The 53,282-nt window shown below is 61.9% G+C and carries 61 protein-coding genes (2 of these 61 running past the window's edge); 35 read left to right on the top strand and 26 right to left on the bottom strand.

Annotated elements, in window-relative coordinates; translation table 11 throughout:
• The 4 genes from ACR0D8_RS16615 to ACR0D8_RS16600 form a co-directional block, all read left to right on the top strand.
• A protein-coding gene (locus ACR0D8_RS16615; protein WP_480648156.1) for a LysE family translocator crosses the window boundary here: on the top strand, positions 1-410 show its 3' portion. Its footprint begins 211 nt before the window's first position; 410 of the gene's 621 nt are visible here — the last part of the coding sequence; its start codon lies off the left edge, out of view; the stop codon is at positions 408-410.
• Between the two features lie 6 nt (positions 411-416).
• Complete coding sequence (gene moaB / locus ACR0D8_RS16610; RefSeq protein WP_480648154.1) at positions 417-959, top strand: molybdenum cofactor biosynthesis protein B; 543 nt, start codon at positions 417-419, stop codon at positions 957-959.
• A gap of 105 nt (positions 960-1,064) precedes the next feature.
• Positions 1,065-2,519: an efflux RND transporter periplasmic adaptor subunit gene (locus ACR0D8_RS16605; protein ID WP_480648152.1), complete on the top strand. Its 1,455-nt coding sequence runs from the start codon at positions 1,065-1,067 to the stop codon at positions 2,517-2,519.
• A gap of 5 nt (positions 2,520-2,524) precedes the next feature.
• Complete coding sequence (locus ACR0D8_RS16600; RefSeq protein WP_480648150.1) at positions 2,525-5,923, top strand: efflux RND transporter permease subunit; 3,399 nt, start codon at positions 2,525-2,527, stop codon at positions 5,921-5,923.
• Here the strand turns inward: ACR0D8_RS16600 and ACR0D8_RS16595 are convergent.
• The gene (locus ACR0D8_RS16595; RefSeq protein WP_480648149.1) at positions 5,920-6,339 is read right to left on the bottom strand and encodes an NUDIX hydrolase; all 420 of its coding nucleotides are present in this window, start codon (positions 6,337-6,339) and stop codon (positions 5,920-5,922) included. The genes ACR0D8_RS16600 and ACR0D8_RS16595 overlap by 4 nt on opposite strands.
• Positions 6,340-6,343: 4 nt before the next feature.
• Positions 6,344-7,156: a protein-disulfide reductase DsbD domain-containing protein gene (locus tag ACR0D8_RS16590; protein ID WP_480648147.1), complete on the bottom strand. Its 813-nt coding sequence runs from the start codon at positions 7,154-7,156 to the stop codon at positions 6,344-6,346.
• A gap of 145 nt (positions 7,157-7,301) precedes the next feature.
• Between ACR0D8_RS16590 and ACR0D8_RS16585 the strand changes: the two genes are divergently transcribed.
• The gene (locus ACR0D8_RS16585) at positions 7,302-7,856 is read left to right on the top strand and encodes a YqgE/AlgH family protein (RefSeq protein WP_475154785.1); all 555 of its coding nucleotides are present in this window, start codon (positions 7,302-7,304) and stop codon (positions 7,854-7,856) included.
• On the opposite strand, the gene ACR0D8_RS16580 is transcribed toward ACR0D8_RS16585, so the two are convergent.
• Positions 7,857-8,807, bottom strand: coding sequence for an L-threonylcarbamoyladenylate synthase (locus ACR0D8_RS16580; RefSeq protein WP_480648145.1), 951 nt, complete (start codon positions 8,805-8,807; stop codon positions 7,857-7,859).
• Between the two features lie 137 nt (positions 8,808-8,944).
• Here ACR0D8_RS16580 and ACR0D8_RS16575 point away from each other — a divergent pair, with 137 nt between their 5' ends.
• The 7 genes from ACR0D8_RS16575 to ACR0D8_RS16545 all read left to right on the top strand — a co-directional run bounded on the left by ACR0D8_RS16575 (position 8,945) and on the right by ACR0D8_RS16545 (position 15,454).
• Complete coding sequence (locus ACR0D8_RS16575) at positions 8,945-10,648, top strand: acyl-CoA dehydrogenase family protein (RefSeq protein WP_480648143.1); 1,704 nt, start codon at positions 8,945-8,947, stop codon at positions 10,646-10,648.
• Positions 10,648-11,694 (top strand): MBL fold metallo-hydrolase, encoded by a 1,047-nt coding sequence (locus ACR0D8_RS16570; protein ID WP_480648141.1) that lies wholly within the window; start codon positions 10,648-10,650, stop codon positions 11,692-11,694. Before ACR0D8_RS16575 ends, ACR0D8_RS16570 begins: the two co-directional genes overlap by 1 nt.
• A gap of 3 nt (positions 11,695-11,697) precedes the next feature.
• Complete coding sequence (locus tag ACR0D8_RS16565; RefSeq protein ID WP_475154764.1) at positions 11,698-12,150, top strand: DUF6173 family protein; 453 nt, start codon at positions 11,698-11,700, stop codon at positions 12,148-12,150.
• Positions 12,151-12,213: 63 nt separating this feature from the next.
• Entirely contained in the window at positions 12,214-14,052 is a 1,839-nt protein-coding gene (locus ACR0D8_RS16560; protein ID WP_480648138.1) for a glycerophosphodiester phosphodiesterase family protein, read from the top strand.
• A complete protein-coding gene (locus tag ACR0D8_RS16555) occupies positions 14,039-14,599 on the top strand; it encodes a hypothetical protein (RefSeq protein ID WP_480648136.1) in 561 nt (186 codons plus the stop codon). Before ACR0D8_RS16560 ends, ACR0D8_RS16555 begins: the two co-directional genes overlap by 14 nt.
• Positions 14,600-14,667: 68 nt before the next feature.
• A complete protein-coding gene (locus ACR0D8_RS16550) occupies positions 14,668-14,802 on the top strand; it encodes an aa3-type cytochrome c oxidase subunit IV (RefSeq protein ID WP_475154746.1) in 135 nt (44 codons plus the stop codon).
• Positions 14,803-14,821: 19 nt separating this feature from the next.
• Positions 14,822-15,454, top strand: a complete 633-nt coding sequence (locus ACR0D8_RS16545; RefSeq protein WP_480648134.1) for a hypothetical protein — start codon at positions 14,822-14,824, stop codon at positions 15,452-15,454.
• On the opposite strand, the gene ACR0D8_RS16540 is transcribed toward ACR0D8_RS16545, so the two are convergent.
• Together ACR0D8_RS16540 and ACR0D8_RS16535 are read right to left on the bottom strand one after the other, a co-directional pair.
• Positions 15,443-15,775, bottom strand: a complete 333-nt coding sequence (locus tag ACR0D8_RS16540; RefSeq protein ID WP_480648132.1) for an AzlD domain-containing protein — start codon at positions 15,773-15,775, stop codon at positions 15,443-15,445. The genes ACR0D8_RS16545 and ACR0D8_RS16540 overlap by 12 nt on opposite strands.
• Positions 15,772-16,482 carry an AzlC family ABC transporter permease gene (locus tag ACR0D8_RS16535; RefSeq protein WP_475154731.1) on the bottom strand — a complete coding sequence of 237 codons (711 nt, stop codon included), beginning with the start codon at positions 16,480-16,482 and terminating at the stop codon, positions 15,772-15,774. The genes ACR0D8_RS16540 and ACR0D8_RS16535 overlap by 4 nt, the downstream gene beginning before the upstream one ends.
• 49 nt (positions 16,483-16,531) lie before the next feature.
• Between ACR0D8_RS16535 and ACR0D8_RS16530 the strand changes: the two genes are divergently transcribed.
• From ACR0D8_RS16530 to ACR0D8_RS16510, 5 genes are read left to right on the top strand one after another with little or no spacing between them, the layout of a single operon-like run.
• On the top strand, positions 16,532-17,419 hold the full coding sequence (locus ACR0D8_RS16530; protein ID WP_480648271.1) for a formate dehydrogenase accessory sulfurtransferase FdhD: 888 nt from the start codon (positions 16,532-16,534) through the stop codon (positions 17,417-17,419).
• On the top strand, positions 17,416-17,949 hold the full coding sequence (locus ACR0D8_RS16525) for a hypothetical protein (protein ID WP_480648130.1): 534 nt from the start codon (positions 17,416-17,418) through the stop codon (positions 17,947-17,949). Before ACR0D8_RS16530 ends, ACR0D8_RS16525 begins: the two co-directional genes overlap by 4 nt.
• Positions 17,946-18,581, top strand: a complete 636-nt coding sequence (gene mobA, locus ACR0D8_RS16520) for a molybdenum cofactor guanylyltransferase MobA (RefSeq protein WP_480648128.1) — start codon at positions 17,946-17,948, stop codon at positions 18,579-18,581. Before ACR0D8_RS16525 ends, mobA begins: the two co-directional genes overlap by 4 nt.
• Complete coding sequence (gene mobB / locus ACR0D8_RS16515) at positions 18,578-19,069, top strand: molybdopterin-guanine dinucleotide biosynthesis protein B (protein WP_480648126.1); 492 nt, start codon at positions 18,578-18,580, stop codon at positions 19,067-19,069. Before mobA ends, mobB begins: the two co-directional genes overlap by 4 nt.
• Positions 19,066-20,331, top strand: coding sequence for a molybdopterin-binding protein (locus ACR0D8_RS16510; RefSeq protein ID WP_480648124.1), 1,266 nt, complete (start codon positions 19,066-19,068; stop codon positions 20,329-20,331). The genes mobB and ACR0D8_RS16510 overlap by 4 nt, the downstream gene beginning before the upstream one ends.
• Here ACR0D8_RS16510 and ACR0D8_RS16505 read toward each other — a convergent pair.
• The 3 genes from ACR0D8_RS16505 to ACR0D8_RS16495 all read right to left on the bottom strand — a co-directional run bounded on the left by ACR0D8_RS16505 (position 20,328) and on the right by ACR0D8_RS16495 (position 22,324).
• A complete protein-coding gene (locus ACR0D8_RS16505) occupies positions 20,328-21,320 on the bottom strand; it encodes a hypothetical protein (RefSeq protein WP_480648123.1) in 993 nt (330 codons plus the stop codon). The genes ACR0D8_RS16510 and ACR0D8_RS16505 overlap by 4 nt on opposite strands.
• A gap of 14 nt (positions 21,321-21,334) precedes the next feature.
• A complete protein-coding gene (gene greA, locus ACR0D8_RS16500) occupies positions 21,335-21,805 on the bottom strand; it encodes a transcription elongation factor GreA (protein WP_475154708.1) in 471 nt (156 codons plus the stop codon).
• Positions 21,806-21,943: 138 nt separating this feature from the next.
• A complete protein-coding gene (locus ACR0D8_RS16495) occupies positions 21,944-22,324 on the bottom strand; it encodes a VOC family protein (protein ID WP_475154702.1) in 381 nt (126 codons plus the stop codon).
• 89 nt (positions 22,325-22,413) lie between these two features.
• Between ACR0D8_RS16495 and soxR the strand changes: the two genes are divergently transcribed.
• From soxR to ACR0D8_RS16475, 4 genes are all read left to right on the top strand, one after another.
• Positions 22,414-22,869, top strand: coding sequence for a redox-sensitive transcriptional activator SoxR (soxR, locus tag ACR0D8_RS16490; RefSeq protein ID WP_475154699.1), 456 nt, complete (start codon positions 22,414-22,416; stop codon positions 22,867-22,869).
• A gap of 136 nt (positions 22,870-23,005) precedes the next feature.
• Entirely contained in the window at positions 23,006-24,652 is a 1,647-nt protein-coding gene (locus ACR0D8_RS16485; RefSeq protein ID WP_480648120.1) for an electron transfer flavoprotein-ubiquinone oxidoreductase, read from the top strand.
• Between the two features lie 104 nt (positions 24,653-24,756).
• On the top strand, positions 24,757-26,469 hold the full coding sequence (locus ACR0D8_RS16480) for a tetratricopeptide repeat protein (protein ID WP_480648118.1): 1,713 nt from the start codon (positions 24,757-24,759) through the stop codon (positions 26,467-26,469).
• Entirely contained in the window at positions 26,459-27,280 is an 822-nt protein-coding gene (locus ACR0D8_RS16475) for a 4-(cytidine 5'-diphospho)-2-C-methyl-D-erythritol kinase (RefSeq protein WP_480648116.1), read from the top strand. Before ACR0D8_RS16480 ends, ACR0D8_RS16475 begins: the two co-directional genes overlap by 11 nt.
• Here ACR0D8_RS16475 and ACR0D8_RS16470 read toward each other — a convergent pair.
• Positions 27,273-28,271, bottom strand: a complete 999-nt coding sequence (locus tag ACR0D8_RS16470; RefSeq protein ID WP_475154685.1) for a polyprenyl synthetase family protein — start codon at positions 28,269-28,271, stop codon at positions 27,273-27,275. The genes ACR0D8_RS16475 and ACR0D8_RS16470 overlap by 8 nt on opposite strands.
• A 56-nt stretch (positions 28,272-28,327) precedes the next feature.
• On the opposite strand from ACR0D8_RS16470, the gene ACR0D8_RS16465 reads away from it, so the two are divergent.
• The 3 genes from ACR0D8_RS16465 (at position 28,328) to ACR0D8_RS16455 (ending at position 29,599) form a co-directional block, all read left to right on the top strand.
• Positions 28,328-28,543 carry a putative signal transducing protein gene (locus tag ACR0D8_RS16465; RefSeq protein ID WP_475154682.1) on the top strand — a complete coding sequence of 72 codons (216 nt, stop codon included), beginning with the start codon at positions 28,328-28,330 and terminating at the stop codon, positions 28,541-28,543.
• On the top strand, positions 28,540-29,313 hold the full coding sequence (locus ACR0D8_RS16460) for a tRNA1(Val) (adenine(37)-N6)-methyltransferase (protein ID WP_480648114.1): 774 nt from the start codon (positions 28,540-28,542) through the stop codon (positions 29,311-29,313). The genes ACR0D8_RS16465 and ACR0D8_RS16460 overlap by 4 nt, the downstream gene beginning before the upstream one ends.
• 121 nt (positions 29,314-29,434) lie before the next feature.
• Positions 29,435-29,599, top strand: coding sequence for a YdcH family protein (locus ACR0D8_RS16455; protein WP_475154672.1), 165 nt, complete (start codon positions 29,435-29,437; stop codon positions 29,597-29,599).
• Here the strand turns inward: ACR0D8_RS16455 and yddG are convergent.
• The 9 genes from yddG to ACR0D8_RS16410 all read right to left on the bottom strand — a co-directional run bounded on the left by yddG (position 29,596) and on the right by ACR0D8_RS16410 (position 36,927).
• On the bottom strand, positions 29,596-30,462 hold the full coding sequence (yddG, locus tag ACR0D8_RS16450) for an aromatic amino acid exporter YddG (protein ID WP_480648111.1): 867 nt from the start codon (positions 30,460-30,462) through the stop codon (positions 29,596-29,598). The two genes, ACR0D8_RS16455 and yddG, sit on opposite strands and share 4 nt — an antisense overlap.
• A complete protein-coding gene (locus ACR0D8_RS16445) occupies positions 30,459-31,406 on the bottom strand; it encodes a transcriptional regulator GcvA (RefSeq protein WP_480648109.1) in 948 nt (315 codons plus the stop codon). The genes yddG and ACR0D8_RS16445 overlap by 4 nt, the downstream gene beginning before the upstream one ends.
• A gap of 304 nt (positions 31,407-31,710) precedes the next feature.
• Positions 31,711-32,433 (bottom strand): acetoacetyl-CoA reductase, encoded by a 723-nt coding sequence (gene phbB, locus ACR0D8_RS16440; RefSeq protein ID WP_480648107.1) that lies wholly within the window; start codon positions 32,431-32,433, stop codon positions 31,711-31,713.
• 186 nt (positions 32,434-32,619) lie between these two features.
• Positions 32,620-33,795: an acetyl-CoA C-acetyltransferase gene (locus ACR0D8_RS16435; protein WP_480648105.1), complete on the bottom strand. Its 1,176-nt coding sequence runs from the start codon at positions 33,793-33,795 to the stop codon at positions 32,620-32,622.
• A gap of 181 nt (positions 33,796-33,976) precedes the next feature.
• Positions 33,977-34,810, bottom strand: coding sequence for an EAL domain-containing protein (locus tag ACR0D8_RS16430; protein WP_480648103.1), 834 nt, complete (start codon positions 34,808-34,810; stop codon positions 33,977-33,979).
• Between the two features lie 91 nt (positions 34,811-34,901).
• Positions 34,902-35,090 carry a hypothetical protein gene (locus tag ACR0D8_RS16425; protein WP_475154646.1) on the bottom strand — a complete coding sequence of 63 codons (189 nt, stop codon included), beginning with the start codon at positions 35,088-35,090 and terminating at the stop codon, positions 34,902-34,904.
• A gap of 92 nt (positions 35,091-35,182) precedes the next feature.
• On the bottom strand, positions 35,183-36,154 hold the full coding sequence (locus ACR0D8_RS16420) for a sterol desaturase family protein (RefSeq protein ID WP_480648101.1): 972 nt from the start codon (positions 36,152-36,154) through the stop codon (positions 35,183-35,185).
• Positions 36,151-36,537 carry a hypothetical protein gene (locus ACR0D8_RS16415; protein ID WP_480648099.1) on the bottom strand — a complete coding sequence of 129 codons (387 nt, stop codon included), beginning with the start codon at positions 36,535-36,537 and terminating at the stop codon, positions 36,151-36,153. The genes ACR0D8_RS16420 and ACR0D8_RS16415 overlap by 4 nt, the downstream gene beginning before the upstream one ends.
• A 60-nt stretch (positions 36,538-36,597) precedes the next feature.
• A complete protein-coding gene (locus tag ACR0D8_RS16410; protein WP_475154635.1) occupies positions 36,598-36,927 on the bottom strand; it encodes a hypothetical protein in 330 nt (109 codons plus the stop codon).
• Between the two features lie 117 nt (positions 36,928-37,044).
• On the opposite strand from ACR0D8_RS16410, the gene ACR0D8_RS16405 reads away from it, so the two are divergent.
• Positions 37,045-37,377: a phosphotyrosine protein phosphatase gene (locus tag ACR0D8_RS16405; RefSeq protein ID WP_480648097.1), complete on the top strand. Its 333-nt coding sequence runs from the start codon at positions 37,045-37,047 to the stop codon at positions 37,375-37,377.
• On the opposite strand, the gene ACR0D8_RS16400 is transcribed toward ACR0D8_RS16405, so the two are convergent.
• A complete protein-coding gene (locus tag ACR0D8_RS16400; RefSeq protein WP_480648095.1) occupies positions 37,374-37,940 on the bottom strand; it encodes a TlpA disulfide reductase family protein in 567 nt (188 codons plus the stop codon). The two genes, ACR0D8_RS16405 and ACR0D8_RS16400, sit on opposite strands and share 4 nt — an antisense overlap.
• A gap of 21 nt (positions 37,941-37,961) precedes the next feature.
• On the opposite strand from ACR0D8_RS16400, the gene argH reads away from it, so the two are divergent.
• From argH to ACR0D8_RS16375, 5 genes are all read left to right on the top strand, one after another.
• Positions 37,962-39,350, top strand: coding sequence for an argininosuccinate lyase (gene argH, locus ACR0D8_RS16395; RefSeq protein WP_480648093.1), 1,389 nt, complete (start codon positions 37,962-37,964; stop codon positions 39,348-39,350).
• Positions 39,350-39,532 (top strand): argininosuccinate lyase, encoded by a 183-nt coding sequence (locus ACR0D8_RS16390; protein WP_475154620.1) that lies wholly within the window; start codon positions 39,350-39,352, stop codon positions 39,530-39,532. The genes argH and ACR0D8_RS16390 overlap by 1 nt, the downstream gene beginning before the upstream one ends.
• Before the next feature lie 85 nt (positions 39,533-39,617).
• Positions 39,618-39,767 (top strand): hypothetical protein, encoded by a 150-nt coding sequence (locus tag ACR0D8_RS16385; protein ID WP_480648091.1) that lies wholly within the window; start codon positions 39,618-39,620, stop codon positions 39,765-39,767.
• A gap of 65 nt (positions 39,768-39,832) precedes the next feature.
• Positions 39,833-41,098 carry a diaminopimelate decarboxylase gene (gene lysA / locus ACR0D8_RS16380; RefSeq protein ID WP_480648089.1) on the top strand — a complete coding sequence of 422 codons (1,266 nt, stop codon included), beginning with the start codon at positions 39,833-39,835 and terminating at the stop codon, positions 41,096-41,098.
• Positions 41,099-41,152: 54 nt separating this feature from the next.
• Positions 41,153-43,678, top strand: coding sequence for a TIGR02302 family protein (locus ACR0D8_RS16375; protein WP_480648270.1), 2,526 nt, complete (start codon positions 41,153-41,155; stop codon positions 43,676-43,678).
• Between the two features lie 18 nt (positions 43,679-43,696).
• Here the strand turns inward: ACR0D8_RS16375 and ACR0D8_RS16370 are convergent, their stop codons facing one another.
• Positions 43,697-44,521 carry a zinc-ribbon domain-containing protein gene (locus ACR0D8_RS16370; RefSeq protein WP_480648087.1) on the bottom strand — a complete coding sequence of 275 codons (825 nt, stop codon included), beginning with the start codon at positions 44,519-44,521 and terminating at the stop codon, positions 43,697-43,699.
• A 183-nt stretch (positions 44,522-44,704) separates the two neighbouring features.
• Between ACR0D8_RS16370 and ACR0D8_RS16365 the strand changes: the two genes are divergently transcribed.
• From ACR0D8_RS16365 to ACR0D8_RS16350, 4 genes are read left to right on the top strand one after another with little or no spacing between them, the layout of a single operon-like run.
• A complete protein-coding gene (locus ACR0D8_RS16365) occupies positions 44,705-45,382 on the top strand; it encodes a cell division ATP-binding protein FtsE (protein ID WP_480648085.1) in 678 nt (225 codons plus the stop codon).
• Positions 45,379-46,278, top strand: coding sequence for a cell division protein FtsX (locus tag ACR0D8_RS16360; RefSeq protein WP_475154591.1), 900 nt, complete (start codon positions 45,379-45,381; stop codon positions 46,276-46,278). Before ACR0D8_RS16365 ends, ACR0D8_RS16360 begins: the two co-directional genes overlap by 4 nt.
• Complete coding sequence (locus tag ACR0D8_RS16355; RefSeq protein WP_480648082.1) at positions 46,278-47,018, top strand: lysophospholipid acyltransferase family protein; 741 nt, start codon at positions 46,278-46,280, stop codon at positions 47,016-47,018. The genes ACR0D8_RS16360 and ACR0D8_RS16355 overlap by 1 nt, the downstream gene beginning before the upstream one ends.
• Positions 47,005-47,610 (top strand): pyridoxamine 5'-phosphate oxidase family protein, encoded by a 606-nt coding sequence (locus ACR0D8_RS16350; RefSeq protein ID WP_480648268.1) that lies wholly within the window; start codon positions 47,005-47,007, stop codon positions 47,608-47,610. The genes ACR0D8_RS16355 and ACR0D8_RS16350 overlap by 14 nt, the downstream gene beginning before the upstream one ends.
• 9 nt (positions 47,611-47,619) lie before the next feature.
• On the opposite strand, the gene ACR0D8_RS16345 is transcribed toward ACR0D8_RS16350, so the two are convergent.
• Positions 47,620-48,213: an NAD(P)H-dependent oxidoreductase gene (locus ACR0D8_RS16345; protein WP_480648081.1), complete on the bottom strand. Its 594-nt coding sequence runs from the start codon at positions 48,211-48,213 to the stop codon at positions 47,620-47,622.
• A 101-nt stretch (positions 48,214-48,314) separates the two neighbouring features.
• Between ACR0D8_RS16345 and ACR0D8_RS16340 the strand changes: the two genes are divergently transcribed.
• Complete coding sequence (locus ACR0D8_RS16340; RefSeq protein WP_480648079.1) at positions 48,315-48,893, top strand: TetR/AcrR family transcriptional regulator; 579 nt, start codon at positions 48,315-48,317, stop codon at positions 48,891-48,893.
• Between the two features lie 246 nt (positions 48,894-49,139).
• Here ACR0D8_RS16340 and lpdA read toward each other — a convergent pair whose 3' ends face one another.
• From lpdA to ACR0D8_RS16315, 5 genes are all read right to left on the bottom strand, one after another.
• Positions 49,140-50,528 carry a dihydrolipoyl dehydrogenase gene (gene lpdA, locus ACR0D8_RS16335; protein ID WP_480648077.1) on the bottom strand — a complete coding sequence of 463 codons (1,389 nt, stop codon included), beginning with the start codon at positions 50,526-50,528 and terminating at the stop codon, positions 49,140-49,142.
• Positions 50,529-50,603: 75 nt separating this feature from the next.
• Positions 50,604-50,873, bottom strand: coding sequence for a hypothetical protein (locus ACR0D8_RS16330; protein ID WP_475154567.1), 270 nt, complete (start codon positions 50,871-50,873; stop codon positions 50,604-50,606).
• Between the two features lie 87 nt (positions 50,874-50,960).
• Positions 50,961-51,482, bottom strand: coding sequence for a hypothetical protein (locus ACR0D8_RS16325; protein WP_480648075.1), 522 nt, complete (start codon positions 51,480-51,482; stop codon positions 50,961-50,963).
• Positions 51,483-51,484: 2 nt separating this feature from the next.
• Positions 51,485-53,005, bottom strand: a complete 1,521-nt coding sequence (gene odhB, locus ACR0D8_RS16320; protein ID WP_480648073.1) for a 2-oxoglutarate dehydrogenase complex dihydrolipoyllysine-residue succinyltransferase — start codon at positions 53,003-53,005, stop codon at positions 51,485-51,487.
• Positions 53,006-53,008: 3 nt separating this feature from the next.
• Positions 53,009-53,282 carry the end of a 2-oxoglutarate dehydrogenase E1 component gene (locus ACR0D8_RS16315; RefSeq protein WP_475154561.1) on the bottom strand. Its footprint extends 2,684 nt past the window's final position, so the window shows 274 of its 2,958 coding nt (coding positions 2,685-2,958); its start codon lies off the right edge, out of view; its stop codon occupies positions 53,009-53,011.

Below are 53,282 nucleotides of genomic sequence, written 5' to 3'. Positions count from 1 at the left end.
GGCTGTTCGATGTGATCCGCTGGCTGGGCGTTGGCTATCTTCTCTATCTCGCCTGGAGTGCGATCCGGAACGGCGCAATTGCGGCGGACGCGCCTGCCAGACCGACCCGATTTGCCTTTCGCGACGGGATGGTGGTGAACCTGACAAACCCCAAGATCATCCTGTTTGTCCTGGCTTTCATCCCGCAATTCGTGAACCCGGCGGCAGGCTCGATTCTGGCGCAGTTTCTGATATTCGGACTGATCATCGCGCTGGGCGGGTTCGTGGTGAACGGTCTGGTAGGCATATTTGCCGGCGGCGCGGGGCGGATCCTGATCTCGAACGCACGCGCCTCGCGTATCATGGGCTGGGTAACCGGCGGGATTTTCACCGCGCTTGCGGTGCGTCTGGCCGTGATGGAAAGGGCCTGACGCCACATGTCGCGCATTGACGAAACGCTGGAATTCATCCCGGTCCGGATTGCGGTGCTGACAGTGTCGGATACGCGGTCGCTGGACGAGGACCGCTCGGGTCAGACGTTGGTTGAAAGGATCGAACGCGCAGGGCATTCGGTGGCCGACCGCAAGATCATCCGGGACGAGCGCGCCGAGATCGCCGCGCAGCTCCGCCTGTGGGTGGGAGACCCGGAAATAGACGTTGTCATCACGACCGGCGGCACCGGCCTGACGGGCCGCGATGTGACGGTCGAAGCACATCGGGACGTCTATGAGAAAGAAATCGAAGCTTTTGGTACGGTTTTCACTATCCTGTCGATGGAGAAGATCGGCACCTCGGCGGTCCAGTCCCGCGCCACGGGTGGCGTGGCGGGCGGCACCTATCTGTTTGCGCTGCCCGGCAGCCCCGGCGCCTGCAAGGATGCCTGGGACGGAATTCTGGAAAAACAGTTCGATTATCGCCATCGTCCCTGCAATTTCGTGGAAATAATGCCCAGATTGGACGAACATCTGCGACGGAAGTAAACTGGTCGTACGTTCAACGCTTTATAACCGCTTTGTGGCTTGGCAAAATTTCGTGCCCGGCTACATTTCGGGCATGGCGGCCTGCGCAACCGGGGTGAGTGATAGATGCGATTTCTGCGGCAAAGCCTTGTCGGTGTCTTTCTGGCGTCTCTGACGCTGGCCCTGCTGTTCGTCGCGTTCCAGTTGATCGCGGGCGCAGTGCAAGACGTTCTGAACCGCGACGAGGCCCCGCCCGAGGCCCGCGAACGGATTTTTGCCGTCAGTGTCCGGCCGGCCGAACTGGAAACCGTTACGCCCTATCTGGAAGCCTTCGGAGAGGTTCAAAGCCGTCGCCGTCTGGAATTGCGCGCGGCGCTGGGCGGGCGGGTTATCACGCTGTCCGAAGATTTTGAAGATGGCGGCGCGGTGACAGCCGGAGAGGTTCTGGTCGAGCTTGATCCGGCGGATGCGCAATCGGCGCTGGATCGCGCCAAATCCGATCTGCTGGACGCGCAATTTGAAGAACGCGACGCAGAACGCTCGTTGCTGCTGGCGCAGGATGAGCTGAACTCTGCCGAGGCACAGGCGGCGCTGCGCGGGCGTGCGATGCAGCGCCAGCAGGATCTGCAATCCCGGGGCGTCGGCGCTGCGGCAGCCGTCGAAGAGGCAGAACTGGCCGAAGCCGCGGCGCAACAATCGGTTCTGGCCCGCCGGATCGCGCTGGCGCAGGCGGAATCCCGTGTCGATCAGGCGACAACCTTGCTGGCCCGCGCCCGCATCGCGCTGGCGGCGGCAGAACGGGATCTGGACGACATGACCATCCGCGCCCGCTTTGGCGGGACCCTGACGGATGTGACCCTTGTCGAGGGGCGGCTGGTATCGGCCAACGAAAAGCTGGCGGAGCTGGTTGATCCCAACGCGCTGGAGGTCGCCTTTCGAGTCTCGACCGCGCAATATGTGCGATTGCTGGACGAGAGTGGCGATCTGATCGACGCTCCAGTGACGGTGTCGCTTGAGGTGACGGGCACCGACCTGATGGCCGAAGGCCGCATCAGCCGCGACAGCGGTTCGGCCGGTGAAGGGCAGACAGGGCGCCTGATCTATGCCCGTCTGGATGACGCCTCCGGGTTCAAACCGGGCGATTTTGTTACCGTTTCGGTACAGGAACAGCCGCTGGACAACGTTGTGCGGCTGCCATCCTCGGTTCTGGATGCAATTGGCACCGTGCTGGTTCTGGGTGACGGGGACCGGCTCGAAGCGCTGCCGGTACAACTGATCCGTCGACAGGGTGACGAAGTGCTGCTGCGGGGGCAGGGTCTGGTCGGTCGCGAAGTGGTCATAGGCCGCACACCGCTTTTGGGTTCGGGTGTGCGCGTGCGTCCGCTGCGGATCGAGGCCAATGCCGGGGCTGAACCGGACATGGTCGAGCTGTCCGACGAACTGCGCGCCCAGCTCGTGGCGCAGGTCGAAGCCAGCGACCGCATGCCCAGCGACGTCAAGGCCCGTGTACTGGGGCAACTGAGCGAAGCCAGGGTTCCTGCCTCGCTGGTGCGGAGCATTGAAAACCGGGCAGGGGGTTAGGCGCCATGATGCGCGACATCCCCGGCGCGGCGGGCGGTATCCTGAGCTATTTCACCCGCCACAGGACGGTTGCAAACCTGTTATTGCTGGTGATGCTGGTTCTGGGGGCCGCGGCCATCCCGAACATGCGGGCGCAGTTCTTTCCGGATGTGATCCTTGAACGTGTCGATGTCACTGTCGAATGGGACGGGGCCGGACCCGAGGACGTGGATAACGGCATCGTTCAGGTGCTGGAACCGGCCCTGCTGGCGGTCGAGGGCGTATCCAGCACGACCTCAACCTCCCGCGAGGGGACGGCCAGAATTCGGCTGGAGTTCGAGCCCAACTGGGATATGTCGCGCGCCGTCGAAGAGGTTCGAACCGCCGTCGACAGTGTTACCAATCTGCCTGAGGATTCCGAAGAACCCGCAATCCGGCGCGGGGCGTGGCGGGATCGTGTGACCGATGTCGTGGTCACCGGCCCGGTGGCGGCGGATCATCTGGCCAAGTTTACCGATGAACTGATCAACCGCCTGTTTTCGGTCGGGGTTACGCGCACGACGATCCGCGGCCTTGCCGCGCCCCGTGTGGTGGTCGAGGTTCCGACCGCGCAGCTGATCGCCAATGACATCACCCTGTCCGAAATCGCGCAGGCCATCGCAGCCGAAGTCTCGGCGAACCCGGCGGGCGACGTGACCGGGGCCAACGCGCGCATCCGCACCGGAACGGAAAAACGCACCCCGGAAGAGATCGAAGGCATCGCCTTGCGCAATTTCGCCGACGGATCCAAGCTGCTTGTTGGTGACGTGGCCCAGATCAAGGTGGAAGGGGTCGACCGCAACCGCAGCTATTTTGTCGGCGAAAACCCGGCCATGTCGATCCGGGTCGACCGCTCGAACCTCGGCGATGCGATCGAAATCCAGCACACGGTCGAAAACGTGGTGGCCGAGATGCAGGCCAGCCTGCCCGAAGGTGTCACGGTCGAACTGATCCGCACACGGGCGCAGGCAATCACCGACCGCCTGGATATTCTGGTCGACAACGGCCTTGTCGGCCTTGGCCTGGTCGTTTGCCTGCTGTTTCTGTTCCTGAACGCGCGTATCGCCTTTTGGGTGGCGGCAGGTATTCCGGTGGCCATGTCCGCGGCTATCGCCTTGATGTATATCGGCGGGCTGTCGATCAACATGGTGTCGCTGTTCGGGCTGATCATCACGCTGGGCATTGTCGTGGACGACGCCATCGTGGTGGGTGAGCATGCCGATTTCCGGGCCCGGCGGCTGGGTGAGTCTCCGATTGTGGCCGCCGAACGGGCGGCGCGGCGGATGGCGATGCCGGTCTTTGCGGCGACGCTGACCACCGTGATCGCCTTTTTCGGCCTGACCGCCATCGGTGGCCGGTTCGGCGAGCTGATCCGCGATATCCCCTTTACCGTGATTGCGGTGCTGATCGCGTCGTTGATCGAATGCTTCCTGATCCTGCCCAACCATATGGCCCATGCCATTGCCCATTCGGCCAAGGAACACTGGTACGACTTGCCCAACCGCGTGGTCAATCGCGGGTTCCGCTGGATGCGGGACCATCTGTTCCGCCCGTTGATCGCCTGGGTGGTATGGGCGCGCTATGTGGTTGTGGCCGCGATGGTGGTGATCCTGGCCAGCCAGATTGCCCTGTTCATCCGGGGGGACGTGAACTGGCGCTTCTTCAATGCTCCCGAACGCGGATCCGTCACCGGCAATTTCATCATGGTCGAAGGCGCGACCCGCGCCGAAACCCTAGCGATGATGCACGAATTGCAGCGCGCCGCTGAAGAGCTGGGCCAGATCTACGAAGAACGTCATGGCCGTAATCCCATCGATTACGTGCTGGCCGAGGTAGGTGGCAGCGCCGGGTTTGGCCTGTCCGCCGCTGAAGGTAAGGATCAGGACCTATTGGGCGGGATTTCCATCGAACTGATCGACGCCGACCTGCGCCCCTATTCCAGCTTTGAATTCGTCGGTGAATTGCAGGAATTTGTGCCGCGCCATCCCAAGGTCGAACTGATCAGCTTCCGCGGCTGGCGTTCCGGCCCCGGCGGCGATGCGATCGACGTGCAGTTTTTCGGCGCTGATGTGAATACGCTCAAGGCCGCGTCCGAGGATTTGCAGACCGAATTGTCGAAATACCCCGAGGTTTCCGCGCTTGAGGACAATCTCGCCTACGACAAGGAAGAGTACATCCTTGACCTGACCGCGCAGGGTCAGGCGCTGGGCTTCAGAATCGAAACGCTGGGCCGTGTGCTGCGCGACCGGCTGAACGGGATCGAAGCCGCGACCTTCCCCGACGGGCCGCGCAGCGCCGAGATTCGCGTCGAACTGCCCGAGGGCGAACTGACCGCCGATTTCCTGGAACGCACGCTGATGCGCACGCCGGACGGCGTGTATGTGCCCCTGGCCGACATCGTCTCGGTCGAGCGCAAATCGGGCTTTTCCACGATCCGGCGTGAAAACGGTTTGCGGGTGATCTCGGTGAACGGCGACATATCCGAAGATGACCCGGCCCGTGCGGCGGAAATCGCCCGCGCCCTGAACGATGAGATTTTGCCCAACATCGCCACCGAACGGCAGGTCGAATGGCGCATGGCCGGCCTGAGCGAGCAGGAGGACGAGTTCCTGACCGAGGCGCGCACCGGACTGACCCTGTGCCTGACCGGCATCTATCTGGTTCTGGCCTGGGTCTTTGCCAGCTGGACGCGGCCGCTGGTCGTGATGGCGATCATTCCGTTCGGACTGGTGGGCGCGATCTGGGGGCATTACCTTTGGGACGTGCCTCTGAGCATGTTTACCGTGGTCGGCCTGCTGGGGATGACCGGGATCATCATCAATGACTCGATCGTGCTGGTGACCACAATCGATGCCTACCAGCAAGAGCGCGGACTGCTGCCGTCGATTGTCGAAGGCGCTGCCGACCGGTTGCGCCCGGTGATGCTGACGACGCTGACAACGGTTCTGGGGCTGACCCCGCTGTTGTATGAAGGATCGCAACAGGCGCAGTTCCTCAAACCCACCGTAATCACCCTGGTCTATGGGCTAGGGTTCGGGATGCTGCTGGTGCTGCTGCTGGTGCCGGCGTTGCTGGCCATTCTGAACGACCTGTCGCGCCCGATGACTGCGATGCGTCGGGCACTGCGGGCCCCCGACCGGGTGGTGCAGGGCGCGCTTGTGGCCACGGGATCGGTGCTGTTGGTTTGGTTCGGTCTGACGATGGTCTGGCCCGCGCTTACCGGTGCCCCGGTCGGTGTTCTGTCCGGCCTTTATGCCGGCGAAGACGGGATTGCCGCCCTGCAGATGGGTCTGGGGGCCTTTGTCGCGGGCGCGGTTCCGATTCTGGCGCTGAGCGTGACGCTATCGGGGCTGCTTTATGCGCGCCTCAAGGGTCGGGCTGCTTAGCCCCTGCGCAATGCGGTTTCCAGCAGGTCGGGGACCCGGTCGCTCATTCCCAGTTCGCCGCAGCGTATCTGATTGACGGGAAACCACCGGGCGTCCAGTGCATCATCGCCGGCCACCGGTGAGCCTGACTGGTACTGACAGGCCACACCGACCAAAAGGTAGTGCGCCAGGACGACCCCCTGTTCGTCTCGCCGCAACAGGTCAAGATTGTCCAGATAATGCAGTGGCTCGGCAAGGACCGAGGTTTCCTCGTGCAGTTCCCGCCGCGCGGCGTCCAGAACCGTCTCGCCCCATTCCACATGGCCGCCGGGAAACCCCCACAGCCCGGCATCGGGTTGTTTGCCTCGTTGCACCAGCAGGACCTGGCCCTGATGAAGAACTACGGCCAGCGCGCCGATCTTTGGGGTTTGGATCATGGGGTCAGCCCGCGCTGCAGCCCTGAATGTCGACGGCGTGATTGGTGCCCAGAACGGTGATCCGAATTTCCGATCGGTCCAGCGCAAAAGGCCCGCCCGAGGCACTGATCACCTCGGATGTGGCAATCAGCGTGTCGCCCTTGCGCCGGGTTTCGGACTGCGACGCCCAGAGCGCGGGATTGCCCGGTTCGATCACCGCAACCTCGCGCCCGCCGGCTGATGGCATGGTGACGCGGGCCTCGATCCGCATACCGTCCGAAGTGGGCGTCAGATGGCAGCGCGCCTGTGTCACGCGGGCCTCTTTCGCGGAATAGGGGCGCTGGGCCAGCGCTGCGGCGATGGCCGGGTTACGTGCCGCGTCAGCATCCAGCGTGTGGTCGAAATCCAGCCGTTCGGGGATGCAGACATCCTTGCAAACGCCCAGATCCATGTCGCCGCGCAGCCGTACGGGTTTGGCGGGGTTGTCGGGTGTGATTTCCACCGGCAGCACCAGTTGCCCCTCGTAACCGATCGATTGCAGGCCGTTCTGCACAAATACGTCGGGGGCAGGCCAGGTGATCGACACCTCGCCCACATTGTCAGAGCCGTTCCAGTTGAACTGCGGCGGGATACCGGCATCTCCGGGTGCGCGCCAATAGGTTTTCCACCCCTCTTTCAGCGTCAGCCGCACGGCACCCAGATAGGTCCCGTCAGCGGTACGCCCACCGTCGAGAATATCCAGTTGGACAACCCTATCGACACCCTGCGCATAGGCGGGGGCGGTCAGGGCGACGCAGGCGGTCAGCGCAATCGCAGCGGATTTAAAACGGCGGTTCATACCCCATAAATGCGCGGTACGGGCCGGGATTCCAAGTCACGTTCCGGTCACCCGGATGAAATCTGCGGAAATATGCGCTGATCCCTTGCCAATCCCTGCGCCCCAAGGTCATTGTTGAGGGGGACTCAGCAAGAGATGTAAATCTATGGACCTGACCGGAAAACTGTTGATTGCGATGCCTGGCATGGGTGATCCGCGCTTCGACCATTCGGTGGTTTACATCTGCAGCCACGGGGATGACGGGGCGATGGGTCTGATCGTGAACAAACCGTCGGATCTGCGGATAAAAACCCTGTTGGGACAGCTGAACATCGCATGCCGCATCCCGGTGGTGGGCGAGCGTCTGGTCCATTTCGGCGGCCCGGTCGAGATGTCGCGCGGGTTTGTCCTGCACAGTGCGGATTACGATGCCAACCTGCATTCGATGCGAATCTCGGATGATTTCAGTATGACCGCGACGCTGGATGTGCTCGAAGACCTGGCCTCGGGGCGCGGCCCTCTGAATTCGACGCTGGCGCTGGGCTATTCCGGCTGGGGACCCGGTCAGCTGGAAGATGAGATCGCGATGAATGGCTGGTTGACGACCGAGGCGTCCTCGAAACTGGTTTTCGACGTGCCCGACGACGGGAAGTGGGAGGCCGCGCTGGCCACGCTGGGCGTTGATCCGCTGACCCTGTCGGCCAGCGCCGGGCGGGCCTGATCAGCTGTCACGGGGCGCGGCAGCGCGGCGCAGGCGGTCGTTGATCGCAGCACCCAGCCCGTGAACGGGGATTGGTGACACTGCAATCGGACGTCCGGTATCGTTTAGCCTGTGCAGGGCCGAAAACAGGTTGGCCGCCGCCTCGGCCAGATCGCCGTCTTCCGACAGGTTCAGGTCACACGCGACGGGTCCGAAACCCAACAGAACCTCATCGCCTTGCTTGCCTGCGGCGTTCAGGCGCACCGGCGCATCCGGGGCGTAATGCGATTGCAGCTGACCCGGCGCCGTCAGCAGGTCTCCGGGCTGATGATGATGCAGGCGGGTGTTCAGAACACGTTCGATCTGTTCCAGCGAAACGCCACCGGGGCGCAACAGGGCGGGCTCTCCGGCCAGTCCGACAATGGCGGATTCCAGCCCGACGCCGCAGGGACCGTCATCCAGAATGGCGGCGATGCGCCCGTTCAGCCCCCTGCGCACATGTTCGGCGGTTGTCGGGCTGATCTGGCCCGAAGGGTTGGCCGACGGGGCCGCGACCGGCCCGTCAAACGCCGCCAGCAAGGCGCGGGCAGTGCCATGTGCGGGCACCCGGACGGCCAGCGTGTCCAGCCCGGCTGTGACCAGTGGTGAAATGCCGTGGCCGGCGCGCAAAGGCAGAACCAGAGTCAATGGCCCCGGCCAGAAGGCGGCGGCCAGCGCCTCGGCCCGGTCTGACCATTCGACGAATCTCTGTGCGGCTTGGATGGACGCGACATGGGCAATCAGGGGGTTGAAACTGGGGCGTCCCTTGGCCTCGTAAATCCCGGCCACCGCCTTACCGTTGCAGGCGTCGCCACCCAGCCCATAGACGGTTTCGGTGGCAAACGCGACCAATTGGCCCTGCCGCAGCAGATCCGCCGCCTGCGCGATTCCGCCGGGATCGGCGGATAACTCCTGTGTGCCGTTAGGGATCATATGTGGTGACGCCGCGTTTTGATTGCTTGTAACATTGGGCTGGCTAGGTAATCGAATAATCAAGGATGCATAAAGGTGGGCATTGAAATTTCCAACCCCACCCGCGAAAAACCGAACAGACAACCCTGAGGGTAGACATGCCATACCGCGCGCCAATTTCCGATTATGAACTTCTGTTCCGCCATGTGATCGGGTTCGATCAGATCGCGGCGACCGAGAAATTCTCGGAGGCCAGCGCGGACGTCGTCAGCGCGATCCTGACGGAAGCGGGCAAGATGTGCGAAGAGGTCATGGCCCCGCTGCAACGCCCCGGCGATCTGGAGCCGCCACGTCTGGAAAACGGCGTCCTGCGCACATCGCCGGGTTACGGCGACGGCTGGAAGGCGATTGCCGAAGGCGGCTGGATCGGGATGAGCGGTGATCCTGAATATGGCGGCATGGGCCTGCCGATGACCCTGACGACGGCCGTGAACGAGATGATGTCGGCGGCCTGCCTGTCGTTGCAACTGGCTCCGCTGATGACGCAGGGCCAGATCGAAGCGCTGGAACATCACGCCAGCGATGAGCTAAAAGCGCTCTACCTGCCGAAGATGATGGCGGGCGAATGGTCGGGCACCATGAACCTGACCGAACCGCAGGCCGGATCGGATGTCGGCGCGCTGACATCCAAGGCCGAGCCCAATGGCGACGGAACCTATTCGGTGACCGGGCAGAAGATTTTCATCTCGTGGGGCGACAATGATTTCACCGAGAACGTCTGCCATCTGGTGCTGGCGCGCCTGCCGGACGGCGTTCCCGGAACCAAGGGCATTTCGCTGTTCCTGGTGCCCAAATACCTGCCCGATGACAACGGCAATCCCGGTGTGGCCAACGATCTGAAGGTCGTGTCGCTGGAGCACAAGATGGGCCTGCACGGCTCGCCCACCTGCGTGATGCAGTATGACGGCGCAAAAGGCTGGCTTGTCGGCAGGGAACATGGCGGTATGGCCGCGATGTTCACCATGATGAACAACGCCCGTCTGGGTGTCGGCGGTCAGGGTGTCGGCGCAGCCGAAGGCGCCTATCAGCACGCGCTGGCCTATGCGCTGGAACGCAAACAGGGCAGGACGCCTTCGGGGACGATCATAGACCACGCGGATGTGCGCCGGATGCTGATGGGCATGCGCGCCGATACCTTTGCCGCGCGCGCCATCATGCTGGCCAACTCGGCCGCCATCGACATGGCCAACGCCACCGGCGACGCCGAATGGGTATCTCGGGCGGCCCTGCTGACCCCGATCTGCAAGGCTTTCGGCACCGAGACCGGCATGCGCGTTTCCGAGACCGGTGTTCAGGTTCACGGCGGCATGGGGTTCATCGAAGAAACCGGCGCGGCACAGTATTACCGCGACGTCCGGGTGACCGCGATTTACGAAGGCACCAACGGCATTCAGGCCATGGACCTTGTCGCGCGCAAGATGATGGATGGGGGCGAGGCGGCCTCGCGCCTGCTGGACGAGATCGAGGATCACGCGGAAGAGGCCCGCTCGGCCATGCCGGATCTGGCCGGTCCGGTCTGGGAGGCGACGGAAAGCTTGCGTGAGACAACCGAATGGATCGTGGCGCAGGCCGACATGAATGACCGTTTCGCCGGAGCCGTACCTTATCTGCACGCTTTTGCCCGCGTACTTGGTGCGCATTACCACCTCAAGGCTGCGCTGGCAGCTCCGGATGGACCCCAGTCCAGGCTGGCGCGCTATTACATCAACGCGCTGCTGCCGGAATATGCCGGTCTGCTGGCGCAGGCGCAGAACGGGGCCGGGGACATCTATGCCCTCAGCGCCGAGGAACTGGCGGCCTGATGGACGGCGACACCCCATTGACCATCCGCTATCCCTGGCCCGAACCTCCGGCGCTGGGTCAGGCGGTTGAGGTCGCCGAAGGGGTGCTGTGGATGCGGCTGCCGCTGCCCATGGCGCTGGATCACGTCAACATCTATGCGCTGGATGACGGTGACGGGTGGACGGTGATCGACACGGGCCTGTCGTCGAACAAGACCCGGCGCATCTGGGAAACGCTGATGGCGGGGCCTTTGGGCGGCAAGCCGGTCCATCGCGTGGTGGTGACCCATCACCATCCCGATCACGTCGGCAATGCGGGCTGGTTCCAGTCCGAACATGGCGCGGAACTGGTGACATCGCGCACCGCCTGGCTGTTCGCGCGGATGCTGCAACTGGATGTTCAGGAGACCTGGCCGCAGGAAACGCTGGACTATTACCGCAGCGCCGGGATGGACGCCGCCTTTCTGGCCAAAAGGATGACCGAACGGCCCTTCAATTTCTGCGACACGGTGTATCCGATGCCGCTGGGCTTTACCCGGATCAAACAGGGCAGCGTGATCCGCATGGGCGGGCGCGACTGGGACGTGCACATGGGCAATGGCCACGCCCCGGAACACGCCACCTTCTGGAGCCGCGACGACAATCTGGTGCTGACCGGCGATCAGATCCTCAGCTCGATCAGCCCCAATCTGGGCGTCTACGTCACCGAACCGCTGGCGGACCCGGTTGCTGAATGGCTGGAGGCCTGCGAGCGGCTTCAGGGGCTGGCCCGGCCCGATCACATCGCTCTGGGCGGGCACAAACTGCCCTTCACCGGATTGCCTCTGCGGATGAAGCAGTTGATCGACAATCACCACAGCGCGCTGGACCGGTTGCAGGATTATCTGGACCAACTCAAATCCGCCGCGGAATGCTTTGTTCCCCTGTTCAAGCGTCAGATCGGTGCGGGTGAATATGGCCTGGCGCTGGTCGAAGCGGTTGCACACCTGAACCATCTTTACCACATTGGAGCTGTCACCCGGACGCGCCGCGCGGACGGGGCATGGGAGTTTCAGCGCAAGGGGTAAGGCATGCAGGACCAGATCGAAACGTCGGCTGAGGCGGCAGAAGCGGCAGCTTTGCCCAGATGCTACGAGGTGCACGCGAACCCGAATGCGCAGTCCGGCGCAAAAGAACTGCCGGGTCCTTTGCAAAAACCGGTCGAGACGAAAAGCCCGGCGCAATGGGCCTATGAGCGGCTGATCCTCTATATCCAGAACTTCGAAAAGGCGCTGGATGGCGATCAGGAGGTTGCCATGGGCTTTACCGGCGGCGACGCGGGCGTCATGCGGATCGAGGGCATGGGCTATTTCGATCCCGATATCATCACCTTCTATGGTTCGGACGCGACCGGCGCCCGGACCCAGCTGGTGCAGCATGTGAGCCAGCTGAACGTGATGCTGCGCGCGCTGCCCAAATCGGTCGAGGACAAGCCCGCCAACCGCATCGGCTTCCGGCTGGCGGCCGATCTGGAAGAGAACTGACCGCCCGGCTTGCAATTCACGTCTGCGCAGCCTTGAATACCTGCATTATCCGGGGGGCGTTGCGTGTTCAGTTTTGCAGCCGTTGCTAAAGCTTATAAAGGCGCATGGGCGCGCCGCCGTGTCTTTGTGCCGATCTATGTCGCCGTAAGGCTGCTGCTGATCGCGGTGATCGCGCCGGGCGTTGCGCTTTCGGTGAATCTCGCGGTGTCGCTCTCCAACCAGACGGCCCTGACCGATCAGGACATTGCGGCTTTCATCCTGTCGCCTGCCGGGTTTGTCGCGGCGATAGTCGTGCTCAGCCTGTTTCTATTGGCCGAAGTGTTTGTGTTTTCTGTCATGGCGGGGTCTCTGCGGATGGGAGAGAGCGATCCGTGGCGCGCGGGCAGTGCGGCCATCGGCCTGATCCTGTCGCGCCTGCCCGCGCTTTTTGGGTTCGCGGTGCGCTTTGTCCTGCGCGTTCTGCTGCTGATCCTGCCCTTTGCGGTGGTGTCCGCCGTGATCGCGTGGTGGACGCTGACCGAGTTTGACATCAATTACTACCTGACGTTCCACCCGCCGTCCTTCTGGGTCGCGGTGGCGCTGATCGGGGCACTGGGCCTGGTCATGGCCTGGGTGCTGATCCGTCGGCTGTCGGCCTGGGCACTGTCGCTGCATCTGGTGCTGTTCGAAGGCGTGCATCCGGCCCATGCGTTTAATGTCAGCGCCAGCCGGATGGAGGGCAACCGCGCGCGCCTCAAGATCCAGCTGGCGTTTTGGCTGGGCCTGCGTCTGGTTATCGCCGCCGCGATCGGCTGGGTGGCCGGGATTCTGTTTGCGCTTGTGCCCCTTCAGGGGGCCGAACATCTGCGGCTGGCGCTGATCTACAGCCTTCTGGTCGCGGGCCTGTGGTCTCTGGCAGGTCTGGTGCTGGCGGCCACGGCGCTGGGGGCGCTGGCCGTGTTGCTGGACGGGTTTTTCGTGATCCGCACCTCCGACCCGCCACATCCCGAGCCGGGCCGTCTGCGCATACCTCTGTTCACCGCGGTCACGCTTGCTGTGGCCGCCGTGCTTGCGGGGTTGTGGTTCGGGCAGCATCTGCTGGAGCGGGTGCAGGCCCCGGACCGGGCCGAGGTGATTGGCCACCGTGGCGCGGCGGCCTTGCGGCCAGAAAACACCATGGCCTCGGTGCTCAAGGCGATTGAGGACGGCGCGGACTGGGTCGAGATCGACGTGCAGGAAACCGCGGATGACGTTGTGATCGTCGCCCATGACAGCGATTTCATGAAACTGGCAGGTGTCGATCTGAAAGTCTGGGATGCCACGATGGCGGACGTGGCCGAGATCGATATCGGCAGCTGGTTCGCGCCCGAATATGCCGATGAACGCACACCGACGCTGCGCGATGTGCTTGAGGCCGCGAAGGGCAGGGCCAGGGTCATCATCGAACTGAAATATTACGGCCATGACGTCGATCTGGAAAACCGGGTCGCAGCGATTGTCGAAGAGATGGCGATGCAGGACGACATCGCCACCATGTCGCTGAAATACCCGGCGGTGCAGAAGATGAAGGCATTGCGCCCCGATTGGCGGGCCGGAGTGCTGGCGGCCACGGCCGTGGGCGATCTGTCGGGGCTTGAGGGCGATTTCGTTGCAGTCAACGCGGCCATGGCGACGCCTGGACTGGTGCGTTCGGTGCAGGCGGCGGGCAAGGATATCTATGTCTGGACAGTGAATGACCCGCTGCAGATGTCGGCGATGGCCTCGATGGGTGTCGACGGGTTGATCACCGACCGTCCGGCGATGGCGAACGAAGTGCTGCGCGTGCGCGCGGAAATGGGCCCGGCGGAACGGTTACTGTTGTGGCTGGCGACCACTTTCGGGATGTCCGTCGACACTGAGGCTATGCGCGATGAAAGCCCGTAATCTGGCGGTTGTCCTTGTGCTGACGGCATTCCCGGCCATGGCGCAGGATTTCATGCGCAATATCGAAATGCCGGCCCATCGCGCATTGATCGCGCAAAAGGGCGAGGCCGCGCTGACCCCCTTCGAAACAGACGGATGTTCCGGCGGGCTGTCGGCCAGCTGGCGCTTTGTGGCGGAGACTTTCCCGAAATTCCGCGCGCTCTATGACGCACACCCACCCTGGGAATATTGCTGCGTGACCCATGACCGCGCCTACCATGACGCGGGCGGTGCATCGCGCGCCGACGACAGCTATGACGCGCGCCTGTCCGCGGACGAAGCCCTGCGTACCTGCGTCAGACAACATGGCGACGATCATGCCGAAGAAGATGCTGATCGCTATGACATGACGCCCGATCAGATTCGAACGGCCCACGCTGTCACTGCCGAGGCCATGTTCGCCGCCGTGCGCCTGGGTGGCGGCCCCTGTTCCGGCCTGCCCTGGCGCTGGGGGTTCGGTTATCCGGGATGCTCGGTGTTTCAGACAACGCCCCCTGCGCGCGAATGACGTGGTGACAGGCCCCCTATTTTCGATTATCCAACATTTCAAACACGCGAATTGGGAATCTTTGCAACATGGCTGAACATAAGCACGGCGACATGGACATCACCGTTCAAACCAAAACCTTCGAAGGGTTCATCAAGGCCACCACCTGGTGTGTGGTCGCCATCGCCTTTCTTTGCCTGTTTCTGGCGGTCTTTGCCTCTTAATCCATAAACGGGGTCGGCCGTGATCAGGATTCTGTTTACCTGCCTGCTGGCAGCGCTTGTCGCAGGCTGCACCGGATCGCAGCGACCCCAGGCAGACCAGGCCGAAATCGTGGCCCGGTCCTATCGGGACCCCGGCCCATCCACCCTGACACTTTACACAATGATCAGCACCCGGACCGGTTCGGGCGCGCACACGTCGCTGATGATCAGCGGCAGTGAACGGGTGATATTCGACCCTGCGGGTTCATTCCGTGCCGATGTGGTGCCGATCAGGGATGATGTGCTGTATGGGATCACGCCCAATGTTGAACGCGCCTATCGCAGCAGCCACGCGCGCGAGACGCATTATGCGCGCATTCAGACAATAGAAGTCTCTCCCCAACAGGCCGAGATCGCCCTGCAACTGGCCAAGCAGATGGGCCCTGTGCCCGGGGCGTATTGCGCCAATTCGACTGCACGGCTGTTGCAGCAGGTGCCGGGATTCGAGGGCATTACCACCACCTTTTACCCCGTCAAACTGTCCGAGCAATTCGGTCAGATTCCGGGAGTTGCGACCTCTGAGTACCGCGAGAACGACGATGCCGACCTGCAAAAGGGGCTGGCGGCGAACAATGCCCGGCTGAACCAGCTGGATGCGGGCCTAACCCAATAGATACAGCAGACCGTACAGGGTCGCGGCACCCGTGAAGATGGCGGCGATTACGTTCTTGGTGATAACTCCGACCGACAGGGCAACCGCCGCCGCAGCCATACGCGGCACGTCGGGTTGACCTTCGGTCGCGGTCGGCCACACCACCAGCGGCGCGATAAGAGCCGGAATGATGGCCACAGCGGTATACCGCAGATGCCGCAGCAGCCAGGGCGGCATCGGCCGGTCCCCGACAAGACCGATGAAGGTGAATCGCAGGGCAAAGCTGCCGATGGCGAGGCCGACGATGACGATCCACATGGTTGTCGGGTCGATCTGGGTCATGTCTTTCTCCGCTCCAGCATCAGCTCGGCCTGCGCCCCGGCCACCATCCCCGCCGCTCCGGCAATCAACAGCCCCAGATTGAACGGCACTGCGACGGTCAGCAGGGCGACAACGATTGCGACAAAGGCCGCGATCACATGCGCCAGCGTGCGCATCATCGGGCCGATCATGGCCAGAAAGGTAATCGGCAGCGCAAAGTCCAGCGCCCAGCTTTCGGGGATCTGCGCCCCCAGCACCGCCCCCAGATAGGTTGCCAGAATCCAAAGCGGCGTGATCGGTGTGACCGAGCCGAAGAAATAAGACATGCGCTGCGGAACGGTCATCTTCGGCTCTTTTTCGAACTGGACGATCCCGCAAGCATAGGATTGATCAACCGTCAGATAAGCCGCACAGGCTCTTTGCCATATCGGTGCGGCGCCCAGATAAGGCGTCAGCGAGGCTGAATACATCGCCACCCGCAGGTTCACCGCCAGCGCTGAGGCCAGCACGATCGCCGTGGGGGTGTTGTCCTGCAACAGTTGCAGCGCGGTGAACTGCGCCGCCCCCGCAAAGACGGTTGCGGAAAAAGCAATGGTCTGGACGATGTCCAGCCCCGCCTCGGTCGCGAAAACGCCAAAGAGCGTACCGAAAGGGATCGCCACGAAGATGAACGGGGTTCCGTCCCGAAAACCCTTCCAGAAGTATGACTTGGATGTGGTGTCTGCCATGGCTAGATCCTATGGTGTCGGCAGCAGCAGTAGCGGTCTTGGGAAAGGGTTGCAATTGGCCACGAAACCGGACGTATCGGATTACATCATCGCCCCGGATCCCGGCGCGGCACGGCTGACCCGCGCGGTCGAGGGCGTGGATCAGAACGGTGAAGTCAGCCGGATCTCGGTGGTCGAGGAGCGGCCGCTTACGATTTTCCTGAACGCTCAGGAAATCGTGACGGCGATGACCATCGGCGATTATCCCGAATATCTGGCGCTGGGTTTTCTGCGCAACCAGGGCATGCTGCGCGATGACGACGCGATCACCGGGGTCGATTACGATGACGATCTGGAAACCGTGGTGGTGCGCACTGCGCGCGAGACGTCTTATGAGGACAAGCTGAAGAAAAAGACCCGCACCAGCGGCTGCGCCGTGGGCACCGTGTTCGGCGACATGATGGAGGGGCTGGAAGGCGTGCGCCTGCCGCAGGTCACGGTCCGTACCTCATGGCTTTATGACCTTGCGGCCAGGATCAATCGCACCCCGTCGCTCTATCTTGAAGCCGGGGCGATCCATGGCACTGTTCTGTGTCACCAAAACCGCCCGCTGGTCTACATGGAGGATGTGGGCCGCCACAACGCGGTGGACAAGATCGCCGGCTGGATGCTGTCCGAGCGGGTCGGGGCCGGGGACAAGATCCTCTACACCACCGGGCGGCTGACATCCGAGATGGTGATCAAGACGGCGATGATGGGCATCCCGGTGCTGGCGTCACGCTCGGGCTTCACCGCCTGGGGTGTCGAGATCGCGCGCGAGGTTGGCCTGACGCTGATCGGCCGCATGCGCGGGCAACGCTTCGTCTGCCTCTCGGGCGAAGACCGGCTGGTACGGGATGTGGACCCGGCGACGGTGCCGGTTGAAGACAAGAAACATCGCAGGAAGAGTGCGGGATGATTTTGGAAACCCTCAAAATCTTTGGGCTATTCGTATTGGCTGCTGCTATTCTGCCGCTTTGTTTTTTAGCGCTTCGAGACTTCGCGCGCAGCAAACGGGCCGTCATTGACGGGATGGCGCAACTGGATGCTGCAACGCTCCGTCAACTGGGCTGGATGCCGAGGGGCTATATAGCTTTGTTTGATTTGCGTGGTCCCGTTCGGTCGGGTTGGCAGGCTTGGGGACTGATGTCGCAACAGCAAAACGCTGCGCTTCAGCGGGTCCTGTTGCATGGCTTGCCGAAATTCGTCGAGATACCCGACGAAACCAGAAGATCGGCTCTCAGGTACCGGTGCTATTTATCAGCTTTCACTCTGTTTGCGGTGGCTTGTCTTGTACCACCACTCATCGGTTTAAGCCGCTCGATTGCAGAGTTTACTGGGACGACGGCAGCCACTTGGGGCGTTCTGTTCTGCTTCGGTATTGGTTCCTTGATCATTTTGCCGGCAGATAAATTCAGAAAATGGCCGGAAATCGAGGAAAGCGCATGACCCGCCCTCTTGGCACGATCCTCGCCGGCGGTCTCTCCACCCGGATGGGCGGCGGCGACAAGGGGCTGCTGCAGATTGGTGAACAAAGCTTGCTATCCCATGTGATCGACCGTCTCACCCCGCAGGTCGATGGGCTGGCGCTGAACGCCAATGGCGACCCAAAGCGATTCGCCGACCTGAACCTGCCCATCTTACCTGATACCATCGAAGGATATGCTGGGCCTCTGGCAGGTGTTCTGGCCGGGCTCGACTGGGCGGCGGAACAGGGGGGCGAGACTATTGTTACTGCCGCTGCGGACACGCCGTTCTTTCCTCGTGATCTGGTCACGCGTCTGGTTGACGCCGCCGAAGGGCAGACCCATCCACTGGTGCTGGCCACTACTCCGCGCACGGGGGCGGAGTTGAAATCGGGCGGCAGGGTCAACCGACACCCGACCTTCGGCCTCTGGCCCGTCGCGCTGCGCGACGATCTGCGGGAAGCGCTGAACGGCGGGCTGCGCAAGGTGGTGCTTTGGACCGACAGGCACGGTGGGCGCGAGGCGCTGTTTCCGGCGGAACCGTTCGACCCGTTCTTCAACGTCAACACGCCCGACGATCTGGCGCGGGCGCAGAAGCTGCTGGAGCAGGCATGAGGGTCTACGGCGTCACCGGCTGGAAGAACGCAGGCAAGACCGGTCTGGTCGAACGGCTGGTGACCGAGATCGCCGGGCGCGGGTTCACTGTCTCGACCGTCAAACATGCCCATCACGGGGTCGATGTCGACCAGCCGGGTACAGACAGCTATCGTCACCGAATGGCCGGCGCGTCCGAGGTGCTGCTGGCCTCGGGCCAGCGCGTGGCCCTGATGCAGGAGTTGCGCGGCGCGCCCGAGCCGTCGCTTGCGCAGTTGCTGGCGCGTCTTTCCCCCGTTGATCTGGTTTTGGTTGAGGGGTTCAAACGCGCTGACCACCTTAAGATCGAGGCATTTCGCGCCGGGGCCGGAAACCCTTTGATCGCGCCGGACAACAAATCGGTCCGCGCAGTGGCCAGCGACACGCCGATGGATCTGACCCTTCCGGTCTTCGATCTGGACGACACCGCCGCCATCGCGGATTTCATTCTGCAGGAGGTCGGATTATGACCAAACCGGACATCGCGCCGCCGCCCCTGCGCAACGATTGTTTTGCCTTGCCTGCCGGGGTGAACTGGACGCCTGTGGATGACGCGCTGGCGCTGTTGCGGAACCGTCTGGCGGTGGTTGCACCCGTTGAAATCGCTGCGGTGATGCAGGCGGACGACCGAATTCTTGCCAAGGATATCCTCGCGCGGCGATCCAATCCGCCGCAGGCGAATACGGCGGTGGATGGGTACGGGTTCGCCGGACAGGCCCCGGAGGGTGCACAGGTGATGCCCTTGCATGAGGGGCGGGCGGCGGCAGGGATCCCGTTCGACGGTGTGGTGCCTGCCGGGTATGCCCTGCGCGTTCTGACCGGCGCTGCGCTGCCAACCGGCGTCGACACGGTCATACTGGAAGAGGACGTGACCAAGCGGGATGGGCATATAGCCTTTCACGGCCCGCTGAAACAGGGGGCCAACACCCGCCGCGCGGGCGAGGATGTGGCCGAGGGCGATCTGGTTCTGCCCGCCGGGCGCAGGCTGACACCGGCAGATCTTGCCCTGCTTTCGGCGACAGGGATCGCCGAAGTCCCGGTGCGCAGGGTGCTGCGCGTCGCCGTGCTGTCAACCGGGGACGAGCTGGTCGAACCCGGGAACCCCGCGGGGCCGGGGCAGATTTATGACGCCAACCGCCCGATGCTGTTGTCGCTGGTACGCCGAATGGGGTTCTGGCCGGTGGATATGGGCCGCGTGGGCGATGACTGCGAAGACTTGCGTGACCGGTTGAACCGTGCGGCGGAACAGGCGGATGTGATCCTGACCAGCGGCGGCGCTTCGGCCGGGGACGAGGACCATGTTTCGGCATTGTTGCGGCAGGCCGGCGCGATGCAGGAATGGCGGATTGCCCTGAAACCCGGGCGGCCGCTGGCGCTGGGCCTGTGGGATGGTAAGCCGGTCTTCGGTCTGCCCGGAAACCCGGTGGCGGCGCTGGTGTGCACGCTGATCTTTGGCCGTCCCGCGCTGGGCCTGCTGGCCGGGGAGGGATGGCAGACACCGCAGGGCTTCGACCTGCCTGCCGCGTTTGAAAAACGCAAGAAACCCGGTCGCCGCGAATATCTGCGCGCCCGTATCCGCGATGGCAGGGCCGAGGTGTTTGCCTCGGAAGGGTCGGGCCGGATCAGCGGTCTCAGCTGGGCCGAAGGGCTGGTTGAGATCGAGGACGGCGCCCGCCATATAAGGCCGGGCGACATGGTCCGGTTCCTGCCCTACGGCAGTTTCGGGATTTAGTCGAAAGTCCCGGCAACGCGACCCAGCAGCATGAAAGCCCGCGCCGTGCGGGTGTCGCCCAATGCGGTCAGGTCGGCGTCGCTGGCCCCGGATTCAAACTCGACAATCATGTGATCGAAGCGGCGCAGGAAGTGATGCGCGGCGTCGCGGAAGATCGGGTCCTGCTTCATCCTGGCCGCGGTCAATGCCAGGGACGAGCGATCGCGGATTCCGCCAAGCGCCGCGACCGCCCGGCCCCGCGCGCCCTGCGCGAATTGCCGCCAGATCTCGGGGCGGGCCATGTCCGGGCGCAGGTCATCCATATAGATGCCTTCCTGGCTGAGCAGGGTCAGAACATCCTGCGAGGCCTGAACCAGCTGCGCGGTCTTGCGGTCTTTCAGGGCCAGGCGCAGGGCGTTGAACCCCTCGGCGTCATCCTGCGTTTCGGGAAAGTTCAGCGCGCGGATGAAGACACCGGTACTCAGCGGCGGGGCGATGTCTTCGGCCGGGGTGCCCAGTTCCAGCAGAGTCTGGTCGCCGGTTCTCTTCTGCGCCGCGTTGCGGGCGGGTTCGGTGCGCTTCGTGGAAAATGTGGCCAGCGCGTTTTCGGTCTTTTTCGCGGCTTCGGCGATTTCGTCCAGCTTCTTGCTGACGGCCGGTTCTGAGGCGCTGGCCGCGCGCTGTTGCTGGATGACATAGGCCTGCCGGATTGCGTCAATCGCGGTCTGCAGACGTTCGCTTTCTTCGCGCATGATCCGGCTGGCGCGCATGGCGGTGGCGGCAACCCAGATCATTGCCACCGGCATGAAGACCGCCAGCAGCGTGACGATGAACCCGCCACCGTCAACATTATCCGGCAGGACCAGAAAGACGACAGATACCACCAGCCAGATCAGGCTGAGCGCAACCGCGGCGATCTCAATCCCGGTCACCGACGGCCGCGCAGGCTTGTCGTAAATGCCCAGCGACGTCGGTCGCTCGGTTTCCGGCTCTGGCGTACGCTCGGACATGGGAAACGCTCCGGTCAGGCGTATTCGATGCTCAGGACTTCATAGGACCGCACGCCGCCGGGGGTGCGCACCTCGACACTGTCGCCTTCGTCCTTACCGATCAGGGCGCGGGCGATGGGCGATTTGATGTTGAGCAGGCCATTTTCGATATTGGCCTCATATTCCCCGACGATCTGCCAGGTCTTTTCCTCATCCGTGTCTTCATCGACCAGCGTGACCCTGGCGCCGAACTTGATCGCTCCGGACAGTTTGGCCGGGTCGATCACGTCGGCCAGCGACAGGATACCTTCCAGTTCCTTGATGCGGCCCTCGATAAAACCCTGCTTTTCGCGCGCCGAGTGGTATTCGGCGTTTTCCTTCAGGTCGCCAAGTTCCCGCGCCGAAGCGATGGCTTCGATGATGGCCGGGCGTTCAACGGATTTCAGGTTCTTCAGCTCTGCCTCAAGCGAGGCATTGCCCGCAGGCGTCATTGGAATCTTTTCCATATTCTTGTCGTCCACGCATAAATTGATGCGCCCCGCCGCATGGGACAGCGTCGGGGCGATTGATGGGTTGGCAAATACCTGACCCAAATGAGGCGTGAATTGCAAGAGGGCTTGGCCGCGTAACGCGCGGATTACGGCCTAGTCGTAACTGATCACTTCAAATTCGATGCCATTGTCATCGTCAAAGTAGAACCGCTTACCCGGTTCGTAATCCGCGTGCGACTTGGGCGTGAACCCAGCCTTGATCACTTTCTCTTCGGTGGCGTCAATGTCTTCGACCAGAACGCCCACATGGTTCAACCCGCCGACGATGTCATAACTGCTTTCACCGGATGGCTTCGGGTTACTTGGGGCGTACAGCGCCAGATAGGTATGCGCGCTGCCCACATGCACTGTGTACCCCCCGGCGATGGCCGGACCTTCCCAGCGGGTTTTCCAGCCAAAGACCTTTTGCATCCAGGCCGCCGACGCCTTGGGGTCGCGGACCGTGAAATTGGTGTGTTCAAGTGTTGCCATCATGGGATCTCCTTTTCTGATTTGAGGCTTGTCCCGACTCACCGTAATTTCTAAACCTAACTTTAGGTCAAGAGATTATTTACGAGGTGAACATGGCGGTATCCGAGGGGCTGGCAATTGGCGCTCTGGCCCGGCGCACCGGGCTGGCAGTGTCAGCCATCCGGTATTATGAGGCGCAGGGTTTGATCGCGCCCTGGCGCAACGCTGGCGGGCAGCGGCGGTATCAGCGCGCGGATATCCGGCGTCTGAGCTTCATCATGATCGCCCAGCAATTCGGTCTGTCCCTGCCGGAAATCCGCGATGTCCTTTCGGGTCTGCCGGGAAACCGGACCCCAACGCCGCAGGACTGGCGGAACATCAGCGTCGGGTTGCGGGCGCATCTGGATCAGCGAATCGAAACCCTGACACGGTTGCGCGACAATCTGGACGGCTGCATCGGCTGCGGTTGCCTGAGCCTGCCGAAATGCGCGCTATACAACCCCGACGACCGGGCTAAATCCAAGGGAAGCGGTCCCAGATACCTGATGGGCGACGCTCCGGACAGCTGATTTGCCGCATTGCGGCGTAGTTACGCCGTGTTTCGATTGACCAAGGTCTTTGTGACCATGTAATCAGCCGTGAAACAATATTGCGCCGACCGCATGAAGAAAGCGCCAATTCGGAAAGTTAGCTAAGGAGCCCGCGATGGCCGAGATTGAACGCGAAGCGATGGAATATGACGTGGTGATCGTGGGCGCAGGCCCCGCGGGCCTGTCAGCGGCCATCCGTCTGAAACAGCTGAATGCCGACCTGAACGTCGTTGTTCTGGAAAAGGGCTCGGAAGTGGGTGCGCATATCCTGTCTGGCGCGGTGCTGGATCCTTGCGGGCTGGACGCGCTGATCCCGGACTGGAAGGAAAAGGGCGCGCCACTGAACACGCCGGTCAACGAAGACAACTTCTTTATGCTGGGTGAGGCCGGTAAAATCCGCATCCCCAACTTCCCGATGCCGCCGCTGATGAACAACCACGGCAATTACATCGTCTCGATGGGCAATGTCTGCCGCTGGATGGCAGAACAGGCCGAAGAACTGGGCGTGGAAATCTTCCCCGGCATGGCATGTTCGGAACTGGTCTATGGCGACAATGGCGAGGTCAAGGGCGTGGTTGCCGGTGTCTTTGGCCTGGAACCGGATGGTTCCTACGGTCCGCAGACCGAACCGGGGATGGAACTGCACGGTAAATACGTCTTCCTGTCGGAAGGCGTGCGCGGTTCGCTGTCCAAGGAAGTGATCGCCAAATACGACCTGTCCGCCGGGAAAGAGCCGCAGAAATACGGCGTCGGCATGAAAGAGATCTGGGAGATCGACCCGGCCAAGCACAAGGAAGGCAGTGTCACCCACACGATGGGCTGGCCGCTGGGAAGCAACGCGGGCGGTGGGTCCTTCATCTATCATCTTGAAAACAATCAGGTCTATGTCGGCTTCGTGGTTCACCTGAACTACAAGAACCCGCACCTGTATCCTTACATGGAATTCCAGCGCTTCAAGCATCACCCGATGGTGGCCGATCTGCTGAAAGGCGGCAAGCGCGTGGCTTACGGCGCGCGTGCGATCACCGAGGGTGGTCTTCAGTCGATGCCCAAGCTTGTCGCACCCGGCGTGGCGTTGCTGGGCTGCTCGGCAGGCATGGTCAACGTGCCGCGCATCAAGGGCAACCACAACGCCATGCTGTCAGGCAAGGCTGCGGCTGAGGCCGCCTATGACGCCATCAAGGCCGACCGTTCGGGCGACGAGCTGACCACCTATGAGACCGATGTGCGCGAAGGCGCAATCGGCGACGATCTGAAAAAGGTGCGCAACGTCAAGCCGCTGTGGTCGAAATACGGCCTGACCGCAAGCCTCGTGCTGGGCGGCATGGACATGTGGACCAACACGCTGGGCTTCTCGTTGCTGGGCACCATGGGCCACGGCAAAAACGATGCCGAAGCGACGGAAGACGCCAGCAAGCACAAGCCTATCGACTATCCCAAACCCGATGGCACACTGTCCTTCGATCGCCTGACCAATGTGTCCTTTGCGATGACCAATCACGAAGAAAGCCAGCCCTGCCATCTGAAGCTGACCGACCCGGATATCCCGGTAAAGGTCAACCTGCCGAAGTTCGATGAACCGGCGCAGCGCTATTGCCCGGCCGGCGTGTACGAGATGGTCGAAGATGAAGACGGTCCGCGATTCGTCATCAACTTCCAGAACTGCGTCCACTGCAAGACCTGCGACATCAAGGATCCCAGCCAGAATATCACCTGGACCACGCCGCAGGGCGGGGATGGGCCGAACTATCCCAACATGTAAGCAAAAACACGGGCAGTGGCAGGGTCGTGAAGGCTCTGCCATTGCCTCTTTCTGCCCGAAGCCCTAGCTTGTTCTGCAGTCAACAATAGCAGGGCAGTTTTCTGGTGGCTTCTCTTGTTCGTCGCGCGGCATTAGCTGTGCTGTTCACATCGTCTGTTGCGCTTCCGCTTCATGCGGATACCGGGTCCGGTGCCTACCTGGCCGGACGTCAGGCAATTTACCAGAACGACTATCGCGCGGCCGAAGGATATTATGCGCAGGCGTTGCGTGCCGATCCCGAAAACAACAAGCTGCTGGAAAGCGTCGTTGTTGCCCGGCTGTCGCTGGGGGATGTGCAGCGGGCCTTGCCGGTGGCGCAGGCCATCGAGGAACTGGGCCTGCCGAGTCAGGCCGCGAAGATGGTGATCGCCGCCAATCTGATCGCAGAAGGCAAGCTGGATGACCTGCTTGCCCGCGACCCGGAATCGCAGGGCGTCGGGCCGCTGGTCGATGGGCTGATGCTGGCATGGGCGCATATGGGTCAGGGTGCCATGACCAGCGCGATGGAACGGTTCGACGATGTTGCCACCCAGGAAGGTTTGCGGGAATTCTCGCTTTACCACAAGGCGCTGGCCTTGGCGTCTGTCGGGGATTTCGAAGGCGCCGAAGCGATCTTTGCTGCCAATGACGACGCCGTTGCCCGGTTTTCCCGCCGCGCGGCCCTGGCCCGGACCGAGGTTCTGTCGCAACTGGACCGAAACGACGATGCGCTGCAATTTCTGGAAAACGTATTTGCCGCAGGCAGCGATCCGACGATTGAGGGCTATGTTGCCCGACTGACCGCTGGTGAAACCCTGCCCTTTACCCATGTCGGGTCTGCGCAGGATGGTATGGCCGAAGTGTTCTTTTCCGTTGGCGCAGCGCTGAGCAGCGAAGCGGCACAGAGTTACGTTCTGCTTTACGCCCGTATCGCGGCGTTCCTGCGTCCGGACCACGTTGATGCGATCCTGCTGAGCGCCGAGTTGCTGGAAGAGCTGGAGCAGTATGATCTGGCGGTTGAGGCTTATCGCAAAGTACCGGCCACCAGCAGCGATTATCACGCCGCTGAACTGGGCCGTGCCGAGGTCCTGAGCCGGTCGGGCAAAAAGGACGCCGCGGCAGAGGTATTGCAGACGCTGGCCAGTCAGAACCCGGATCTGCCCAGCGTCCATGTCGCGCTGGCTGATCTGCAGCGCCAGGAAGAGGATTATTCGGACGCCGTCCTTTCGTATGACAGGGCGATCGAGTTGAACGAGCGCAGTTCGTCTGGGAACTGGTTCCTGCATTATGCGCGCGGCATCTCGCATGAACGGCTCAAAAACTGGGAACTGGCCGAGGCTGATTTCCGCCGCGCGCTGGAGCTGAACCCCGATCAGCCGCAGGTGCTGAACTATCTGGGCTATTCGCTGGTCGAACGGCGCGAAAAGCTGGATGAAGCGCTGGACATGATCGAACGCGCCGTCGCGGCCCGTCCGGACAGCGGCTATATCGTGGACAGTCTGGGGTGGGTGCTGTTCCGTCTGGGCCGGTATGACGAGGCGGTCGCTCATATGGAGCGCGCTGTCGAGCTGATGCCGGTCGATCCGGTGGTCAACGACCATCTGGGCGATGTTTACTGGGCCGTGGGCCGGGCGCGCGAAGCGGAGTTCCAGTGGAAACGCGCCCTGTCGTTCATCGACCCCGAAGATACCGACGGCGAGGCAGATCCCGACCGCATCCGCCGCAAGCTGGAGATCGGACTGGACGCCGTTCTGGCGGAAGAAGGGGCCGAACCCCTGAAGGTTGCCAATGAAGGTTGAGGCTTTCGCGCCCGCCAAGATCAACCTGACACTGCATGTCACCGGTCGGCGGGCCTACGGGTATCACCTGCTGGATTCCCTGGTGGTATTTGCGGATGTCGGTGACCGGCTGGAATTCACGTCGGGCTCTGAATTATCGATGACCGTTTCCGGTGAACATGCGGGGGGCGTACCCGCAGACAACCGAAACCTCGTCTGGAAGGCCGCAGAGGCCGCCGGATGGACCGGGCATATCAATCTGGACAAGGTGTTGCCCCACGGCGGCGGTATCGGCGGCGGGTCGTCTGACGCCGCCGCAACGCTCCGCATGGCTGCGGATCAGGGGGCGGATGTTGTGCACGGCGCGGCGCTGTCTCTGGGCGCTGATGTGCCGGTTTGTATGGCGGCAAAAGCAACTCGTATGCGCGGGATCGGCGAGCAGCTGGAGCCGGTCAGCCTGCCGTCATTGCCCGCCTTGCTGGTCAATCCCGGTGTCGAAGTGCCCACAGGCGCGGTCTTTGCTGCCCTGAAGCGGTGCGATAACCCTCCGATGCCCACGCATCTTCCGGTGTTCGACACGCCCCTCGCGTGCGCCGAGTGGCTGAAGCAACAGCGCAACGATCTGGAACCGCCGACCAAGGGGCTCGCGCCAGAAGTCACGCGCGTACTGGATGAGTTGTCTGGGACCAAAGAGGTTCTGCTGGCCCGCATGTCGGGCTCAGGATCGACTTGTTTCGCGCTCTATCCAACGATGAAGGCCGCCCATTTTGCGGCCTATGAGATCGGCGCAGCGCATCCCGGCTGGTGGTGCCGCGCGACGCAGCTCAATTGAGGCGAGAGACCACGTAATCTGCCAGATCGCGCAACAGAGTGCGGATTTCATGATCGGGCAGCGCCTCAAGCGACGCCTTGGCTTTTGCAGCCCAGCCGAAGGCGTCCGACCGCGTGGCGTCAAAGGTTCCGTATCTGGTCATCAACTCTAGCGCGTGTTCCAGATCGCCGTCTTCCTGGCGGCCCCGGCCGATTGTACGCTCCCAGAACGCGTGCTCTTCCGGTGTCGCCCGCGCCACCGCCTTGATCACCGGCAGGGTCAGTTTGCGTTCGCGGAAGTCATCGCCGATGTTCTTGCCGGTTGCCTTGCTGTCGCCCTGATAATCCAACAGGTCATCGGCAATCTGGAACGCGATGCCAAGGGCGTCGCCGTAATCGAACAGCGCTTTGACCTGTTCCTCCGAGGCGCCGGCGATCACGCCGCCGACTTCGGTGGCGGCCGAAAACAGGGCTGCGGTCTTGCCGCGCACGACCTGCAGGTAAATCGCCTCGTTGGTGCTCAGATCGGTGGCCGCGGTCATTTGCAGCACCTCACCTTCGGCAATCGTGGCCGAGGCATTGGCCAGAATATCCAGCACCCGCAGCGATTCGGTCTCGACCATCAACTGGAAGCTGCGCGAAAACAGGTAATCGCCCACCAGAACGCTGGATTTATTGTCCCACAGCAGGTTGGCCGTTGGCCGCCCGCGGCGCTGGGCACTTTCATCCACCACGTCGTCATGCAGCAGGGTCGCGGTATGAATAAACTCGACCGTCGCGGCCAGACGCACATGATGGTCGCCCGGGTAATCGAACAGCCGCGCCGCCGCCAGCGTCAGCATCGGGCGCAGGCGTTTGCCGCCTGCTTCGACCAGATGCGCCGTTACTTCGGGAATGCGTGGCGCGTGGTCCGACGCCATGCGGGTGCGGATCAGCGTGTTGACCGCGTCCATTTCACCGGCCAGAAGCTCTGCCAGTCGTTCATGCGGTTTCGAGATTGTGCCGATTTCCATCACACCCCTGATACAAGGCTCGACTTCCGGCGCACCTTGCCCTTACATCCTTGCTCATGAAAGAACTATTGCGCAGCACCGATCCGACGATCCTGGCCTTTGCAACCGCCCTTCTTGAAGGCGAGGATATAGACTGCTTTCAGATGGACGTAAATATGAGCATCCTCGAAGGCGGCATCGGAATCTTCCCGCGCAGGTTGATGGTGCGGACCGACGACCTGATCCGCGCGGAACGGGTGATGCGGGATAACGACATTCCGCTGGGCAGATGAATTCGTTTTCTGATAGCGACCTGACCTGCAACGATTTTCTTGGAGGTCGCGTGCGCCTGTTGCAACCCCGGTCAGGTTATCGCGCCGGAGTGGACCCGGTGTTGCTGGCGGCATCGGTACCGGCGACACGTGGTCACACCGTGCTGGAACTGGGCTGCGGGGCGGGGGCCGCGATCCTGTGCTTGATGGCGCGCGTTCCCGGATTGCGTGCGGCGGGGGTCGAATTGCAGGCCCCCTATGCCGATCTGGCGCGCCGGAATGCAGCCGCAAACGAGGCCCCGCTCGAGGTCATCGAGGCCGATCTGACCGCCCTGCCGGCCGATCTGAAGCAGCGACAATTCGATCACGTCATCGCGAACCCCCCCTATTACCGCGCCGGCGCCCACAGCCCGGCCCGTGACAGGGGGCGCAGTGTCGCGCTGAGCGAACACACATCCATGGACGCGTGGTTCGACACTGCGGCCAAACGTCTCGCGCCGCGCGGCTATCTGCATATGATCCAAAAGGCCGACCGTCTGCCCGACATGATTACGGCCTGTTCCGAACAGTTGGGATCGGTCGAGGTTCTGCCCCTTGCTGCCCGGGTCGGGCGCAAGGCCGAACTGGTGATTTTGCGCGCCAGAAAGGGCGGGCGGGCGGCGTTTCAGCTGCATGCACCGCTGATTTTGCACGCCGGAGATCGTCACGAAAAAGACGGTGAAAGCTATACGCAGCAGGTTTCGTCCGTATTGCGAGCCGGGGCCGCGCTGTGCGGGTTTTTCAACCAATAGGCATTAACCAGCCGAAATTGTCGGATTTATGTCAGATTCTGTGCGTCTGCAGCGTGACAGGGTGGAAACGATGTGGTCAAATTCTTACGTGAAACTCAGTCACCAACAAAGGAGTATCGCCATGAGCGTGAGCGCACATCTGACCGAACTGAAGAAAAAGCACGAATCTCTCGGTCTTGAAGTTGAAGAAGCCCAACGCTCGCCAGGCATCGATGATCTCCATATCGCTCAACTCAAAAAACAAAAACTCAAGCTGAAGGAAGAGATCGAGCGCCTGTCAAACTAACGGCTCATACTGGCCCGCGCGGCGATGGCCGCGCCGCCTGTGATCAACACGGCCGCGATCGCCAGACCCCAGGACGGAACGGCGATCCCGGCCACAACCAATGCCAGCGTCGACAACAAGGGTGCCGCATAGGACGCCGTGCCCAAAATCTGAATGTCGCCCTGTTTCACCCCGATATCCCAGACATAAAACGCCAACCCCACCGGCCCCAACCCCAGGGCGGCGACCGAGGCCCAGCCAAAGGCGCTGTTGGGCCAGACGGTATCTTCAACCGCCAGATGCAGCAGGGCCGAGGCCACAGCCGACGCAATACAGAAGACAGCGACCGAACTGGTTGGCGTATCCCCCAGCCGTCGCGACAAAACAGAATACCCTGACCACGTCAGCGCACACAGCAGCGCCAGCGCATAGCCCGGAAGGTGATCGGCCTGAAACCCGGCGCTGCCGCCGCCGCCGATAATCACGGCAGCACCTGCAAATCCCAGACACGCGCCGAACATGTGACCGATCCGCAGACGTTCACCCGGTAGCAGCCCGGAAAACAGCACGATCAGCAGCGGCCACAGATAGGCGATCAAACCGGCCTGCGCCGCCGGTGCCATGCGCAGGGCCGAGAAATACAGCGCGTGATAACCAAACAAGCCAACGGTGCCAAACAAATAGGTGGCCCAGCGCACCGCGCGCAACTGGCGCAGACCGCCGCTCGCCCAGGTCCAGACCAGCCCCAGTGCGCCGCCGATCGAAAAGCAGATCGCGTTCAGCAACAGGGGCGGCGTCGGTGCCGATCCCACGGTAAACAGGGCCAGCAGGGACCACAACAGAACCGCGACGAAGCCGATCGCCGTTGCGCGGGGCCGTGTCATGGGGCAGGGACCTCTTCCACCGGGATGATCCTGAATTCGTCCGAGATATGCGCGGTCTTTTCGATCTCGGCCATGAACCAGTCGCGGAACGCAGCGATCTGGGGCCGCTTCTCGGCACCGGGCAGGCACAGAAATCGAAAACGCCCCTTGGTTTCGATGGCGACCTTGAAAGGTGCAACCAGACGCCCTTCGGTCAGGTCCTTGATGATCATCGCGCGCCGGCCCAGCACCACCCCGACCCCCGCCACGGCAGCATCAATCGCGTGATCCGCGTTCGAGAAATGCGCGCCATGCGTGGGGGTGAAATCGACCCCGACGGCGCGAAACCATGTCGGCCAGTCGCTGGGCGGCTGCAAAAACGCAATCGAGTCATCAAAGATCAGAGGCGCATGCCTCAGACTGTCGGGTGTCGGAAACTGTTCCGCAAGGTCCGGGGTCATCACCGGGGTCAGCCATTCCCTGCGAACGGGCAGGGAATATAGCCCGTCATCCGGCCCGTATCCGAACCGGATGGCGACATCCACATCATCGCGTTCCAGATCCATGTTCCGCAACGTGGCCGAGAATTTCAGGTCGATCTCGGGGTATGCCCGCGCAAACTCGTAAAGGCGCGGAGCCAGCCACTTGGCCGTCAGCGCAGGCCCAGCAGTGACGGTCAGGCTGGTGTCGTTGCCCTGCCGCCGTGCGGCCTGCCACGCGCCCTGCAATGCCGCAAAGCCCTCGGCCGCCCCGGGAGCCAGGGCGCGGCCCGCTTCGGTCAGTTCCACCGCCCGGTTCAAGCGGTGAAAAAGGGGACGGCCCAGATGTTCCTCCAGCGACTTGATCTGAAAGGACAGCGCGGCCGGGGTCACGTGCAATTCCTCTGCCGCCCGCGCAAAGGACATATGGCGCGCGGCTGCGTCAAAGGCGCGCAAAGCGGTCAGGGGCGGAAGGTAGTCGCTCATTTATACACAAGAAATTCTTAACTGAGTCCCAAAGAATGCTCGTTTGTCGGCTTAAGAAATAAGACACATATTGGAGACAAGTCAAACAAAGCTGAACTGAAAGGATGACTGCCATGATCGAGATGACGACCAACCCCGCAGCCGCCCGCGCCTTTCAGCGGGCCCATGCCGAGCGCGGCAAAGTCTTCAAACACGCCCTGAACTGGTTGTTCGGTTCCCGCTGAGCGCTGCGCGCGCGTTCTTACGGGATAAAGAAGGGCCGGCCCTGAAAGGACCGGCCCAATTATTTTGCAAAAGACCCGTATCAGGCGAAGAACTGCGCGCCGTTGGCCGAAATTGTCGAGCCGTTGATAAACTGCGACTCGTCAGAGGCTAGGAAAGCAACGCAACGGGCGATTTCTTCGGGCTCGCCGAGGCGACCGGCCGGAATCTGGCCGATGATGGCCTCGCGGACCTTTTCCGGAACCGCCATGACCATCTCGGTCGCGATATAGCCGGGGCAGATGGCATTGGCGGTGATACCGGCGCGCGCGCCTTCCTGTGCCAGCGATTTCACGATGCCCAGATCGCCTGCCTTGGTGGCGGCATAGTTCACCTGCGCGAACTGGCCCTTCTGACCGTTGATCGAGCTGATAACGATGACGCGGCCAAATTTCCGTTCGCGCATGCCGGGCCAGACAGGGTGGACGGTGTTAAACACGCCGGTCAAGTTGGTGTCGATCACCTGATGCCACTGTTCCGGGGTCATCTTGTGAAACGGTGCGTCCCGCGTAATGCCGGCGTTGGCCACCACGATGTCGATGGGGCCGACCTCTGCCTCAACCTTTTCGATGCCCGCCTTGGACTCGTCGTAATCCCCCACGTTCCACTTATAGGTGGCGATGCCGGTTTCTTCGCTGAATTTGGCGGCGGCTTCGTCATTGCCTGCATAGGTGGCCGCAACATTGTACCCTTCGGCCTTGAGCGCCTTGGAAATTGCTGCGCCGATGCCGCGTGAACCGCCGGTAACGAGTGCTGTACGTGCCATTTAGGAATCCTCCAATTTTAGTCGTCTTGGTAATGCTGTTACTTTGTGAGGTGGTCTTGCGCAATATTGTTTCGTCATGAATCTTGATATTCCGGATGGCAATATCGTCGCATCTTAGGGTTCAGGTCCTTTGTAACAAAAAAGGGCGCCCAGCGGACGCCCCTTTCTATGCGGTTGTCAAAGCACTTAGTCGCGCTCCACACACAGGGCGACGCCCATACCGCCGCCGATACACAGGGTCGCCAGACCCTTTTTGGCGTCGCGGCGCTTCATCTCGAACAGAAGCGTGTTCAGGACCCGGCAGCCGGATGCGCCGATCGGGTGGCCGATGGCAATCGCGCCACCGTTCACGTTCACGATCGACGGGTCCCAGCCCATGTCCTTGTTCACGGCGCAGGCCTGCGCGGCGAAGGCTTCGTTGGCCTCGACCAGGTCCAGGTCGTCAACCGACCAGCCCGCTTTTTCCAGCGCCTTGCGCGAGGCGTAGATCGGACCGACGCCCATGATCGACGGGTCCAGACCGGCAGTGGCGTAGGAAGCGATGCGGGCCAGAGGCTCGATCCCGCGTTTTTCGGCGTTCTTGGCCGACATCAGCAGGGTTGCGGCAGCGCCGTCATTCAGGCCCGACGCGTTGGCTGCGGTGACCGAGCCGTCCTTGGTGAAAGCCGGGCGCAGTTTTGCCATTGCTTCCATGGTGGCGCCGTGACGGATGTATTCGTCGCTGTCCATTACGATGTCGCCCTTGCGGGTCTTGATCGTGAACGGAATGACCTCATCAGCGAATTTGCCAGCCTTTTGCGCGGCTTCGGCCTTGTTCTGGCTGGCGACGGCGAATTCATCCTGCATGTCGCGGCTGATCTGCCATTTCTCGGCGACGTTTTCCGCGGTCTGACCCATGTGATAGCCGTTGAACGCATCCCACAGACCGTCGCGGATCATCGTGTCGATATATTTCATGTCACCCATCTTGTGACCGGCGCGCAGCGCGGCGGCGTGGGGCGACAGGGTCATGTTCTCCTGACCGCCTGCGGCGACGATATCAGCATCGCCCAGCTGGATGTGCTGCGCACCCAGAGCGACAGCGCGCAGGCCCGAGCCACAGACCTGGTTGATGCCCCAGGCCGCGCTCTCCTGCGGCAGACCGGCGTTGATATGGGCCTGACGGGCCGGGTTCTGACCTTGAGCGGCCGTCAGGACCTGACCCATGATCGTTTCGCTCACCTCGCCTTTTTCGATCCCGGCGCGTTCGACAACCGCTTCCAGAACGGCGGTGCCCAGATCATGCGCGGGCGTATTTGCGAACGAGCCGCCAAAGCTGCCGACGCCGGTTCGTGCTGCGGATGCGATTACTACGTTGGTCATTTAGACAATCCTTTACCGTCAAGGTCCTGTGGGAACCGTGGCGGCGCAGAAGGTCAAAGCAGAACCCCCCAACCAGAGCGCCCCGTGATCCCCCGCTCCAACTGTTCATGGAATATCGCAACGCTGCACTTGCAGCAACGGTCAGCTTGTCTCAGGCGTGGCGCCGCCAAGCCGCGCGCGATTAGCTGCCTGTTTTCCTTTGCTTTTCCTCTTTCCACGGGGCCGAGACCGTGGGCGCGCCGAACAAAAAGCCCTGCAGGCAATCCACACCGCTGGCCACGAGGAACGCAGCATCCGCCTGTGTTTCCACCGATTCGGCGGTGACCAGAATTTCAAACTCGCGCGCGACGGCCACCAAGGCCCGCACCAAAGCCTGATTGTCGGGGTTTTCGCTGACCCCCCGGACGAACTGGCCGTCGATCTTGGCGGCGTCAAAAAGAAACTCGCGAAAATGGCGGAAGCTGAAATTGCTGGCACCAAAATCATCCAGCGCAAAGGCGATGCCGCGCGGTTGCAGGCGGTCCATGAAATCCATCACCAGTTCTGGCACCGTCATCGCCGAGCTTTCCGAGATTTCCAGAATCAGCCTTTCGCCGAGCCCGGCATCCTTTTTCAGAAACCGGTCCAGCACGCGGGACCACCGCGCATACCCGATCGACCGCGCGGACATGTTGATGGAGAGGCGAATATCTGGGTTTCTGACCAGCGTGCGCAACCCCATCTCAAGCGCGATGCAGTCCAGTTCGCGGCCGATGGGCGTGTTTTCCAGCTGCGGCATGAATTCCCGCGCGGGGATAACCCGCCCGGTTTCGTCCAGCACCCGGATGAAGCCTTCGTAAAAGGCGACGCCATGCGGCGAATGGGCCTGCATCACCGGCTGGAACGCCAGTTTGCATTGCTTGTGTTTGACCGCCTCGGTCGCCATTTGCACGGTGGATGTGTCGCGGGAAGCAACAGCCGCATTCAGCGGGTTTTCCGCGCCTTCGGGCACATCTGCCAGTTTTCTGTCCCGCATGCGATTGCCAAGCCCCTTACACCGCCGGTCAGGGACAGATTTCACGGCAAACTAATGAATCTGCGGTTAAGAAAAGCGGATCAGATCCGGTTCAGCGCACGGTTTCCCAGACGCGGCCCAACGCCGCCGCAGCGCCGACCACTGCACCCATGAAGCCCAGCGCCATCATGCCGAAACCCAATGCCACGACGCCGGGAGCGCCACCAGCCAGGGCGGTCAGCATCGCCAGCACCACACCCGCCAGTCCAAGAACGGTGGACAGAATTGTCAAACGGGTCATGTCGGCCTCCGGCTACTCGCACGTTACACACCCGCTGAATATGGAATGTGAAATCCGGCTTTCAAGGCGTGCCCGGTGGCGGATCGGCGAAATCAGGCCTGTTTTGCCTGCGGGTTAGGCGCTTCGGCTCCGAATTGCTCGAATCCGGGCGTTCCGCGATCTTCGGGGTGGCGGGCCAGATGCTTGGCCTTGATCTCTTCGGAACTGTCCCGGCTGCCGTCATGGCTGTAGCCCGGCGGCGCAAAGCAATAAGCCAGACGCTGCCGCAGGCTCAGACCCGGTTGCGTTGCGTCGCGCCAGATGCCGACCCATTCGTGAAAAGCAACGCGCAGCGGGTTGAAGGTTCCAATGTTGTGGACCAGCCCGTAATCGACGCGGTCATCTTCCTGTTCGGGGACGAAGGTGCCGAACATCTTGTCCCAGATGATGAAGACACCGGCATAGTTGCAGTCCAGGTAACGCGCGTTTCGACCGTGATGAGCGCGGTGGTGGCTGGGCGTGTTCATCACCGCTTCGAACCAGCGGGGCATCTTGCCGATGGCTTCGGTATGAATCCAGAACTGGTAGATCAGGTTCAGACCGCCGCAGAACAGCACCATGGCCGGGTGGAACCCCAGCAGGATCAGCGGCGCGCGCACAACCATCATGAAGGTGAAGGTGTAGGTCCAGGTCTGCCGCAATGCCGTGGTCAGGTTGTAGTGTTGTGAACTGTGGTGGTTCACATGGCTGGCCCAGACCCAGCGGATGCGATGGCCGAACCGGTGCACCCAGTAATACCGCAGATCGTCCAGCACAAAGCACAGGATGATCACCGGGATCGAGGTGCCGAGATTCAGCGGCGTGATCTGCCACAGCCACATGAAGAAGGCATAGGCGATGAACCCCAGCAAAAAGCCCGAGGCGATATTCCCGGCCCCCATCACCAGCGAGGTCACCGCATCGCGCGTCTCATACCGCCCGCCCTTGCCCTTGATGGCGATCCACAGAAACTCGGCAAGGATTGCAGCAATGAAAAAGGGAACCGCCCATTGCACGGCATCGGGAAAGCTAACTTGATCGGTCATGCGGGCTCCAGCAGGTGCCGCCAGTGGCGGCGTTCGAATTCGTCGAGGTGGACGATTACCCGCGGCGTGCCGAAATCGTGGAACTGAATTTCAAAGCCCTGCGGATGTTCAAGCCAGTCGAAATCCAGCAGGTGCCGGGCCACTGTGTCCGCGCCAAACGACCATAACAGCCCGTTGCCGGTATCCGTCCGGATCAGCGCAGAATGCCCGTCATGAGCGACGGTCACGTCGATGATGGTGTCGTCAGGCGCGTGGCGCAGCCATTCCGAGCGCGCCGATTCAGGTGTCAGGCTGCGCAAATCGGATTTTCCCGACAGGTGCAGCATCACCGTTATCCCGACGATGCCTCCGACCACCAGAATCAGCAGAATTTCAAGCGGCATTCCGTCCTCCCGCCCGGCACAGTGCAAAGCGGTCGGGATACTGTCAAAGGTTGCGTTGCGTCAGCCTGTTTCAAGCGGTTCCAGGATTTGGTGCTGCACCACGCGTTCGACAAATGGCACCAACCCGTCGGGACCGGACGCCCTGTCCTTGAGGTGGATGCAGATATCCGGTCTGCGCGCCGCAATGATACCGACCAGTTCGCCGCGCACCTTGTCATCCAGACCGGCGCCCATGATGGCGCAGACGATGCGGGGCTCGGCATCCAGTTGCCGCCGGACCTCGTCCGGATCATGCGCGCCCAGCCATTGAATCGGCATATGGTCCAGACGCCGCGCCACGTCGCCTATGACATTTGGCAGCTTTCCGATCAGCAGAACCACCGGTTTCATCGCAGTCTCCTCTCAATTGAACCCGGTTGAGGGTTTTTACTAAGGTTGAGACAAGTATAGCACGAGATTGACGAATATGGTTTTGAAGTAGCAAAACCAATGACCAGGAACGCATCCGTGAAGAATATTCTATTTGTTTGTGGCAAGGCACGGATGCGTAGCCCCACGGCCGCCGATATTGTGGCAGAATGGCCTGGCTATCGCACGGATTTTGCAGGTCTCAGCCAGGATGCCGATGAAAAAATCTCAACCGAACACATCGAATGGGCTGATGCGATCATTGTAATGGACGGTCGTCAAAAGAAACGCTTATCCGACCAGTTTGGGGACTGTATCAGGGATACAAAGGTTATCGTTCTGGGTATCCCTGATCGATTTGAATACATGTCGCCGGAATTGGTCGACGTTATGACGCCGAAGCTACGGCGAGTTTTGGTTGCCCCGAATTAGCCGGAACCACCCACCAGCGCCGAAACAATTGCCTTGGCGCTGTCCGAGTTCCACTCGGCATCCCCGATCAGGCGGGCGATTTCGTTTCCGTCAGGGTCCAGAATGACGGTGATCGGCAGGGCGATCACACCCATTTCACGGGCGACGGCAGAACTGGGATCCTGATGGCGGGGCAGGTTGTCAATGCCGTTTTCTTCGAAGAACTTCTTGATGCCGGCGGGCGTGTTGCGCCCGGTGGCCAGGGTCAGGACTTCGAACTTGTCACCGCCGAACTCTTCCTGCAATTCGGCGATCTGGGGCATTTCCTTGCGGCACGGCGCACACCATGTGGCCCAGAAGTTCAGCAGCACGTATTTGCCCCTGTAATCTTCAATCGATCCGACGCCGCCATCGTCCTCAAGCTGAAATTCAACCGGTGTGACAGGCTTGGGTTCCTTATGCAGGATCAGCCGCTTCAGCGTGCCGTCGCGCAATGGCTTCAGAGTTTCGACATCCGCAGCCAAAGCCGCGTTTGCACCCAGCGCAAGGGCCATATAAAGGGGGATCAGACGAATTAGGCGCATATCAACTCCGGGTTTTCTTACATGACCGATCAATCCTCGAACCAGATGTGGGGCGGCCGATTTGCCGCCGGTCCAGACGCGATCATGGAGGCGATCAACGCCTCGATCGGGTTCGATCAGCGGATGGCAGCCCAGGACATCGCAGGCTCGCGCGCCCATGCCGCCATGCTGGCTGCCACAGGCGTTATAACTGATAGTGATGCACAGGCCATTCGGGAAGGGCTGCTCACCGTTTTGTCAGAAATCCAGAACGGAGAATTTCAGTTCTCGACCGCGCTGGAAGACATCCACATGAATGTCGAGGCACGCCTGAAAGAGATCATCGGTGAGCCCGCAGGCCGTTTGCACACGGGCCGCAGTCGGAACGATCAGGTGGCAACCGATTTCAAACTCTGGGTCCGTGATCAGCTGGACGCGGCGGAAACCGGCCTGCTGGCCCTGATCCGCGCGCTTTTGGCGCAGGCCGAGGCCGGGGCCGATTGGGTCATGCCGGGCTTTACCCATCTGCAAACCGCGCAGCCGGTGACATGGGGCCACCACATGATGGCCTATGTCGAGATGTTTGGCCGTGACCTGTCCCGTGTCCGGGATGCGCGCGCGCGGATGAATGAATCCCCCCTGGGGGCGGCGGCGCTGGCCGGAACGTCCTTTCCCATTGACCGGGCCATGACCGCCGAAGCGCTGGGCTTTGACCGCCCCGCCGCGAATTCGCTGGACGCGGTCAGCGACCGGGATTTCGCGCTGGAGTTCCTGTCCACCGCCTCGATCTGTGCCATGCACCTCAGCCGGTTTGCCGAAGAGCTGGTGATATGGTCCTCGGCCCAGTTCCGCTTTGTGTCTCTGTCCGATCGGTTCTCGACCGGCTCTTCGATCATGCCGCAGAAGAAGAACCCCGATGCCGCCGAACTGATCCGCGCCAAGGTGGGGCGGATCTTTGGGGCCAATACAGGCCTGATGATGGTGATGAAGGGGCTGCCGCTGACCTATTCCAAGGACATGCAGGAAGACAAGGAACAGGTGTTTGACGCCGCCGATAACTGGATGCTGGCGCTGGCCGCGATGGAGGGCATGGTTAGAGACATGAGCGCCAACCGCGACAGCCTTGCTGCCGCTGCGGGCTCGGGCTTTTCGACCGCGACCGATCTGGCCGACTGGCTGGTGCGCGTTCCGGGTCTGCCGTTCCGCGATGCGCACCATGTTACCGGGTCATTGGTCGCGATGGCCGAGAGCAAGGGCTGCGACCTGCCTGACTTGACACTGGAGGACATGCAATCGGTGCATGCCGATATCACCGATGACGTCTATTCTGTGCTTACCGTCGAAAATTCTGTAAACTCGCGTCAGTCCTATGGCGGCACGGCCCCGGATCAGGTCCGGGCCCAGATCAAGCGGTGGAAGGCGCTGGTGTGATGCAGATACTTCGAGTGGTTCTTCTGATTGCGGCCGGATTTGCGCTGGCGGCCTGCGGTGCCGATGGTGAACCGATCCAGCCAACGATGAGCGCCAATGTCGGTGTCGGCAGCAGCGGCACCCATGTCGGCGGTGGGGTTGGTCTGCGCCGCGGTGGTCTGGGTGTCTACCTGGGGATATGAACCTGAAAACATTTGCAATTTGCCAGCGCTGTGCCCATGTGCAGCGTATACCCGGCCTTGCGCCGCAGCCTGAAAAGATAGCAAAATGAAAATTATTGGTCTTATCCTGTCCCTTGCCGTGCTTGCGGCCTGCGATCCGTCCTATAAGTCGCGGTCCGAACCGGCGCCGGATACGGGCGGCTCGGGCATATCGATCTCGGGTTACGGCCGGGTGGGCGTGTCCACGAGCAATTGACGGATCATCCCGGCCCGTTGAGAATCCATTGATCCGCCGGGCGTTTTTGGTCTAAGCGCGCAGGCATGGATCACTTTCTCTACCGCGACGGCGCGCTTTACGCCGAGGATGTCCCGATCTCCGAAATCGCCGCGAGCGTCGGAACCCCGTTCTATGTCTATTCGACGGCGACTCTGTTGCGGCACTTCCAGCTGTTCGATGACGCGCTGGAAGGCACCGACCACCTTGTCTGCTATGCGATGAAGGCGGCCAGCAATCAGGCGATCCTGAAGACGCTGGCGCAGGCGGGCGCGGGAATGGATGTGGTCTCGGGCGGCGAATATCTGCGCGCCAAGGCCGCCGGCGTGCCCGGCGACAAGATCGTGTTTTCCGGCGTCGGCAAGACCGCAGACGAAATCCGCACCGCGCTGACCAGCGGTATCCGCCAGTTCAACGTGGAATCCGAGCCCGAGATGGAAGTGATCAACGCCATCGCGCTGGAACTGGGCGTGATCGCACCGGTCACCGTGCGGGTGAATCCGGATGTGGACGCCAAGACCCATGCCAAGATCGCCACCGGAAAATCCGAGAACAAGTTCGGCATTCCGATCGCCCGCGCCTCTGAGGTTTATGCCCGCGCCGCCAGCCTGCCGGGGCTCGACGTAATCGGCATCGACGTGCATATCGGCTCGCAGCTGACCGAGCTAGAGCCGTTCGAGCTGGCCTATACCAAGGTCGCCGAACTGACCGAGCGTTTGCGGTCGGAAGGCCACAATATCCGCCGTCTCGACCTGGGCGGGGGCCTGGGCATTCCCTATACCCGCTCGAACGATGCGCCGCCGCTGCCGGTTGAATATGGCGCAATGGTCCGGAAAACGCTGGGACATCTGGGCTGTGAAATCGAGATTGAGCCGGGCCGTCTGATCGCGGGCAATGCGGGCCTGATGGTCAGCAAGGTGATCTATGTGAAATCCGGCGAGGGGCGCGACTTTCTGATCCTCGACGGCGCGATGAATGACCTGATCCGCCCCGCGATGTACGAGGCTTATCACGACATCATCGCCGTCAAAGAACCTGCACCGGGGGTGGAACGGCAGCCCTATGACATTGTCGGCCCGGTCTGCGAAACCGGCGACACTTTCGCCAAGCAGCGCAACATGCCGCCGCTTTCGCCGGGCGATCTGGTCGCGTTTCGCAGCGCCGGCGCCTATGGGGCCGTGATGTCCAGCGAATACAACACCCGCCCTCTGATCCCCGAAGTTCTGGTCCACGGGGATCAATTTGCAGTTATTCGTGAACGCCCAAGCTTTGACGAAATCATAAACCGCGATACCATACCTGTGTGGCTTTGACGCGATAGGCGCGCGGGCCCGCTCAGGAGGCCCGCCTTGACCGCAAGACCGACTATGCCGATCCCAAGACTGTCCCTGTGGCTGACGCATGCGGGGATGCTGGCCGAGCAGGTTTTGCGCGCGTTTTGGCCGTTTTTCTCGATTTCCATGGCGATTCTGGCCGCTTTGATGCTGGGCCTTCAGGATCTGATCCGGGTTGAGATCGTCTGGGCCGTGGGCGCGGCCGCTCTGCTGGCGCTGCTGGGGGCGCTGATCCTGGGGGCGCGGCAATTCCACCTGCCGGTGCGGGCCGAGGCGCTGATGCGGCTGGATGCCGCCCTGCCGGGACGGCCGATTCAGGCCCTTATGGACGATCAGGCCATCGGGGCGCTGGATGCTGACTCCGTTGCGATGTGGCAGGCGCATCAGGATCGCATGGCCCGGCGCGTGGCAACGGCGGAACCGGTCAGGCCCGACCTGCGGCTGGCCGAACGTGATCCCTATGCCCTGCGCTATTCGGCCTTGCTGGCGCTGGTCGTCGCGGTTCTGTTCGGGTCTTTCTGGCGCATCGGTTCCGTGGCCGAGATGGCCCCCGGTGCCGCCGTGGCCGGGCAGGGCCCAAGTTGGGAAGGCTGGGTCGAGCCGCCCCGTTATACCGGCCTGCCGACGCTTTATCTGGCGGATCAGACCGATCCGGTGCTTGCCGTGCCGCAGGGCAGCCGCATCACGCTGCGGTTCTACGGCGAGGTCGGCGCGCACAGCCTTACCGAAACGACAACCCCCCTGGGGTCCGAAGGCGCGACCGCGCCCGAACAGGACGTTGTTGTCGAACGGTCCGGTCAGCTCAGCATTGACGGGCCGTCCGGTCAAAGCTGGGCGCTGCAGGTCATTCAGGACACGGTGCCCCGCATCGCTGTCACGGGCGCGGCCGAATCCGAGGCCGGCGGGCATATGAAGCTGCCCTTTGCCGCCAGCGATGATTACGGGGTGGTGTCCGGGTCCGCCGTGATCGAGCTGGACCTGTCGGCGGTTGATCGCCGCTATGGTCTGATCGCAAAGCCCGAACAGCGCGAGGTTATCGAAATCGAACTGCCGATGCCGATCACCGGTGACCGTGCGGATTTCTCCGAGGACCTGATCGAGAACTTTTCGCAACATCCCTGGGCGCATCTTCCGGTCACGATCACCCTGATGGCGCGGGATGCGGCCGAACAGGAAGCGCAGTCTGAACCCTATGCAACATCCTTGCCCGCCCGCCGTTTCTTTGATCCGCTGGCCGCTGCCGTGATCGAACAGCGCCGCGATCTGTTGTGGACCCGCGAAAACGCACCGCGGGTGGCCCAGCTTTTGCGCGCGATATCGCATCTGCCCGAGGACTTCTTCCGCTCGGACACCAACTACCTGCGGCTGCGCGTGGCATTGCGCCGGTTGGAGACGTTCACCGACTATGGGCTGAAGCCGGAGCAGCAGGAAGAAATTGCACAGGCCCTTTGGGATCTGGCGGTCCGGATCGAAGACGGTACTCTGGCCGACGCGCTGGAGCGTATGCGCCGGGCACAGGAGCGTCTGACCGAGGCGATGCAGAACGGCGCCACGGATGAAGAGATCGCAGAGCTTATGCAAGAGCTGCGCGAAGCGACGCAGGACTACATGCGCCAGTTGCAGCGTCTGGCGCAGGAAAACGGTGAGTTCAACGAAAATCAGCAGGGTCAGAATGGTGAATCCCTGCAGATGACGCAGGATGACCTGCAGCGGATGATGGACCGCATTCAGGAACTGATGGAACAGGGCCGCATGGCCGAGGCGCAGCAGGCGCTGGAGGAATTCCAGCAGATGATGGAGAACATGCGCGTCACCCAGGGCCAGGGTCAGGGTCAGCAATCCGAAGGCCAGCAGGCGATGGAAGGTTTGGCGGAAACCCTGCGGGAACAACAGGGCCTGAGCGATCAGGCGTTCCGGGATCTGCAGGAACAGTTCAACCCCGGTGCGCAATCCGGTGAAAGTCAGGGCAACGAGGGCCGCAGCGGCGGTCTGGGTCGGGGCCAGAGCCACGAAGGTCAGGGCGGTCAGGGACAGGGTCAGGATCAGGCGGGTGACGGTCAGCAGGGTCAGGGATCGCTGGCCGATCGTCAGCAGGCCCTTCGCAACGAGTTGGGCCGTCAGCAACAGAATCTGCCGGGTGCAGGGACTCCCGAAGGCGAAGCCGCGCGTGACGCGCTGGGCCGCGCGGGCCGTGCGATGGATGACGCCGAAGACGCGCTGCGCGGCAACGATCTAGCCGAAGCCATCGACCGCCAGTCCGAAGCGATGGAAGCCTTGCGCGAAGGGATGCGGTCGCTGGGCGAGGCTTTGGCCCAGAACCAGCAAAACCAGCCGGGTCAGGGCACGCAGGATGGCAACATGGAGGCCAACAACCGCGATCCGCTGGGCCGCAGCCCGGGGGCGAACGGATCAATCTCGACCGATGACAACCTGTTGCAGGGTGAGGACGTCTACCGGCGCGCGCGCGAATTGCTGGATGAAATCCGCCGCCGTACCGGTGAATCGGAACGCCCCCAGATCGAACTGGAATATCTCAAGCGCCTGCTTGAGCGGTTTTAGGCCCGTTCCCGAAAAGTATCAGTTCTGCGCCGCGCCCGAGGTCTGCGCTTCGAGCCACACGCGCGCCTGATCCACGAAGGACACATAGGAATTCAGGATCGGATCGGCCTGCGGCACCGCCTCGCCGATTTGCCGGGCATTGCTGTAAAGCAACAGCAGGATGATGCCGACAATCACGATCAGGGCAAACCCGCGCAGAAAACCGCCGCCGGATTTGACGGGAACGGGTTGCTCGGCCGCGGCCTGTCCCGCCGCGTCATCGCCGCGCAAGGTCGAGTTGATCGCCTCCACATCCGGCAGGGCATCTTTCTGCCCCGCATCGGCCGACGTTTCGCTGGCCGTCAGTTCCTTGATGGCCTGTTCGGGATCGTGTTCGGGCGAGCTGTCCAGCGCCAGATCGGGCTGGGTTTCCAATCCGCCGCCTTCCTGGGCGCGCAGTTCCAGTTCTCTGGCCGCTTCTTCCTTGAGGATGCTGGCGACGGCCGGATCGACATTTCCGCTGGCCGCAGGCTCGGTCTCGGGTGTCTCGGGTTCAGGTTCCGCCTCAGGATCGGGTTCGGGTGGTGGCGCGGGCTGGTCGGGCGCGTCTGTCTCGGCCTCTGCGGCGGGGGCTGGTTCGGGTTCCGCCGTGGTCTCCGGCGCAGGCGCAGGGTCCGGTTCCGCCGGTGCCGCTTGGACCTCGTCTTGCGGGGAATCTGTTGCCCCGGTCGCGGTCTCGTCCGGGTGTTTGGGTTGGAACCAGGTCTTCTCGCAATTCGAACACTGAACGTCCCGGCCTTCCTCGGGAATGACCTCGTCTGGAACCTCATATTGGGCACTGCAATTCGGACAAGTAAGACGCATGCTGCCTCCCGTTCGGGATGTCGACCCGATAATAGTTTTTTCAGGGATGATATTCCGTTAAGACCTGACAGCAAAGGGTGTTTTCGGTTTCGCGGCACAAATGTCACCAATTCGACCCGGTGCAGGCATTGAAACCATGACCGCGCTCGGGCAAGAAGAGCGGCAACAATAACGGGGGCCCCTGTGATCGAGCTGGAAAACGTCAGCTACACCTATGGCGGTGGCGCGTTGCTGAGCAACGTGTCGCTTCAGTTGCAACCGGGTTCATTCCACTTTCTGACCGGCCCGTCCGGCGCCGGCAAGACGACGCTGCTCAAGCTGTGTTACGGCGCGCTGTTGCCGACCGAAGGACGGCTGAGCGCGTTCGGGCAGGATGTTACAGGGCTGGACCGGGATCAGATGGCACTGCTGCGTCGGCGCATCGGTGTGGTGCATCAGGATTGCCGCTTTCTGGACCACATGACGCTGGCCGAAAACGTGTCCCTGCCGCTGATGGTGTCGGGCCGTGCCGAGCCCGCGCAGCGCGAAGACCTGACCGAACTGCTGAACTGGGTTGGCCTGGGCACGCGGCTAGATTCACATCCACCGGAACTGTCGGGTGGGGAGCGCCAGCGCGCCGCAGTGGCCCGGGCCGTGATCCTGTCGCCGGACGTCGTTCTGGCGGATGAGCCGACGGGCAATGTGGACTGGGACATGTCCCAGCGCCTGCTGCGCCTGTTGCTGGAACTGAACCGGATGGGCAAAACCGTCCTGATCGCCACCCATGACCTGAGCCTGATCCGTGCCGCCAAAAGTCAGGTTCAGGCCCGCGTCCTGCGCATTTCACAGCGTCAGATTCAACTGGCGGGGGCGGATCTATGAGCGCCGGAACCATCCGCAACCTGCTGCAACGGGATACGCGCGCCGACCGAGTTGTTCCACCAACAGGCTATACCGCGCACCTGACCCTGTTCGTCTCTGGCGCGATGGCCTTTCTGGCCGTGTTCGCGCTGGCCTTGTCGCTGGCTTCGGGGCGGCTGGCGGATCGCTGGGCCACCGAACTGGCCGGGGCGGCCACACTGCGCATCAACGCCCCTGCCGAACAGCGTGCCGCCCAGACCGAGGCCGCTCTGACCGTGCTGAGCCAGACGCCCGGCGTCGCCTCGGCCCGCGCGCTGAGCGCCGAGGAACAGGCGGCGCTGCTGTCCCCCTGGTTCGGGTCAGACCTGCCGCTAGATACGCTGCCCGTTCCGCAACTGATCGAAATCGTCGAAGGTGAACCGGGGCTTGATGCTGCGGGGTTGCGCCTGCGGCTGGGGGCCGAGGTGCCGGGCGCAGTACTGGACGATCACACCCGCTGGCGCGAACCTCTGGTGGATGCGGCAAAATCGCTGCGGCGGCTGGGCTGGGTGTCGATCCTGCTGATCGGTGGCGCGACAGCGGCAATGATCACGCTGGCAGCGAATGCGTCACTGGCCGCCAACGCGCAAATTATCGAAGTCCTGCGCCTGGTCGGTGCCCGCGACCGTTTTATCGCCCGCGCCTTTGTGCGGCGGTTCACCTACCGGGCGTTCTTTGGCGCGGTTGTGGGGGTTCTGCTGGGGATGACCGGTGTGCTACTGCTGCCCGAAGCATCGGATGCGGGCGGATTTCTGACCGGCCTTGGTTTTCAGGGATTTGGCTGGCTGCTGCCGGCGCTGATACCCTTCCTGGGTGCGACGGTTGCGTTTCTGGCCACCTGGACAGCCGCCAGCCGTAAACTAAAGGAGCTTTCGTGATGGCTACAGCGTTTCAGTGGACCCGCTCATTGATCTTCATGATCGTGATCTACGCATGGATGCTGATCCTGGGTATCGTGTTCGCACCTTACGCCCTGTTTACAAAACGCGGTGCGCTGCAAGCGTGCAAAACCTATGCCCGCAGCACTTTGTGGCTTGCTCACCGGATGGTCGGCATCCGCAGCGAAGTCCGCGGAGAGGTCCCGGTGGACGAGGTTGTCATCGGTGCCAAACACCAGTCTTTTCTGGATATCATCATCATCTTCAACGCCATACCCCACGGCAAGTTCATCATGAAACGCGAATTGCTGTGGACCCCGATCATCGGCCTTTATGCACGCCGGTTGGGCTGTATCCCGGTCAATCGCGGCAAGAAGGGCGCTGCGGTGGCCAAGATGGTCAAGGACGTGGCCAAGGAATTCACGGAACCCGGTCAACTGGTGATCTATCCGCAGGGCACACGGGTCGCTCCGGGCGTGCACAAACCCTACAAAGTCGGAACAGCCGTTCTGTATGAGGGCTTGGGTTTTCCCTGTGTGCCCGTTGCCACCAATGCCGGAGTGTTCTGGCCGCGAACGGGCGTTATGCGCAAGCCCGGTCTGGCAATCGTCGATTTCCTCGACCCGATCGAACCGGGCGTGGCGCGGGACGCGTTTCTGGGTCGGCTGGAGGATGTGATCGAAACGCGGTCCAATGCGCTGATGAAGGAAGTGGGGTTTGATCCGGATGGAGTTCATTGAAGACATCGCCACGCTCGAAGGGCTCTATGGCACACCCGGTGCACCGTCGCTGCGCAAAGTGGCACGAAGGCTGACGCCGCTTTACCGCAAGTGGATCATGGCCTCGCGGTTCTGCATCCTCAGCACGGTTGGGCCCGAAGGTGTCGACGGCAGCCCACGCGGCGATGACGGCCCGGTGGTGGTCGAGCTTGATCCGCGGACTCTGGCCATGCCGGACTGGCGTGGTAACAACCGTCTGGACAGCCTGCGCAACATCGTGCGCGACCCCCGTGTTTCGGTGATGTTCCTGGTGCCGGGGTCAAACAATGTCGTGCGCCTGAACGGAACGGCGCGCCTGACAACGGACGACGCCCTGCGGGACCGGTTTGAAAAGCATGGCAAACGTCCGGCGACCGTCATCGTCATCGAAATAACCGAGGTCTATACCCAATGCGCCCGCGCGCTGATGCGGGCCCGGACCTGGACCAGCGGGGACGAAAGCGCCGGCTTGCCCTCGGCAGGAGACATACTTGCCGAAATGACCGGGGGTGAGGAAGGCGGCGCGCGCTATGATGACGAATGGGGCGCGCGCGCGGCCAGAACGATGTGGTAGTTGCGGCGTTCAGACCGCCGCTGCGCCGATCTTTGACACCTGCGTGATCCAGCGCTCGACATGGCCGGCTTTCGGTGTGCTGGCCCCGGCGAAATAGGTGAAGCGGGTCGGCTTGAAGCCGACGAACCCCAGAATCTGGCCCCGGATCTGACGGATCAGTGCCTGCCGATAGAACAGCCGCATGAACCAGCCCGGCGTATCCGATGTCAGGATGACCCGCGCGGTACGCCCGGACAGCAACGGTGCGGGCAGGCCGGCCATCGTGGTGTTGCGGGTGTCGAAGGTGCGGCCGGGGATGAACATCCGGTCGATCAACCCTTTGAGCTTGGCGGGCAGGCCGCCCCACCACATGGGCGTCGTCAGGACCAGATGGTCGCTCCATTCGAGGTCCTGCAGCACCTGTTCCAGAACGGGTTCCAGCGGCTTGAAGTCGTGATAATTGCCCTGACCAAAATCATGATCGAACTGCAATTCACTCAGGTGCACCATCCGGACCTCGTGCCCCTTCTTGCGGGCCGCGTCGCCATAAGTCTGGGCGAAGGTGCGTGACAGGCTGCTTTCGGCAGGGTGTCCGTCGAGGATGAGAATCTTCTTGGGTTGCATCGGGAATCTCCAAAAATGACCGTGGTCAATTTATAGAATCAAAAAATGACCACGGTCAATAAAAAATTTGACCGCGGTCAAAAACTGTGCAAATTGGAGCTATGGCCAAGACCATTCAAAAACGAACGCTGAAGACCCGGGCGCGCCTGATGGCCGCGTCCGAAGAGGTGATTGCCAAAGGCGGGTATGAGGCGCTGAGGGTTGAAGAAGTCGTTCAGGCAGCCGGTGTCGCCAAGGGCACGTTCTTTGCGCATTTCCGTGACAAGGATGCGCTGATGGAGATTCTGATCGGTGAAAAGCTGAACGCGTGCCTGGACGTGGCCGAAGCGAACGGCCCGGCCAACACCGTGCCTCAGATGATCCGGGCGTTGGCGCCCGTTCACAAATTCATGACGTCAGAGCGCTATGTGTTCGACCTGATCATCCGGTATTCGGGTGCCGCGGCCGTTGCTGAAATCGGACCGATAGCGCATTGCTTTGAAAGGTATTTCCGGGTGGTTGCAGCCTGGCTTGAAACCGCAGATATGCGCAAGGACATTGCGCCGGACCTGCTGGCCGAAGGGGTGCAGGCATTTGCCATTCAGGCCATGTCCTTGAAATTCTGCGCGCTGCATGAAACGCAGTGCTTCTCGGACCGGCTCGAAATCTATTTGAACGCGTGGTTGACCCCTGAGGTGTGATCGCGGGGTTTCAGTTCTGCATTGTCTTCAATCCCGGTCTGGGCAATCAATCTCATCCGCTCGGAAGTCCCCTGGACCCCGCCGCGCAGATGAGCTTGAAACTTCGTATTCTTTCTCAATAAGTGCACTGCGAAAGTCGAACAATGGCTCGGAGCTCTGCTCAAGGCAGAGAGTAGAACGGGCTGCACGACGACACAAAAAAGGCGGGCAAAGCGGCCCGCCTTTCGCTTGACTACAGTGCGCCCGTCAACTGTGGATCGGGCCGTCACCGCAGGCCAGCGCGGCTTCGCGCACGGCTTCCGAATAAGTCGGGTGGGCGTGACAGGTCAGCGCCAGATCCTCGGCAGAGGCGCCGAACTCCATCGCCACGCAGACCTCGTGGATCAGGTCGCCCGCCGCCGGACCGATGATATGCGCGCCCAGGATGCGATCGGTTTCCTTGTCGGCCAGAAGCTTGACGAAGCCGTCTGCGGCAAAGTTCGCCTTGGCGCGGCCGTTACCCATAAACATGAACTTGCCGACCTTATAGGCGCGGCCCTGTTCTTTCAGGGTTTCTTCGGTCTCGCCCACATTGGCGACTTCGGGCCACGTGTAGATCACACCCGGGATGACGCCATAGTTGACATGGCCATGCTTGCCCGCGACCTGTTCGGCGGCGGCCATGCCCTCATCTTCGGCCTTGTGGGCCAGCATCGGACCTTCGGTCACATCACCGATGGCGTAGATGCCCGGCACATTGGTCTGCCAGTCCGGCCCCACCTTGATCTGGCCGCGCGGGGTCATCTCGACGCCCAGAGCCTCAAGCCCCAGACCATCCGAGAACGGCTTGCGGCCGGTGGCGACCAGCACGGTGTCGGCGTCGATCACATGTTCGCTGTCATCCTTGCGCAGTTTGTACGTGACCTTGGCCTTGGTCTTTGTCGCTTCCGTCTTTTGCACCGCAGCGCCCATGACAAATTTCAGACCCTGCTTCTTGAGGATGCGCTGGAATGTCTTCTGCACCTCGGGGTCCATACCCGGCGTGATCACGTCGAGGAACTCGATCACCGTCACCTCGGCACCCAGGCGCTGATAGACCGAGCCTAGCTCCAGCCCGATGACGCCCGCGCCGATGACAACCATCTTTTTCGGAATCTTGCCCAGTGACAGCGCGCCGGTCGATGTCACGACCACCTTCTCATCCACCTCGACACCCGGCAGCGAGGCCGGCTCGGACCCGGACGCAATGATGATGTTTTTGGCTTCGTGAACCTCGTCGCCAACCTTGACCTTTCCGGCGGCAGGGATCGAGCCCCAGCCTTTGAGCCAGTCGATCTTGTTCTTCTTGAACAGGAACTCGATGCCCTTGGTGTTGCCCTCGATGGTCTCTTCCTTGTAGGCCTGCATCTGTTTCCAGTCGACCGACGGGCTTTTGCCCTTCAGGCCCATCTTGGCAAAGTTGTGCTCGGCCTCATGCAGTTGGTGGCTGGCATGCAACAGCGCCTTTGACGGGATGCAGCCCACGTTCAGGCATGTACCGCCCAGCGTCTCGCGCCCTTCGACCACAGCGGTTTTCAGACCCAGCTGGGCACAACGGATGGCGCAGACATAGCCGCCGGGACCGGCGCCGATTACGATGACGTCATAGTTAGCCATTATACTCTCCTAAATCGACCGGGTTACCCGGTGCCGGCACGGCCCCGGCATTGCCGGGGCTGGGCATAATCTTCTTCAAACAGGGTCCAGCAGCTTGATGCTGATATGCGCGATGCCGCCCCGTTCGTGGTGCATCGCCAGTTCCTCGGACCCGAAAAATGCCCTGGCCTTTTCCAGATCCAGAACTTCGAACATGGCGATGGCATGGTCGCGCTGATCGGGGTCGCGCCAGACATGCAGGTCGCGGATGCCCGCGGCTTTGCGCATCGGCTTGTCCTCGCGGAACACTTTCAGCCAGGCATCGAAATCGGCCACATCGGCCTGCCAGAGTACATGCGTTGCCATCCTTTTAGCTGCCCTTTCTTTGCCTATCCAAATACGTCAGCAATTTCGCGCCCTGCAAGACGCAGACGCAGGAAACGAGGTCTCTGGTCAATTCGCGCCTGCATTCATCGTGGCAGTAATCCCATCAGTAATTCTTTTTGCCATTACCGGATATTCGGCTTCACATTTAGAGTAGCGGAGAAAGTAACTCTGATCACGCCATTCTCGATTATAGCTTTTTCCGTATTTCCGGTAGATTATTTGCATCCCACCTTCGTAAGTCAAAAGTGTTCTGCAGAGATACGAAAGGCTCTCATTTTGTTCACAACTTCCAAATTCAACACAAGCTGACCAGGTAACTAAATGCTGCCTATATGGCGTTAGCGCAACCAGCAGGTCATCCCACTTGTGGCGATCAGTCGGCTGTTGAACGGCACTCAATAGCGATGATGCTCCAGAAACGACTTCAGCTTCACCGAATCCCTGAATCATCTCAGAAGTGTTTTCGAACCGGACCATTTGCTGATCTCGCTCGCTGTTTCTAAGTTCAGCGAGAGCAAAGAAAATACCGCCAAGGATTGCAATCGTTTTGATGTATTCCAAGACCAGGGATTGCTGCTCAACATTCACGATCACAGATCCATCAGCAGCCGGCGCGGATCCTCCAACGCTTCTTTGACACGAACAAGAAATGTGACCGCCCCTTTGCCATCCACGATCCGGTGGTCATAGGACAGGGCCAGATACATCATCGGGCGGATCTTGATCTCGCCATTGATGACCATCGGACGGTCCTGGATCTTATGCATGCCCAGAATGCCCGATTGCGGCGGGTTCAGGATCGGCGAGGACATCAGCGAGCCATAAACACCACCATTCGAGATGGTGAACGTGCCGCCCTGCATCTCGGCCATGGACAGCTTTCCGTCACGGGCGCGCCTGCCTTTTTCGGCGATGGCCTTCTCGATCGCTGCAAAAGACATGCTGTCAGCGTCCCGGATGACCGGAACAACCAGACCCTGCGGCGTACCGGCGGCCACGCCCATATGCACGAAGTTCTTGTAAACGATGTCAGTGCCGTCAATCTCGGCATTGACCTCGGGAACTTCTTTCAGCGCATGACAGCAGGCTTTGGTGAAGAAGGACATAAAGCCCAGACGCACGCCGTGCTTTTTCTCGAACTGGTCCTTGTACTGGCTGCGCAGGGCCATGACCTCGGTCATGTCCACTTCGTTATAGGTGGTCAGGATCGCGGCGGTATTCTGCGCGTCCTTCAGGCGCTTGGCGATGGTCTGGCGCAGACGGGTCATGCGCACGCGTTCTTCCCGACCGGCATCCTCTGCCGCGACCGGAGCGCGCGGAGCCTGGGCTGCGGGGGCGGGCACAGCCGCCGCAGGCGCTGGGGCCGAAGCCGTGGCAACCGCTTTTGCGACGTCTTCTTTCATGATCCGCCCGTCGCGGCCCGTGCCGGTCACCTGATCCGCCGACAGGCCAGCTTCGGCCATCGCTTTCTCGGCGGAGGGTGCATTGGCCACGTCCTTGCCGCCGCCGTCACCGGTGCCCGCCGCCGGAGCAGCGGCAGGCGCTGCCGGTGCCGCCGCAGCACCCGCGGCCGCGCCCGAGATCACGGCCAGCTTTGCGGTGGCATCCACGGTCGCGCCTTCAGGCGCCACGATTTCGGCCAGAACACCGGCAGCCGGGGCCGGAACCTCGACCGAGACCTTGTCAGTTTCCAGCTCGCACAGCATTTCGTCCTGCGCGACGTTGTCGCCAACCTGCTTGAACCAGGTCGACACGGTTGCCTCGGTCACGGATTCGCCTAGCGTCGGCACCATCACGTCAACGCTGCCACCCGTTGCCGCCGGGGCCGCAGCCGCCGGGGCCGGAGCCGCCGCCGGGGCAGGGGCCGCGCCCTCACCCGCAGCAATCGTCGCCAACAGCGCGTCGACGCCAACCGTTTCACCTTCGGCGGCAACAATTTCGCCCATAACGCCGGCGGCGGGAGAGGGTACCTCGACGGTGACCTTGTCGGTCTCCAGCTCACACAGCATTTCATCTACGGCAACGGCGTCGCCGGGTTTTTTGAACCATGTCGCAACCGTGGCTTCGGTTACCGACTCGCCAAGCGTGGGAACGCGAACTTCAATGGACATCGATTATTTTCCTTCAATGCTCAGCGCTTCGTTCACCAGCGCTTCTTGTTGGGCTTTGTGTTGGCTGGCCAGACCCGTCGCGGGCGAGGCCGAGGTGGCGCGGCCGACATAACGCGGCCTTGTGTGCTTGGCGCCAATGCGGGTCAGGACCCATTCGATATTCGGTTCGATAAACGTCCAGGCCCCCTGGTTCTTGGGTTCTTCCTGACACCAGATGATCTCGGCCCCCTTGAACCGCTCAAGTTCGTTGATCAGCGAGTGCGCCGGGAACGGGTAA

This window comes from Ruegeria sp. BG10 (genome assembly GCF_056538575.1).
This window is presented reverse-complemented; position numbering and strand designations above follow the sequence as displayed.

Excerpts from the sequence above, each read along its gene's own strand:
- ACR0D8_RS16605 (WP_480648152.1), top strand. The coding sequence starts at position 1,065 with ATGCGATTTCTGCGGCAAAGCCTTGTCGGTGTCTTTCTGGCGTCTCTG.
- ACR0D8_RS16595 (WP_480648149.1), bottom strand. The coding sequence starts at position 6,339 with ATGATCCAAACCCCAAAGATCGGCGCGCTGGCCGTAGTTCTTCATCAG.
- argH (WP_480648093.1), top strand. The coding sequence starts at position 37,962 with ATGACCGATCAATCCTCGAACCAGATGTGGGGCGGCCGATTTGCCGCC.
- ACR0D8_RS16400 (WP_480648095.1), bottom strand. The coding sequence starts at position 37,940 with ATGCGCCTAATTCGTCTGATCCCCCTTTATATGGCCCTTGCGCTGGGT.
- ACR0D8_RS16420 (WP_480648101.1), bottom strand. The coding sequence starts at position 36,154 with ATGACCGATCAAGTTAGCTTTCCCGATGCCGTGCAATGGGCGGTTCCC.
- moaB (WP_480648154.1), top strand. The coding sequence starts at position 417 with ATGTCGCGCATTGACGAAACGCTGGAATTCATCCCGGTCCGGATTGCG.
- ACR0D8_RS16355 (WP_480648082.1), top strand. The coding sequence starts at position 46,278 with ATGGCTACAGCGTTTCAGTGGACCCGCTCATTGATCTTCATGATCGTG.
- ACR0D8_RS16350 (WP_480648268.1), top strand. The coding sequence starts at position 47,005 with ATGGAGTTCATTGAAGACATCGCCACGCTCGAAGGGCTCTATGGCACA.
- ACR0D8_RS16460 (WP_480648114.1), top strand. The coding sequence starts at position 28,540 with ATGAATTCGTTTTCTGATAGCGACCTGACCTGCAACGATTTTCTTGGA.
- ACR0D8_RS16555 (WP_480648136.1), top strand. The coding sequence starts at position 14,039 with ATGAAAGCCCGTAATCTGGCGGTTGTCCTTGTGCTGACGGCATTCCCG.
- ACR0D8_RS16495 (WP_475154702.1), bottom strand. The coding sequence starts at position 22,324 with ATGATGGCAACACTTGAACACACCAATTTCACGGTCCGCGACCCCAAG.
- ACR0D8_RS16360 (WP_475154591.1), top strand. The coding sequence starts at position 45,379 with ATGAGCGCCGGAACCATCCGCAACCTGCTGCAACGGGATACGCGCGCC.
- ACR0D8_RS16375 (WP_480648270.1), top strand. The coding sequence starts at position 41,153 with ATGCCGATCCCAAGACTGTCCCTGTGGCTGACGCATGCGGGGATGCTG.
- greA (WP_475154708.1), bottom strand. The coding sequence starts at position 21,805 with ATGGAAAAGATTCCAATGACGCCTGCGGGCAATGCCTCGCTTGAGGCA.
- ACR0D8_RS16445 (WP_480648109.1), bottom strand. The coding sequence starts at position 31,406 with ATGAGCGACTACCTTCCGCCCCTGACCGCTTTGCGCGCCTTTGACGCA.
- ACR0D8_RS16475 (WP_480648116.1), top strand. The coding sequence starts at position 26,459 with ATGAAGGTTGAGGCTTTCGCGCCCGCCAAGATCAACCTGACACTGCAT.
- ACR0D8_RS16465 (WP_475154682.1), top strand. The coding sequence starts at position 28,328 with ATGAAAGAACTATTGCGCAGCACCGATCCGACGATCCTGGCCTTTGCA.
- ACR0D8_RS16505 (WP_480648123.1), bottom strand. The coding sequence starts at position 21,320 with ATGTCCGAGCGTACGCCAGAGCCGGAAACCGAGCGACCGACGTCGCTG.
- ACR0D8_RS16565 (WP_475154764.1), top strand. The coding sequence starts at position 11,698 with ATGCAGGACCAGATCGAAACGTCGGCTGAGGCGGCAGAAGCGGCAGCT.
- yddG (WP_480648111.1), bottom strand. The coding sequence starts at position 30,462 with ATGACACGGCCCCGCGCAACGGCGATCGGCTTCGTCGCGGTTCTGTTG.
- ACR0D8_RS16580 (WP_480648145.1), bottom strand. The coding sequence starts at position 8,807 with ATGATCCCTAACGGCACACAGGAGTTATCCGCCGATCCCGGCGGAATC.
- ACR0D8_RS16385 (WP_480648091.1), top strand. The coding sequence starts at position 39,618 with ATGAAAATTATTGGTCTTATCCTGTCCCTTGCCGTGCTTGCGGCCTGC.
- ACR0D8_RS16540 (WP_480648132.1), bottom strand. The coding sequence starts at position 15,775 with ATGACCCAGATCGACCCGACAACCATGTGGATCGTCATCGTCGGCCTC.
- ACR0D8_RS16510 (WP_480648124.1), top strand. The coding sequence starts at position 19,066 with ATGACCAAACCGGACATCGCGCCGCCGCCCCTGCGCAACGATTGTTTT.
- ACR0D8_RS16425 (WP_475154646.1), bottom strand. The coding sequence starts at position 35,090 with ATGACCCGTTTGACAATTCTGTCCACCGTTCTTGGACTGGCGGGTGTG.
- ACR0D8_RS16575 (WP_480648143.1), top strand. The coding sequence starts at position 8,945 with ATGCCATACCGCGCGCCAATTTCCGATTATGAACTTCTGTTCCGCCAT.
- ACR0D8_RS16535 (WP_475154731.1), bottom strand. The coding sequence starts at position 16,482 with ATGGCAGACACCACATCCAAGTCATACTTCTGGAAGGGTTTTCGGGAC.
- lysA (WP_480648089.1), top strand. The coding sequence starts at position 39,833 with ATGGATCACTTTCTCTACCGCGACGGCGCGCTTTACGCCGAGGATGTC.
- ACR0D8_RS16430 (WP_480648103.1), bottom strand. The coding sequence starts at position 34,810 with ATGCGGGACAGAAAACTGGCAGATGTGCCCGAAGGCGCGGAAAACCCG.
- ACR0D8_RS16455 (WP_475154672.1), top strand. The coding sequence starts at position 29,435 with ATGAGCGTGAGCGCACATCTGACCGAACTGAAGAAAAAGCACGAATCT.
- ACR0D8_RS16410 (WP_475154635.1), bottom strand. The coding sequence starts at position 36,927 with ATGAAACCGGTGGTTCTGCTGATCGGAAAGCTGCCAAATGTCATAGGC.
- mobB (WP_480648126.1), top strand. The coding sequence starts at position 18,578 with ATGAGGGTCTACGGCGTCACCGGCTGGAAGAACGCAGGCAAGACCGGT.
- ACR0D8_RS16550 (WP_475154746.1), top strand. The coding sequence starts at position 14,668 with ATGGCTGAACATAAGCACGGCGACATGGACATCACCGTTCAAACCAAA.
- phbB (WP_480648107.1), bottom strand. The coding sequence starts at position 32,433 with ATGGCACGTACAGCACTCGTTACCGGCGGTTCACGCGGCATCGGCGCA.
- ACR0D8_RS16525 (WP_480648130.1), top strand. The coding sequence starts at position 17,416 with ATGATTTTGGAAACCCTCAAAATCTTTGGGCTATTCGTATTGGCTGCT.
- ACR0D8_RS16370 (WP_480648087.1), bottom strand. The coding sequence starts at position 44,521 with ATGCGTCTTACTTGTCCGAATTGCAGTGCCCAATATGAGGTTCCAGAC.
- mobA (WP_480648128.1), top strand. The coding sequence starts at position 17,946 with ATGACCCGCCCTCTTGGCACGATCCTCGCCGGCGGTCTCTCCACCCGG.
- ACR0D8_RS16470 (WP_475154685.1), bottom strand. The coding sequence starts at position 28,271 with ATGGAAATCGGCACAATCTCGAAACCGCATGAACGACTGGCAGAGCTT.
- ACR0D8_RS16415 (WP_480648099.1), bottom strand. The coding sequence starts at position 36,537 with ATGCCGCTTGAAATTCTGCTGATTCTGGTGGTCGGAGGCATCGTCGGG.
- ACR0D8_RS16570 (WP_480648141.1), top strand. The coding sequence starts at position 10,648 with ATGGACGGCGACACCCCATTGACCATCCGCTATCCCTGGCCCGAACCT.
- ACR0D8_RS16330 (WP_475154567.1), bottom strand. The coding sequence starts at position 50,873 with ATGGCAACGCATGTACTCTGGCAGGCCGATGTGGCCGATTTCGATGCC.
- lpdA (WP_480648077.1), bottom strand. The coding sequence starts at position 50,528 with ATGGCTAACTATGACGTCATCGTAATCGGCGCCGGTCCCGGCGGCTAT.
- odhB (WP_480648073.1), bottom strand. The coding sequence starts at position 53,005 with ATGTCCATTGAAGTTCGCGTTCCCACGCTTGGCGAGTCGGTAACCGAA.
- ACR0D8_RS16600 (WP_480648150.1), top strand. The coding sequence starts at position 2,525 with ATGATGCGCGACATCCCCGGCGCGGCGGGCGGTATCCTGAGCTATTTC.
- ACR0D8_RS16340 (WP_480648079.1), top strand. The coding sequence starts at position 48,315 with ATGGCCAAGACCATTCAAAAACGAACGCTGAAGACCCGGGCGCGCCTG.
- ACR0D8_RS16390 (WP_475154620.1), top strand. The coding sequence starts at position 39,350 with ATGCAGATACTTCGAGTGGTTCTTCTGATTGCGGCCGGATTTGCGCTG.
- ACR0D8_RS16585 (WP_475154785.1), top strand. The coding sequence starts at position 7,302 with ATGGACCTGACCGGAAAACTGTTGATTGCGATGCCTGGCATGGGTGAT.
- ACR0D8_RS16485 (WP_480648120.1), top strand. The coding sequence starts at position 23,006 with ATGGCCGAGATTGAACGCGAAGCGATGGAATATGACGTGGTGATCGTG.
- soxR (WP_475154699.1), top strand. The coding sequence starts at position 22,414 with ATGGCGGTATCCGAGGGGCTGGCAATTGGCGCTCTGGCCCGGCGCACC.
- ACR0D8_RS16345 (WP_480648081.1), bottom strand. The coding sequence starts at position 48,213 with ATGCAACCCAAGAAGATTCTCATCCTCGACGGACACCCTGCCGAAAGC.
- ACR0D8_RS16435 (WP_480648105.1), bottom strand. The coding sequence starts at position 33,795 with ATGACCAACGTAGTAATCGCATCCGCAGCACGAACCGGCGTCGGCAGC.
- ACR0D8_RS16590 (WP_480648147.1), bottom strand. The coding sequence starts at position 7,156 with ATGAACCGCCGTTTTAAATCCGCTGCGATTGCGCTGACCGCCTGCGTC.